Annotated in this window: 60 protein-coding genes, 1 pseudogene and 1 riboswitch (1 of these 62 cut by a window edge); of the genes and pseudogenes, 46 read left to right on the top strand and 15 right to left on the bottom strand. The window is 47.2% G+C overall.

The features are described 5' to 3' along the window. The 3 genes in view from GLV97_RS04095 to GLV97_RS04085 are tightly spaced (at most 18 nt apart) and all read left to right on the top strand, a layout consistent with a single transcriptional unit that may run on beyond the window. Positions 1-339, top strand: the 3' portion of a protein-coding gene (locus GLV97_RS04095; protein WP_160835973.1) for a DMT family transporter. Its footprint begins 87 nt before the window's first position; 339 of the gene's 426 nt are visible here — the last part of the coding sequence; the start codon falls outside the window, past its left edge; it ends in the stop codon at positions 337-339. An 18-nt stretch (positions 340-357) separates the two neighbouring features. Then, complete coding sequence (locus tag GLV97_RS04090) at positions 358-1,053, top strand: Crp/Fnr family transcriptional regulator (protein WP_160889108.1); 696 nt, start codon at positions 358-360, stop codon at positions 1,051-1,053. An 11-nt stretch (positions 1,054-1,064) separates the two neighbouring features. Next, the gene (locus GLV97_RS04085) at positions 1,065-1,541 is read left to right on the top strand and encodes a DMT family transporter (protein ID WP_160835971.1); all 477 of its coding nucleotides are present in this window, start codon (positions 1,065-1,067) and stop codon (positions 1,539-1,541) included. Positions 1,542-1,556: 15 nt separating this feature from the next. On the opposite strand, the gene GLV97_RS04080 is transcribed toward GLV97_RS04085, so the two are convergent. After that, the gene (locus tag GLV97_RS04080) at positions 1,557-3,410 is read right to left on the bottom strand and encodes a prenyltransferase/squalene oxidase repeat-containing protein (protein ID WP_160889107.1); all 1,854 of its coding nucleotides are present in this window, start codon (positions 3,408-3,410) and stop codon (positions 1,557-1,559) included. Continuing rightward, the gene (locus GLV97_RS04075; protein ID WP_160889106.1) at positions 3,407-4,366 is read right to left on the bottom strand and encodes a nucleoside hydrolase; all 960 of its coding nucleotides are present in this window, start codon (positions 4,364-4,366) and stop codon (positions 3,407-3,409) included. The genes GLV97_RS04080 and GLV97_RS04075 overlap by 4 nt, the downstream gene beginning before the upstream one ends. A gap of 86 nt (positions 4,367-4,452) precedes the next feature. Here GLV97_RS04075 and GLV97_RS04070 point away from each other — a divergent pair, with 86 nt between their 5' ends. After that, on the top strand, positions 4,453-5,211 hold the full coding sequence (locus tag GLV97_RS04070; RefSeq protein WP_160889105.1) for an AAA family ATPase: 759 nt from the start codon (positions 4,453-4,455) through the stop codon (positions 5,209-5,211). 142 nt (positions 5,212-5,353) lie between these two features. Here GLV97_RS04070 and GLV97_RS04065 read toward each other — a convergent pair whose 3' ends face one another. Continuing rightward, on the bottom strand, positions 5,354-5,860 hold the full coding sequence (locus tag GLV97_RS04065; protein WP_160835967.1) for a peroxiredoxin family protein: 507 nt from the start codon (positions 5,858-5,860) through the stop codon (positions 5,354-5,356). 118 nt (positions 5,861-5,978) lie between these two features. Further along, positions 5,979-6,128: a YjcZ family sporulation protein gene (locus GLV97_RS04060; protein WP_160835966.1), complete on the bottom strand. Its 150-nt coding sequence runs from the start codon at positions 6,126-6,128 to the stop codon at positions 5,979-5,981. 163 nt (positions 6,129-6,291) lie between these two features. On the opposite strand from GLV97_RS04060, the gene GLV97_RS04055 reads away from it, so the two are divergent. The 12 genes and pseudogenes from GLV97_RS04055 (at position 6,292) to GLV97_RS04000 (ending at position 18,326) form a co-directional block, all read left to right on the top strand. Beyond that, positions 6,292-7,131 carry a DUF2268 domain-containing protein gene (locus tag GLV97_RS04055; protein ID WP_160889104.1) on the top strand — a complete coding sequence of 280 codons (840 nt, stop codon included), beginning with the start codon at positions 6,292-6,294 and terminating at the stop codon, positions 7,129-7,131. Between the two features lie 81 nt (positions 7,132-7,212). Then, on the top strand, positions 7,213-7,482 hold the full coding sequence (locus tag GLV97_RS04050) for a stage VI sporulation protein F (RefSeq protein ID WP_160836486.1): 270 nt from the start codon (positions 7,213-7,215) through the stop codon (positions 7,480-7,482). Between the two features lie 209 nt (positions 7,483-7,691). Continuing rightward, positions 7,692-8,135: a GNAT family N-acetyltransferase gene (locus tag GLV97_RS04045; protein ID WP_337194076.1), complete on the top strand. Its 444-nt coding sequence runs from the start codon at positions 7,692-7,694 to the stop codon at positions 8,133-8,135. A 141-nt stretch (positions 8,136-8,276) separates the two neighbouring features. Further along, the gene (locus GLV97_RS04040) at positions 8,277-8,648 is read left to right on the top strand and encodes an ArsR/SmtB family transcription factor (RefSeq protein ID WP_160836485.1); all 372 of its coding nucleotides are present in this window, start codon (positions 8,277-8,279) and stop codon (positions 8,646-8,648) included. A 24-nt stretch (positions 8,649-8,672) separates the two neighbouring features. After that, a complete protein-coding gene (locus tag GLV97_RS04035) occupies positions 8,673-11,210 on the top strand; it encodes a heavy metal translocating P-type ATPase (RefSeq protein ID WP_160889103.1) in 2,538 nt (845 codons plus the stop codon). 485 nt (positions 11,211-11,695) lie between these two features. Next, the gene (locus GLV97_RS04030) at positions 11,696-13,282 is read left to right on the top strand and encodes a M4 family metallopeptidase (protein ID WP_160889102.1); all 1,587 of its coding nucleotides are present in this window, start codon (positions 11,696-11,698) and stop codon (positions 13,280-13,282) included. Positions 13,283-13,494: 212 nt separating this feature from the next. Beyond that, the gene (locus GLV97_RS04025; RefSeq protein ID WP_160889101.1) at positions 13,495-14,340 is read left to right on the top strand and encodes an ABC transporter ATP-binding protein; all 846 of its coding nucleotides are present in this window, start codon (positions 13,495-13,497) and stop codon (positions 14,338-14,340) included. Continuing rightward, positions 14,291-15,241: an iron-hydroxamate ABC transporter substrate-binding protein gene (locus GLV97_RS04020; protein WP_160835960.1), complete on the top strand. Its 951-nt coding sequence runs from the start codon at positions 14,291-14,293 to the stop codon at positions 15,239-15,241. Before GLV97_RS04025 ends, GLV97_RS04020 begins: the two co-directional genes overlap by 50 nt. 26 nt (positions 15,242-15,267) lie before the next feature. Next, entirely contained in the window at positions 15,268-16,269 is a 1,002-nt protein-coding gene (locus GLV97_RS04015; protein ID WP_160840456.1) for a FecCD family ABC transporter permease, read from the top strand. Continuing rightward, positions 16,266-17,276, top strand: coding sequence for a FecCD family ABC transporter permease (locus tag GLV97_RS04010; RefSeq protein ID WP_160835958.1), 1,011 nt, complete (start codon positions 16,266-16,268; stop codon positions 17,274-17,276). The genes GLV97_RS04015 and GLV97_RS04010 overlap by 4 nt, the downstream gene beginning before the upstream one ends. A gap of 152 nt (positions 17,277-17,428) precedes the next feature. Then, positions 17,429-17,783, top strand: a pseudogene (locus tag GLV97_RS04005) (IS1595 family transposase); the annotation flags it as partial. A gap of 102 nt (positions 17,784-17,885) precedes the next feature. Next, a complete protein-coding gene (locus GLV97_RS04000; RefSeq protein WP_160835957.1) occupies positions 17,886-18,326 on the top strand; it encodes a hypothetical protein in 441 nt (146 codons plus the stop codon). Positions 18,327-18,593: 267 nt separating this feature from the next. Here the strand turns inward: GLV97_RS04000 and GLV97_RS03995 are convergent, their stop codons facing one another. The 3 genes from GLV97_RS03995 to GLV97_RS03985 all read right to left on the bottom strand — a co-directional run bounded on the left by GLV97_RS03995 (position 18,594) and on the right by GLV97_RS03985 (position 21,279). Then, entirely contained in the window at positions 18,594-19,535 is a 942-nt protein-coding gene (locus GLV97_RS03995) for a metal ABC transporter solute-binding protein, Zn/Mn family (protein WP_160889100.1), read from the bottom strand. 140 nt (positions 19,536-19,675) lie between these two features. Continuing rightward, a complete protein-coding gene (locus GLV97_RS03990) occupies positions 19,676-20,536 on the bottom strand; it encodes a metal ABC transporter permease (protein WP_160889099.1) in 861 nt (286 codons plus the stop codon). Between the two features lie 2 nt (positions 20,537-20,538). Then, positions 20,539-21,279 (bottom strand): metal ABC transporter ATP-binding protein, encoded by a 741-nt coding sequence (locus GLV97_RS03985; RefSeq protein WP_160889098.1) that lies wholly within the window; start codon positions 21,277-21,279, stop codon positions 20,539-20,541. Between the two features lie 386 nt (positions 21,280-21,665). Here GLV97_RS03985 and GLV97_RS03980 point away from each other — a divergent pair, with 386 nt between their 5' ends. Further along, positions 21,666-22,007 carry a MerR family transcriptional regulator gene (locus GLV97_RS03980; protein WP_160889097.1) on the top strand — a complete coding sequence of 114 codons (342 nt, stop codon included), beginning with the start codon at positions 21,666-21,668 and terminating at the stop codon, positions 22,005-22,007. Next, on the top strand, positions 22,007-22,465 hold the full coding sequence (locus tag GLV97_RS03975; RefSeq protein ID WP_160889096.1) for an SRPBCC family protein: 459 nt from the start codon (positions 22,007-22,009) through the stop codon (positions 22,463-22,465). Before GLV97_RS03980 ends, GLV97_RS03975 begins: the two co-directional genes overlap by 1 nt. A gap of 232 nt (positions 22,466-22,697) precedes the next feature. Here GLV97_RS03975 and guaC read toward each other — a convergent pair whose 3' ends face one another. Further along, positions 22,698-23,681 (bottom strand): GMP reductase, encoded by a 984-nt coding sequence (gene guaC / locus GLV97_RS03970; RefSeq protein ID WP_160889095.1) that lies wholly within the window; start codon positions 23,679-23,681, stop codon positions 22,698-22,700. Positions 23,682-23,901: 220 nt separating this feature from the next. Between guaC and GLV97_RS03965 the strand changes: the two genes are divergently transcribed. After that, complete coding sequence (locus GLV97_RS03965; protein ID WP_160835950.1) at positions 23,902-25,347, top strand: MDR family MFS transporter; 1,446 nt, start codon at positions 23,902-23,904, stop codon at positions 25,345-25,347. 439 nt (positions 25,348-25,786) lie between these two features. Here GLV97_RS03965 and GLV97_RS03960 read toward each other — a convergent pair whose 3' ends face one another. Beyond that, a complete protein-coding gene (locus GLV97_RS03960) occupies positions 25,787-26,428 on the bottom strand; it encodes a FusB/FusC family EF-G-binding protein (protein WP_160889094.1) in 642 nt (213 codons plus the stop codon). Between the two features lie 175 nt (positions 26,429-26,603). Here GLV97_RS03960 and GLV97_RS03955 point away from each other — a divergent pair, with 175 nt between their 5' ends. The 16 genes from GLV97_RS03955 (at position 26,604) to GLV97_RS03880 (ending at position 40,511) form a co-directional block, all read left to right on the top strand. Beyond that, positions 26,604-27,278 carry a DUF421 domain-containing protein gene (locus GLV97_RS03955; RefSeq protein ID WP_160889093.1) on the top strand — a complete coding sequence of 225 codons (675 nt, stop codon included), beginning with the start codon at positions 26,604-26,606 and terminating at the stop codon, positions 27,276-27,278. 198 nt (positions 27,279-27,476) lie between these two features. Further along, a complete protein-coding gene (locus GLV97_RS03950) occupies positions 27,477-28,388 on the top strand; it encodes a DUF6612 family protein (protein WP_160889092.1) in 912 nt (303 codons plus the stop codon). Between the two features lie 66 nt (positions 28,389-28,454). After that, a complete protein-coding gene (locus GLV97_RS03945) occupies positions 28,455-29,102 on the top strand; it encodes a class D sortase (protein WP_160889091.1) in 648 nt (215 codons plus the stop codon). A gap of 117 nt (positions 29,103-29,219) precedes the next feature. Next, a riboswitch (cobalamin riboswitch) is annotated at positions 29,220-29,410 on the top strand. 124 nt (positions 29,411-29,534) lie between these two features. Then, positions 29,535-30,518, top strand: coding sequence for an ABC transporter substrate-binding protein (locus GLV97_RS03940; protein ID WP_160889090.1), 984 nt, complete (start codon positions 29,535-29,537; stop codon positions 30,516-30,518). After that, on the top strand, positions 30,481-31,545 hold the full coding sequence (locus GLV97_RS03935) for a FecCD family ABC transporter permease (protein WP_160835944.1): 1,065 nt from the start codon (positions 30,481-30,483) through the stop codon (positions 31,543-31,545). The genes GLV97_RS03940 and GLV97_RS03935 overlap by 38 nt, the downstream gene beginning before the upstream one ends. Beyond that, positions 31,542-33,008, top strand: coding sequence for an adenosylcobinamide amidohydrolase (locus GLV97_RS03930; protein ID WP_160889089.1), 1,467 nt, complete (start codon positions 31,542-31,544; stop codon positions 33,006-33,008). The genes GLV97_RS03935 and GLV97_RS03930 overlap by 4 nt, the downstream gene beginning before the upstream one ends. Then, positions 33,008-33,976: an adenosylcobinamide-phosphate synthase CbiB gene (gene cbiB, locus GLV97_RS03925; RefSeq protein WP_160889271.1), complete on the top strand. Its 969-nt coding sequence runs from the start codon at positions 33,008-33,010 to the stop codon at positions 33,974-33,976. Before GLV97_RS03930 ends, cbiB begins: the two co-directional genes overlap by 1 nt. Beyond that, positions 33,942-35,027, top strand: coding sequence for a pyridoxal phosphate-dependent aminotransferase (locus tag GLV97_RS03920; RefSeq protein ID WP_160889088.1), 1,086 nt, complete (start codon positions 33,942-33,944; stop codon positions 35,025-35,027). The genes cbiB and GLV97_RS03920 overlap by 35 nt, the downstream gene beginning before the upstream one ends. Beyond that, on the top strand, positions 35,015-35,551 hold the full coding sequence (locus tag GLV97_RS03915; RefSeq protein ID WP_160889087.1) for a bifunctional adenosylcobinamide kinase/adenosylcobinamide-phosphate guanylyltransferase: 537 nt from the start codon (positions 35,015-35,017) through the stop codon (positions 35,549-35,551). The genes GLV97_RS03920 and GLV97_RS03915 overlap by 13 nt, the downstream gene beginning before the upstream one ends. Further along, positions 35,548-37,017: a cobyric acid synthase gene (locus GLV97_RS03910; protein WP_160889086.1), complete on the top strand. Its 1,470-nt coding sequence runs from the start codon at positions 35,548-35,550 to the stop codon at positions 37,015-37,017. Before GLV97_RS03915 ends, GLV97_RS03910 begins: the two co-directional genes overlap by 4 nt. Beyond that, on the top strand, positions 37,014-37,808 hold the full coding sequence (locus GLV97_RS03905) for an adenosylcobinamide-GDP ribazoletransferase (RefSeq protein ID WP_160889085.1): 795 nt from the start codon (positions 37,014-37,016) through the stop codon (positions 37,806-37,808). The genes GLV97_RS03910 and GLV97_RS03905 overlap by 4 nt, the downstream gene beginning before the upstream one ends. Beyond that, positions 37,775-38,425, top strand: a complete 651-nt coding sequence (locus GLV97_RS03900; protein ID WP_237418578.1) for a histidine phosphatase family protein — start codon at positions 37,775-37,777, stop codon at positions 38,423-38,425. Before GLV97_RS03905 ends, GLV97_RS03900 begins: the two co-directional genes overlap by 34 nt. Beyond that, the gene (locus GLV97_RS03895; protein WP_160835937.1) at positions 38,329-38,721 is read left to right on the top strand and encodes a bifunctional adenosylcobinamide kinase/adenosylcobinamide-phosphate guanylyltransferase; all 393 of its coding nucleotides are present in this window, start codon (positions 38,329-38,331) and stop codon (positions 38,719-38,721) included. Before GLV97_RS03900 ends, GLV97_RS03895 begins: the two co-directional genes overlap by 97 nt. A 14-nt stretch (positions 38,722-38,735) precedes the next feature. Continuing rightward, positions 38,736-39,326: a cob(I)yrinic acid a,c-diamide adenosyltransferase gene (locus GLV97_RS03890; RefSeq protein WP_160889083.1), complete on the top strand. Its 591-nt coding sequence runs from the start codon at positions 38,736-38,738 to the stop codon at positions 39,324-39,326. Continuing rightward, positions 39,323-39,808, top strand: a complete 486-nt coding sequence (locus GLV97_RS03885; RefSeq protein WP_160889082.1) for an ECF transporter S component — start codon at positions 39,323-39,325, stop codon at positions 39,806-39,808. Before GLV97_RS03890 ends, GLV97_RS03885 begins: the two co-directional genes overlap by 4 nt. Next, positions 39,798-40,511 carry an ATPase gene (locus GLV97_RS03880; protein ID WP_160889081.1) on the top strand — a complete coding sequence of 238 codons (714 nt, stop codon included), beginning with the start codon at positions 39,798-39,800 and terminating at the stop codon, positions 40,509-40,511. Before GLV97_RS03885 ends, GLV97_RS03880 begins: the two co-directional genes overlap by 11 nt. A gap of 46 nt (positions 40,512-40,557) precedes the next feature. Here GLV97_RS03880 and GLV97_RS03875 read toward each other — a convergent pair whose 3' ends face one another. Together GLV97_RS03875 and GLV97_RS03870 are read right to left on the bottom strand one after the other, a co-directional pair. After that, positions 40,558-40,857, bottom strand: a complete 300-nt coding sequence (locus tag GLV97_RS03875) for a DUF3243 domain-containing protein (RefSeq protein WP_160835933.1) — start codon at positions 40,855-40,857, stop codon at positions 40,558-40,560. Between the two features lie 39 nt (positions 40,858-40,896). Beyond that, complete coding sequence (locus GLV97_RS03870; RefSeq protein ID WP_160835932.1) at positions 40,897-41,082, bottom strand: YjzC family protein; 186 nt, start codon at positions 41,080-41,082, stop codon at positions 40,897-40,899. 172 nt (positions 41,083-41,254) lie between these two features. Here GLV97_RS03870 and GLV97_RS03865 point away from each other — a divergent pair, with 172 nt between their 5' ends. Beyond that, positions 41,255-41,551: a hypothetical protein gene (locus GLV97_RS03865; RefSeq protein ID WP_160889080.1), complete on the top strand. Its 297-nt coding sequence runs from the start codon at positions 41,255-41,257 to the stop codon at positions 41,549-41,551. Between the two features lie 49 nt (positions 41,552-41,600). Then, positions 41,601-42,569 (top strand): UV DNA damage repair endonuclease UvsE, encoded by a 969-nt coding sequence (gene uvsE / locus GLV97_RS03860; protein WP_160889270.1) that lies wholly within the window; start codon positions 41,601-41,603, stop codon positions 42,567-42,569. Between the two features lie 77 nt (positions 42,570-42,646). Here uvsE and GLV97_RS03855 read toward each other — a convergent pair whose 3' ends face one another. Further along, a complete protein-coding gene (locus GLV97_RS03855; RefSeq protein ID WP_160889079.1) occupies positions 42,647-43,834 on the bottom strand; it encodes an acyl-CoA dehydrogenase family protein in 1,188 nt (395 codons plus the stop codon). Between the two features lie 11 nt (positions 43,835-43,845). Then, positions 43,846-45,033 (bottom strand): CaiB/BaiF CoA transferase family protein, encoded by a 1,188-nt coding sequence (locus GLV97_RS03850; protein WP_160889078.1) that lies wholly within the window; start codon positions 45,031-45,033, stop codon positions 43,846-43,848. A gap of 246 nt (positions 45,034-45,279) precedes the next feature. Between GLV97_RS03850 and GLV97_RS03845 the strand changes: the two genes are divergently transcribed. The 8 genes from GLV97_RS03845 to GLV97_RS03810 all read left to right on the top strand — a co-directional run bounded on the left by GLV97_RS03845 (position 45,280) and on the right by GLV97_RS03810 (position 54,219). Further along, positions 45,280-46,449 (top strand): aminotransferase class I/II-fold pyridoxal phosphate-dependent enzyme, encoded by a 1,170-nt coding sequence (locus GLV97_RS03845; protein WP_160840422.1) that lies wholly within the window; start codon positions 45,280-45,282, stop codon positions 46,447-46,449. 19 nt (positions 46,450-46,468) lie between these two features. Beyond that, positions 46,469-48,094 carry a thiamine pyrophosphate-dependent enzyme gene (locus GLV97_RS03840; protein ID WP_160889269.1) on the top strand — a complete coding sequence of 542 codons (1,626 nt, stop codon included), beginning with the start codon at positions 46,469-46,471 and terminating at the stop codon, positions 48,092-48,094. 18 nt (positions 48,095-48,112) lie between these two features. Then, positions 48,113-49,618, top strand: coding sequence for an aldehyde dehydrogenase family protein (locus tag GLV97_RS03835; protein ID WP_160835926.1), 1,506 nt, complete (start codon positions 48,113-48,115; stop codon positions 49,616-49,618). 20 nt (positions 49,619-49,638) lie between these two features. After that, complete coding sequence (locus tag GLV97_RS03830; protein WP_160889077.1) at positions 49,639-50,793, top strand: saccharopine dehydrogenase family protein; 1,155 nt, start codon at positions 49,639-49,641, stop codon at positions 50,791-50,793. A gap of 182 nt (positions 50,794-50,975) precedes the next feature. Next, on the top strand, positions 50,976-51,272 hold the full coding sequence (locus tag GLV97_RS03825) for a hypothetical protein (protein WP_160889076.1): 297 nt from the start codon (positions 50,976-50,978) through the stop codon (positions 51,270-51,272). 90 nt (positions 51,273-51,362) lie between these two features. Further along, positions 51,363-52,256: a TIGR01777 family oxidoreductase gene (locus GLV97_RS03820; protein WP_160889075.1), complete on the top strand. Its 894-nt coding sequence runs from the start codon at positions 51,363-51,365 to the stop codon at positions 52,254-52,256. Between the two features lie 105 nt (positions 52,257-52,361). Further along, positions 52,362-53,204 (top strand): putative beta-lysine N-acetyltransferase, encoded by an 843-nt coding sequence (gene ablB, locus GLV97_RS03815; RefSeq protein WP_160840413.1) that lies wholly within the window; start codon positions 52,362-52,364, stop codon positions 53,202-53,204. Positions 53,205-53,358: 154 nt separating this feature from the next. Continuing rightward, positions 53,359-54,219: a DUF4037 domain-containing protein gene (locus GLV97_RS03810; protein ID WP_160889074.1), complete on the top strand. Its 861-nt coding sequence runs from the start codon at positions 53,359-53,361 to the stop codon at positions 54,217-54,219. On the opposite strand, the gene GLV97_RS03805 is transcribed toward GLV97_RS03810, so the two are convergent. Both GLV97_RS03805 and GLV97_RS03800 read right to left on the bottom strand, forming a co-directional pair. Beyond that, positions 54,192-54,560: a fluoride efflux transporter FluC gene (locus GLV97_RS03805; protein ID WP_237418571.1), complete on the bottom strand. Its 369-nt coding sequence runs from the start codon at positions 54,558-54,560 to the stop codon at positions 54,192-54,194. The two genes, GLV97_RS03810 and GLV97_RS03805, sit on opposite strands and share 28 nt — an antisense overlap. After that, complete coding sequence (locus GLV97_RS03800) at positions 54,560-54,931, bottom strand: fluoride efflux transporter FluC (protein ID WP_160835920.1); 372 nt, start codon at positions 54,929-54,931, stop codon at positions 54,560-54,562. The genes GLV97_RS03805 and GLV97_RS03800 overlap by 1 nt, the downstream gene beginning before the upstream one ends. Before the next feature lie 129 nt (positions 54,932-55,060). Here GLV97_RS03800 and GLV97_RS03795 point away from each other — a divergent pair, with 129 nt between their 5' ends. Next, on the top strand, positions 55,061-56,200 hold the full coding sequence (locus GLV97_RS03795; RefSeq protein WP_160835919.1) for an FtsW/RodA/SpoVE family cell cycle protein: 1,140 nt from the start codon (positions 55,061-55,063) through the stop codon (positions 56,198-56,200). Positions 56,201-56,632 lie beyond the last annotated feature (432 nt).

Here is a 56,632-nt window from a genome sequence, read left to right as displayed (position 1 = left end):
GGATGGCATACCACATCTATGGTTCATCTGGTCGCTTTTGCTATTTCTTTATCCATTTATATGAAAGTAAGAGACGGAAGGGGGAAAAGCTTTGGCCGCGTTCCCTTCATCTATTTGACCGGAGGAACGTTTGGTGTCATTGTCGTCTTCTCCGAATTAACAGCCATTCACCAGATTGGCCCGGCCGCTGCCATCGCAGTTTTGCTCGTTGCCCAGATCGGTACCGCCTTTATTATTGAATCAAGAGGCTGGTTTGGAGAGAAAAGAATTCCAATTACGCCAAGACAGGCTGCGGGACTGACTATGATGGTGGCCGGCGTGATCCTTTTTCAACTTTGATGGAAAGGAGACATCAACATGAAAGAAGGAAACATCCAGAAAATAACGGACTATCTAATCAAGTATGATCTTGAGAAGTACTTTCCTGGTTCATATAAAGATAAACTCCAATTGTTTTCTTTTACAGAAGGGGAAGATCTATTCGTTCCGGGGGAAAAGCTGGATCGGCTCTATTTCCTAGTCGAAGGAAAAATTAAAATTTATACGCTTACGCCGGAAGGTCAGTCGTTGATCAACCGATTTAAAAAGCCGCTCGCTGTCATCGGGGATGTCGAGTATGTAAAAGAAAGTGCGGTGTTAAACTCCGTCGAAGCTGTCAGTCCGGGTGAAATGATCGGCTTTCCTTATGCAGCCCTTAAGGAATTGGAGAAAGAGCATCCGTCCATTCTCCGTTTTCTCCTGGAAATGGTGGCTCATAAGTTCTATACCGAGTCCCATTTTACGAGCATGCATATGCTCTATCCGGTTGACGTCCGGCTTGCGGGGTATTTGTTATCGATTTCCTCGGCGGGGGAAGGAACCGCTTTTCATCAGGAGATGCGCACGTCCAGCTTATCCGAGCTTGCCGAGTGGATCGGAACAAGCTACCGTCATTTGAACCGGGTTTTAAAAAAGATGGAAGCTGATGGAATTATTGAACGTGCGAGGGGATCGATCATGATTAAAAATCTTGCGCAGCTGCGGCAGCTGGCAAAAGGAAATATTTATGAATAAGGAGGAATTCGATGTCAGGCATCGTTCTTGCTGTAGCAGCAGGCATATTAATCAGTCTTCAAAATGTTTTTAACGCCCGGGTCAGTGAAAAAACCGGGCCATGGGCCACTACGACGCTGGTACTCGGCCTTGGTCTTGTCTGCTCCCTGCCTGTGTTTTACGCAGTTGAAAGGGAAAGTCTGTTCACCTTTGGGGATGTGAACCCCATTTATTTATTCGGTGGTGTTTTCGGCGTTGGGATCGTTTTCTTTTTAATGCAGGGGGTTACGTTGATCGGTCCTGCTTATGCGATTTCCATAGCGTTGATTTCTCAAATTGTTCTCGCATTTATTATAAATACCGGGGGATGGTTTGGGTTTGAAGCTTCTGAATTATCCTGGCAGAAGCTGCTTGGCATTGCCCTTTTAATTGGTGGTGTTCTTGTCTATAAACTGGAGAAACAGCCGGAAGTGAACGAGCATACCGAAGAGCATCAGCTGCGGGCCTGAAGCCCTCAGCTGATTTTATTCGTTCAACATCAGATATTTTTTCAAGGTGACGAGCGGCCAGATCGCATTGTAGCTGTGGTAGTGGATATAAAAATTCCCGGGAAGCCCGGCACCTGTAGGATATCGTGTGCTCCAGTCATTATTTTTCAGTTGATGAAGCAGGCTTGAGATTCCTTTATCGATGAAAGGGGTCCTCTTTTGATAAACAGAGAGCAGCGCATCCAGAGCCCAGGCTGTCTGAGAGGGTGTGCTGGTGCCTAACGGGATGTAGGTCCCTTTTTGATCGCTTCGGCAGGATTCTCCCCATCCACCATCATGGTTCTGGATTGATTTGAGCCACTCCACTGCTTTTAGAACAGTCGGATGGCCGGGGGCTTTGCCGGATGCTGCCATACCGGTCAGCGCCGCCCACGTACCATAGATGTAACACACCCCCCAGCGCCCGTACCAGGAACCATCTTTTTCTTGATGATTGATGAGCCAGCGGACGGCTTTTCTTACGCTTGGATGATCGGGTTTAAGACCTGCATCTGTACACAAGAATTCGAGGGTTCTGCCTGTCAAATCTGCAGTGGATGGATCGAGGGCGGCATGCTCAGCCCCGTCCATAGGAACGTAGCGGAGGATCGGATTTGTTTTTCCTTTTTCGAAAGCCGGCCAGCCTCCATCTTCATTTTGAAGACCCATCACCCAGTTCAACCCGCGTGTATAATGGCTCGTAAGCGAAGGATGGCTTCTTAAAAAAGGGGAAAGAGCTCTTAAAGATGCGGTGGTGTCATCAAGATCAGGATGAATGGAATTACTCTTGGAAAACCCCCAACCTCCCGGCCGTAGAGTTGGGGTTCCCATCACCCAGTCTCCGTACTTGTAATGCTGATGTTTAAGAAGGAAAGGTAAAGCTTTGGTATCCCCCGCTTTTGATGAGGGAGGAAGAGATAATGCGTGGGTTATGAGTGCTGTATCCCAGACGGCCGAAGGGGAGTTCTGCATATGGTATCCTTCTTTCAGTGGGAAAAGGTGGGTTTTCAATCCCGAAATGGCCCGTTGGATGACAGGATGAGATTCATGATAATCACAGGATAAAAGAGCGTAGATCATATAAACGGTGGAGCTGGTATAACTGTACAGGGTTCCATCCTGTTCAATCCGGTCGAGCATATAGTATTCCAGTCTTTTTCGAGCTGTCCAGTACAGCTGCTCCGGAGTGCCGGCAAGGTTGAGGATTTTTCTTTTTATATGAGAAAGCAGAGAGAGGGAACGCTGGTTCATTCCCTTTTCCTCCATTCGATTATTCAATGTGTGGAAATCCGGGATCCCCGGCTTGGACAGGCGGAATCCTTTGTCAGACAATAGCAGAATCGGTGCCATATGCACCCTCGCGTAGCTGCTGAAGTCATAAAAGGACAAGGGCGATGCCGGTGGAAGTAAAATGATATGCACAGGAAGGTGAAAGGCATACGGCCAGTCATATTCCCCGTAGATAGCAAGCATCATTTTTGTCATGGAGTGGGCGGAGCGGGGCCCTCCCTGGGAACGGATGAAATGAAAGGCCTTTTGTATTTCAGGCCGGTCCTTCTTATAGAAACCTGTGTAGAGAAGAGCGAATGAGGCTTCAATCGTCGCAGATAGGTTACCTTCCTCATCGTGATAGAGGGACCACCAGCCTTCTTCCTGCTGTAAGGAAGCAAGCCTTGTGCACAGACTATTGACGGTGGAGACGTCTTTAGTAAACGAGTGGAGCAGAAGGATCATCGAAACATCTGTGGAGAGACTGTTTTCGAAACAATAAGAGTAGTGGCCGTCGCCGGCTTGTTCAGAAAGAACGGCTGAGGTGATTTCCACAATGGCCTTTGCTGCTGCTTCGTTCATGAGCGTCCCTCCCTTTTACGGCGTCCTCCGGTGGAGGAGCTGATCGTGAGTATAAAATCCTCGACGAAAGCCTGCACATCAAACTCCAGACAAATCGCAGGGTCCCCTGGTCTGGAACGTGACCCCGGGCGGAAATCAGCAATAGATGTCCCTTTTCCTTCCCCTTCCATGAAGACAGTGACAGCCCTCCTTACATATCTCCCGGCTTCAGGGTTGATCATCAAGTATAACGTCAGGACATCGTGAAGGGGGGCTCCTTCGATTCCGGGAATCAGAGTTTGATAGGCTTCGGTATAATATTTCATGAGGTCCTTGATGATCGGTATGAGCGGATGAGAAGAAGCGGCTTCGATTTCCTGTATATGGTGAGGGGTAATGACAGCTTTTGACGTCACATTCAATGGAATGATGTATATGGGAGTGAAACGTGACAGGACAATATTGGCGGCAACAGGATCGCCATAAAAATTGGCTTCCGCTGATGGAGTGACATTGCCGGGTACAAAGAAGGCGCCCCCCATAAGAAATATGTCTTTAATATGCGGTGCTATATCGCTCCCGAGCAGAAATAAATGCGCTAGGGCCGTGTTCCGTCCAATATCCACGATTGTTATATCGCTATGGGCGTGGAGAATATCGTATAGATCAGAAAAGTTGTTGAGGTGTCCTTTATACGGCGGGGGAGACAAGGGGCCCAGTCCGTCCGCCCCGTGAATTTCCGGGTAGTATTCAGGGGTTTCCCCACTCAATGGGCTGTTCGTGCCCCCGATCATCGGAAGGGAAGGGAATCCGGCTTCCATTAAAAGAAAAGCGGCATTATCGACAGCTTTTTGTTTGGTTACGTTGCCGTAGCTGGACACAATGGCAAGCACTTCGATTTCGGGGTGCATCAAGGCATAGATAATGGCGATGGAATCATCAATACCAGGATCGGCAAATAGGATGATTTTTTTCAAGAAACGGATCCTCCCTTATCATGCGTGCTTCTACCATCGTATGGGGAGGGAGGGTTTTTCATGTATCTCAGAAAGGTGGATAAACGGTGGCAAAATTAACGACCAATGATCGGTACATCCGTTCGCTTCAATTGTTGAGAGAGAAAGTGCCGAGCTTTCAATCCTTTCCTTTTCATCTACCTGTATTGAGAGATTTGGATGAACTCCAGTTTCATCCGAACGTGACCTTCATCGTAGGTGAAAACGGAATGGGGAAGTCTACACTGCTTGAAGGGGCAGCTGTAGCCTATGGATTTAATCCGGAGGGAGGGACGAAGAACTTTCATTTCTCCAGCTACAATTCCCATTCCCCGCTCGACAAGTATCTCCGCCTCGTCAAAGGAATAAAAAAACCGGAAGATCAATTTTTCTTCCGCGCGGAAACCTTCTATAATGTAGCTACAAATATCGAAGAAATGGACAGTGATCCTATGGGGGGAGGGAAGGTCATTGATTCCTTCGGGGGTAAATCCCTTCATGAACAGTCTCATGGAGAATCCTTTTTTGCTGCGTTCAATCATCGTTTTTTCGGTAAGGGGCTTTATATCCTGGACGAACCTGAGGCTGCCCTTTCTCCCTTGAGGCAGTTGTCCATGTTATCGAGGATTCATGACCTTGTCGAGAACGAATCCCAGTTCATTATATCGACTCACTCACCGATTCTTATGGCCTATCCTCATGCTGAAATTGTTCAGCTTACTGAGGAAGGATGCCGGAAAGTAAGCATCGAAGAAACGAGTCACTACCATATTATGAAACAGTTCATCGAGGATCGGGAACGATTGTTTTATCACCTGCTCCAGTAATGGAGGATGGTGCAGCGGGGGAAATCTGACCAGACGGGTACTCCTGCAGAGGTCCTTCGTGAAAGCTTTCAAATATAACAGGCTGACGGGAATGTTTCCCGTCAGCCTGTCGCCGGAATGGCCTCTTCAAAGGAAGAATCTGTTATTTCAGATTGCTTCGGATATACTTGACGATTTTACGGATCTCATTTGGGTGCGGACGGCCGAACGGGCTTGTCTGACGCTGCTGATACAACACTTTACCCTGGTCATCCGTAAGGAAATAGGCAGGTTCTCCGTGCGTACCATGATCTTCATAAGGAGCCTGCTCATCATGATAGTGAACGCCGTAGGAAGAAAGGAATTCCAGATTCTCATCAATGAGAACAGGGAAGGTGAAATCGTGCTCGTCCACCATTTTCTCCAGGCTTTCCTTATCATCGTGAGTGACGGTAATGAGACGGATGTTATGCTTGTCGAAATAGTCCCTGCTGTTTTGGAATTCATCAAGTTCGCTCATGCAGGCCGGGCACCAGGAGCCTCGGAAATATACGATAAGGTTCCAGTTTTCCCCTTCTTCTTTTAAAACATCTGAGAAGGTAAATGTTTCACCGGATACTGTTGGTAGTGTAAAGTCAGGTGCATCTTGGTTTAGTTTGAATGTAGTCAATAGTGGACACTCCTTTTCTATTTCATTCTTAGTCCTTATACCCTTTCTATAGGACATCTAACATAAAATTGGATAGAAACAGAAAAGCGGGTGCCTGCGATGGGCACCCGCGGGTTGGTCAGCAGACGAAAGCCGCTCCAACGATAATCAATAGAATGAACAGAACGACAATCAATACAAATCCGCTGCCGGATCCGTAACCACCGTATCCATAGCCACATCCGTATCCGCCGAAACCACCAGGGTATCCACCGTATCCAAAGCCCATTGAGAAAACTCCTTTCTCACATAAATTGAGGATGCCTCCTCTACACTGTTAGCTTATGTTAAGAGCGGAATCCTGCGTGTGCGGTTGTCTACCTCTTCAAGGAATCACATGAGTGTGGAGTTTCTACATATAGTTGTACATAGGGAAAAGGGGGAGTGTGGGCATGGGGGTGATGGCTACGGCGGAATCCGTGGAACGCTTTTGTAAGCGAGCTGCGAAAGGAAAGGGAAACCTTTACGATATGCAGAGAAAGATGTTATGCGGGACGGAAGACCATCCATTTACTGACTTAAAGGAAAAAGACATCCAGCGGCTTCTCCACTTTTATGGATTATTTAAGCCTGAAAGCTATAAGAAAGCGGAAAGGTTCGTAAAGGATTGGAAGGAGCAGGATGTATATTACCATCTGGAGAAGGAATACGAGCGTCTGAAAAAAATGTGGCAGGGCCCTGATGTTCCTGTTTATTTGTACCCCTTCCAAGGCAATGGAGGTTTGTTTGGAAGGGGAAAAGGCGGGAAAGGCGGGGCGGCTTTTGCTGATGCGGTTTATATTTTTTATGGCGAACCGGAGGAAAAGGACGACTGGAAGGCTGTACTTGCTCATGAATATAACCATGTCTGCAGGATCCACAGAGGGAAACGGTCCTTAAAAGAGGTTTCTCTGCTCGAATCCCTTATCATTGAGGGGTTAGGAGAATACGCTGTCCATCAGCTCTATGGGGAAAAATATACAGCTGCGTGGACGCAAAGATATTCGGATCGCCACTTAGAGCAGATATGGAAAAAGAAATACCTTCATGCGATCCATATCAAGGGCCAGGAGAAACATATGGATTATTTGTATGGAAATCGGAAGCAGGGATTTCCGAAGTGGGCGGGGTATCAGCTGGGGTATCGGATGGTGGAATCCTACCATCGCTCCCATCCGGAAGAAACCATCCGGACGCTGCTTCAAAAAAGCGCAGAAGACATTTATCACGGTTCCCTGTTTTTTGGTAAGTAATCAAGAGGTAAGGAATAACGAAAACAGGGACAGAAGCATATACGCCCTTTCTTTCTTACTCATAGGATATGTATGAATCTTATGAATGGAGGAGGAGGGGTCTCTTTGTTCGATAAATTTGAAAAAAAGACAGGCGTGAAAATGGATGAAGTCTTTAAGCTTGCGCAATCCCTGCAGGGAGCAAACTTTAAAGATGAAAAAACCATTCGAAATGTAATCAAGAAAGTTTCTTCCCTTGCCAATCGTCCGGTATCCAAGGAGAAGGAAAATATGATCGTCAAAGCTATTCTTGATGGAAAAGTACCGAAAGACATGGCTTCCATGGAAAAAATGATGAAAAAGAAGAAATAAATCGGAAACCTTTATCTGGCATAAACCTACCGGATGAAGGTTTATTTTTTTCGGTATTTCTTTGTTACAATGAACAAAAAGGAGCGTGGATCAAATGAAATCGGTTATATGGATGATGATCATCTTGATGGTCATTATCGTTGGGAGCATGGTCTGGTTTATGCTTGCGGCGGGGTCTTGAATCAAAGGGTGTTCAGGGAGGAGAAGAGATGATGAAAGGATACCAAATTATTGAAATGAAAACGGAACATGAGATCCGTTCTGTTTTTCCAGTTATGCATGAACTGCGGCCCCACTTACATGAACAGGAATATGTGGAACTGGTAAAAGAGGCCGTTTCAGTAGATCGCTACCGCCTTTATGGATTATGGAACAATGGAACGCTTGTTGCTGTAACGGGGTTCAAACCGATGACCACCTTGTATTATGGACGATTTGTCTGGGTATGTGATCTAGTTACGACTTCCACAGAACGATCCTCCGGATGGGGAAGCATCCTGCTGCAGTTTATTGAAAAATGGGGAGAAAGGAATGGATTTGCAAGTGTTGCCCTGTCTTCGGGGCTCAAACGGGAAAGAGCTCATAAATTCTATGAGGAACATAAGCAGTACGGAAAAGTGAGTGTTGTATTCCGGAAACAGCTTGATACATAACAACAAAAAAGATGAATGAAAATAACTGTCTCTCCGGAGGCAGTTATTTTCATTCAAAGGTTCGTTTGATTGTTGACGATTGAAGAGGAAGAGCATATGATGAGGGTACAATCAAATCATCATTTGAATGAGGTGGACAGCATGCCGGAAGAAGTAGTTAAGAAACAGCCCAAAGATACATGCGATATCTTTTGCTATGACGAAGCGCTCGTGCAGCGTGTTCAGCCCCAAATCGATAGAGTGGCAGGCGTGGAGCAGATTTTCAAAGCCCTTTCTGATGCGACCCGGATGAAAATCGCCTACGCTTTAACGTTGGAAGAAGAACTGTGTGTCTGTGATGTGGCTAATATCATCGGAGCGACAACAGCCACGGCTTCTCACCATCTTCGATTCCTCCGTAATATGAACCTCGCTAAGCATAGGAAGAAAGGGAAGCTTGTCTTTTATTCCCTGGCCGATGAACATGTCCGGCAGTTAGTATCAATTGCCTTACTGCACAAAGAACATGATTGATGTTACAGAATGGAGGTGGGGTTTATGAGTGCAAACGAAAAAGACATACAAAACAGCTGCTGCTCCGGGAGTCATGAGCAGAAGCTGGAAGTCATCCAGGCCGAAACGGACTGCTGCTCCAAGGAGAATACGGATCATGGAAAGCAGGAAGCTTCCTGCTGTACTGCACAAGAAACCGAGGAGCGGGAATCCTCCTGCTGTGAAACTGGTGAAGTGGACGATGATAAGGATGCAGGTCAGCCGGATAATCCTCTGCAGCTTGTAGAATACCAGATCAAGGGAATGGATTGCCCTTCGTGTGCCGCAACGATAGAAAAAGGGCTTCAAAAAAAAGAGGGCATTCAATCCGTTTCGGTAAACTATGGTACAGCTAAAATGGCCGTAGGGGCCGAAAATCCGGCCTTATTTGATCAAATCCCTCAACACGTAAAGAAACTGGGGTTTGATGCTCATCCTCTTCAAACAGAACGGGAAATGGAAACCTATAAAGTAGAGGGAATGGACTGCGGCTCCTGTGCTGCCACGATTGAAAAGCACCTGTCCAATAATGCTGCAGTTAAAGAGGTTCGTGTGAATTTTTCCACAGGAAAGCTCCACGTCCGGCACACCACAAAACCAGATGAAATCATCAAAGAGGTTCAGCGGTCAGGATTTGAAGCCTATCTGGAAAGTGGAGAAACGCCTGCAGCAGGAAAGGGGAACGATCGAAGGCACTTTCCAGCAGCCACGGTGTCCGGAACCATGCTCGCTCTTGGTTTCATTGGATCATTCACTCCCCTGTCAGCCGCATGGATCACCGCTTTTTACGCATTGGCCATTGCAGTTGGAGGTTGGAAACCGCTCCGAAGCGCTTTTTATGCTGTAAAGAGTGGTTCTCTTGATATGAATGTGCTGATGGCTTCTGCTGCTCTTGGAGCGGCCTTGATCGGGGAATGGTTTGAAGGGGCCATGGTCGTCTGGTTGTTTGCTGTGGGGAACGCTCTTCAGAATCGTTCTTTGGAACGGACGAGAGATTCTATACGAAGCTTAATGAACATTGCTCCGGCCGAAGCTCTTGTGAAAGAAGGCCGTCAATGGATCCGCAAAGCTGTTGAAGAAGTTTCAATAGGAGAGGTCATCGTAGTAAAACCTGGAGACCGGGTCCCTTTGGACGGAGAGATTCTTTCAGGGGCTTCCAGCTTGAATCAGGCCCCGATCACAGGCGAGTCTCTTCCTGTTGATAAGCAGGAGGGGGATGTGGTTTATGCCGGTACTATAAATGAAAGTGGATCATTGGAAGTCCGTGTAACGAAACGGTCGGAAGATACGGCTATTGCGAAAATTATTCATCTGGTGGAAGAAGCCCAGGAAAAGAAAGCTCCTACGCAGGCGTTTGTAGACCGATTTGCTGGTGTCTACACACCTATTGTGTTTATTCTGGCGCTTTTAGTGATGGTTATTCCTCCGTTAATCACAGGGGGAGCGTGGGGGGAATGGCTCTACAAGGGAATCTCCCTTCTTGTTGTCGCCTGTCCCTGTGCTCTGGTGATTTCCACCCCTGTAGCCATTGTATCGGCTATTGGTAATGCCGCCCGTCACGGCGTACTGATCAAAGGTGGAACGTTCCTGGAAAAAGCAGGCGCGATTCAGGTGATGGCCTTTGACAAAACAGGGACCCTTACGGAAGGCAGACCGAAAGTGGCTGATGTTATCACTCTCCATGGGGAAAAAGATGAGCTGATCAGCATCGCCCGAACGATTGAGGAATATTCTGCTCATCCGATAGCGGCTGCCGTATCAGCCTATGCTTCGGAGCGTGGCATTTCAGCTGTAAATGGCCGTGATTTCCGTGCCCTTCCTGGTAAGGGAGCGCAGGCGGATATTGATGGAACGGTCTATTACGCAGGAAATTCGAAGTTGTTTAAAGAACTGGGAGTCCCTTTGAATGAGTTGGAGAGTCAATTGAAACAACTTCAGTCTGAAGGGAAGACCATTGTTCTCATAGGGACAGCGGAGGAAATCTCAGGAATCATTTCTGTCGCTGACTCTATGAGGGAAATCACGGTCCGTTTGATCCAATCCTTGAAACAATCCGGATTGAAAGAACTGGTTATGCTTACTGGAGATAATGAGGGGACCGCCAGGCGGATAGCGGCAGAAGCAGGCGTGGATCGTTACTTTGCCGATTTGATGCCGGAAGATAAGACAAAAGCGATAGAGAAGCTTAAGCACGAAGGAAAACAGGTAGCTATGGTAGGGGATGGGATCAACGATGCCCCTGCTCTTGCTTCCTCAGACCTGGGGATAGCGATGGGCGGTGCAGGTACGGATACAGCTATGGAAACGGCTGACGTCGTTTTGATGGCGGATAATCTGGAAAAGCTGCCTCATACGATACGCTTGAGCCGGAAAGCCTTGACCATTATCAAACAGAACGTTTGGTTCTCGCTGCTTACGAAACTGGCAGCACTAGTTTTGATCTTCCCAGGCTTTCTCACGTTATGGATGGCTGTGCTGAGTGATACAGGAGCGGCTCTTATCGTTATTTTGAACAGCATGCGGCTGCTTCGTCATAAAGCATAAAAGAAAAATCCTGGAACTATCGGAGGCTCCTGATAAGGATTTAAAAAAGGTGAAATTCAAGAAAGCGGGTGGTATGGATGAAATATTCCATTCTACCCGCTTTCTTGAATTTTCATGAGGCTTATCCCATCTTTTCCTTCATTCGATTCACATTCGCTGTAAAAATCGCAATGACGGCTTGAAGGCGCATGCCTTCGAGGCCCGAGGATCCATTTAGTCAAGTGATCTTCCTGACCAAGTCAGCTGAGGCCGTAACCGCATCTCTTGATAGGAAGCAGTTTTTCAGTGGCCTCGACATATTGTCCGGGATTTATTGTAGATATTGGGGGATGTTTTGTGTTTTAAGTCATTTTTTCTATAACAACATTCCCAAGTTCGATGAAAAAAGACATTCTTAAACGGTTTTAAACCCTTCTGCTTTCACAATTTCATTGACTGAAAATTATGATATATTGTAATTGTGCTAGATAAATAGGAGGGATTCGATGAATTGGAAAACTGTAGTGGCCACCGTTGTATTAGGTACGAGCCTCGTTTCTGGCGGGACGCTTGCTCATGCTGAAACAGGAAAAGAAGTGAAAGAGGTGCCAAATGCCTCAGAGTTCGTGAAGAAGGAATGGCAGGCGAAAAATGTCAAATCTGAAAAAGGGATCAAGGAATTCTTTAAGCAGAATGCGGAAGAATTTCAGCTGAACCCATCCAAAGATTTGAAGCTGATTGATTCTGAAACGGATGAATTGGGGATGAAGCACTATACGTATCAACGGGTCATTGAGGGAATTCCTGTTGCCGATTCAGAAGTGGTTGTACATACGGATGAAACAGGCAGGGTAACAGCTGTGAACGGGGAATTTCATAAGAATGCACCGGATAAGCTGGAAGAAAAACGCAGAGTCGGTAAGACAAAATCACTGATTTTAGCGTGGAAGCACATTGATGTAGACAGAAATGATGCGGATAAAGTTCAGCAAAGTGACGTCGGCGAGGATTTTGAAACGCTTACGGAAAACACAGACCTTGTTGTGTTCAATGGTGAGCAGGGGTATACGCTGGCCTATCAAGTGGAACTTCAATTCGCTGAGCCTTATCCAGCCAACTGGAAAGTCTTCATTAATGCAGAGTCAGGGGAAGTGCTGAAAGCTTCCAATGCTGTGCATGAAGCTACAGGTACAGGAACGGGTGTATTGGGAGATACAAAGTCTCTGAATACATACGCGTACAATAACACGTACTACTTATACGATACGACTAAACCAATGAGCGGCGTGATCGAAACCTTCGATAACTATGGCGGTCAATACAGCAATCTACCAGGCAGCTATGTCACAGATTCCGGCAACACCTTTACGAGTGAGCGTCAGAAAGCTGCTGTTGATGCCCACTACTATGCAGGGGAAGTGTTCGATTACTTCTATGACACGTTCGGTCGTGAAAGTTATGATGATCAAGGCTCCAATATTCGTTCCACCGTTCATTACGGCACTAACTACAATAACGCAGCCTGGACTGGGAACCAGATGATCTACGGAGATGGCGATGGCAGTACATTCACATACCTCTCCGGCGCTGATGACATCGTCGCTCACGAATTAACGCATGCAGTGACAGATACGACGGCAGATCTTGTCTATGAAAATCAGCCGGGAGCTTTAAATGAGTCCTTCTCTGATGTATTTGGTTATTTTGTAGATTCAGAGGACTGGCTGATGGGTGAGGATGTGTATACGCCGGGCCGTTCAGGAGATGCGCTGCGTTCAATGTCCAATCCGAATGCTTATGACCAACCGTCTCATATGAATGAATACCGCAACCTTCCGAATACGGAAGCCGGGGACTGGGGCGGCGTCCACATCAACAGTGGCATTCCGAACAAAGCTGCGTACAATACCATTAACAGTATTGGGAAATCGAAGGCAGAAAAGATTTATTACCGTGCCCTTACGGTTTACCTGACACCGAACAGCAACTTCTCCAGTGCCAAGCAGGCGCTTGAGCAATCCGCGCAGGATCTGTACGGATCTTCAACAGCAAATGCTGTAACACAGGCTTGGAATAGTGTAGGAGTTAACTAATTAGAATTTAGAGGAAGCAGGGCGCCGGCTCTGCTTCTTTTTTTGTGGTAATATCCATAATGTGGATGGGTTCGTTCTCACAGGACCTATTTTCACGCATGTAAAGAGGATTGAAGCGTTGACAAAATTCTCAATACCACGTAATATAATGTACGAGAGTGAGAATCATTATCATTGTTTAATGGTTTAAATGTTCGAAAGGGGTCCTTATTATGACACGTCTACATACGGATGGTCTCCATGTGGGCTACGAGGATAAACGCATTGTAGAGGATATGACGCTGGAAATTCCGGAAGGTAAAATAACGACGATTATCGGCGCCAATGGCTGTGGAAAATCCACACTGCTGAAATCGATTGCACGCATCATTCCTAAACAGGAGGGGAGCATTTTTCTCGATGGGGAATGTATCCACAATTACCCGACGAAGGAGCTGGCCAAAAAGATGGCTATTCTTCCTCAATCTCCTGAAGGTGCTCCAGGCTTAACCGTCGGCGAGCTTGTATCCTACGGCCGTTTTCCATACCAAAAAGGCTTTGGACGTCTTTCTAAAAGGGATCGTGAAGTCATTGACTGGTCGATAGAAATGACAGGGATGATGGAGTTCAAATACCAACCGGTGGATGCGTTGTCAGGCGGTCAGCGCCAGAGGGTCTGGATTGCGATGGCTCTGGCTCAGGAAACAGACCTTATCCTGCTTGATGAGCCGACGACCTACCTCGATATGGCTCACCAGCTGGAGATCCTTGAGCTGTTGGAACGCCTTAACAGAGAGGAAGGCCGGACAATCGTCATGGTGCTCCATGATGTTAATCAGGCTGCGAGGTTTGCGGACCACCTGATTGCACTAAAGCATGGCCGTATCATAAAAGCGGGATCCGGACAGGAAGTCATTCACAAAAGCGTGTTGAGAAGGGTCTTTAATATCGACGCTGAAATTGTTGCGGACCCACGAACAGGAAAACCCATTTGCTTGACATACAACTTAGTAAAGGGAGATAGAAATGATGAAGAAAATCTGGCTGATCGGTCTCTTATCACTGCTGTTCATTCTTAGTGCCTGTGGTGGTGGAGATACAGAAAATGACAATACAGGAGATGGAACCGAAGAGGATACTCAAACCGAAGAGACAAGCTCTGATTCAGAAACAAGAATGTATGAGTCGGAGAACGGAGAAATCGAAGTTCCGGCTGAACCGGAGCGCGTCGTTGTCCTTTCCTCCTTCGCAGGCAATGTCCTTGCTCTGGATACAAATATCGTAGGGGTGGACGCCTGGTCTAAAGGCAACCCATTATTTGAAGAAGATCTTGCTGATGCTGAAGAGCTTTCTGATGAAAGTCTTGAGAAGATCATTGAACTCGAGCCTGATTTAATTATCGGGCTGGGAAGCACAAAAAATATAGAAAAGCTGAATGAAATTGCTCCTACTGTCACATACACGTACGGCAAGCTCGGCTATTTAGAGCAGCACGTGGAAATTGGTAAACTACTGAATAAAGAAGAGGAAGCCCAGCAGTGGGTGGATGAATTTAAAGAAAAAGCCGGTAAGGCGGGTACAGAAATCAAAGATGAAATCGGTGAAGATGCTACGGTAACTGTATTTGAAGAATTTGATAAACAGCTGTATGTTTTCGGAGATAACTGGGCACGCGGTACAGAAATCCTTTATCAGGAGATGGAACTCAAGATGCCTGAAAAAGTGAAGGAAATGGCTTTGGAAGATGGCTTCTATGCCATTTCACCTGAAGTACTTTCAGACTATGCCGGGGATTACATGATTTTCAGCAAGTCCGACGGGGCAGACAGTTCCTACCAGGAAACTGAAACGTATAAAAACATCCCGGCCGTAGAAAACGATCAAGTATTTGAAGCCGACGCAGAAGCCTTCTATTTCAATGATCCTATTTCTCTGGAACATCAGCTCAGCTTCTTTAAAGAAAAGTTCTTGACCGAATAACCATTTGATAGAAAAGATGAGATTCTATGCAGACTTTTTCAATAAGACAACTTTATAAATTTATAATTGGAATCGCCGTCCTCATCCTTTCTTTTTTCGCTGCTATGACGTTTGGGGCGGCGGAGACCACCTTTAAGCAGGCATGGGTCTCCATGACAACAGGCTCGCTGGATTCGACTACAACAATGCTGAGGGAAATCCGCCTGCCGCGGGAAATTGCTGCGGCTCTAGTAGGGGCTGCGCTGGCGGTATCAGGAGCGATCATGCAGGGGCTGACTCGAAACCCTCTTGCTGATCCGGGTCTGCTTGGTTTAACCGCAGGGGCAAATGCTGCTCTTGCGGTTACACTTGCTTTTTTCCCTTCTGCGAATTATATGGGAATCATGCTGGCTTGTTTCATTGGGGCAGCTGTCGGTGTTGTTCTTGTATTTGGTATCGGTTCAGCAAAACGCGGAGGGTTTTCACCTTTCCGGATTGTACTTGCCGGAGCTGCCATATCAGCCTTTCTGTTCGCTGTTGCTGAAGGGATCTCCCTTTATTTCAAAGTGTCCAAAGATGTATCCATGTGGACGGCCGGCGGCTTGATTGGTGTATCCTGGAACCAGATACAGCTCATTGCACCAGTTGTATTAATCGGAACAATTGTTGCGGTACTGCTGGCTCGTCAGTTGACGATTATCAGTCTGAACGAAGACGTGGCTGTTGGACTCGGACAGAACATTCTCCTCGTGAAGATTATTCTATTCATTGTCATTACCCTGCTCGCCGGTGCAGCAGTGGCTCTTGTCGGGAATCTGGCCTTTGTCGGTTTGATGGTGCCTCATATGGTCCGGCCGTTTGTAGGAAATGATTACCGAATGGTGCTGCCGATGTCCGCTTTGTTCGGAGGAGCTTTCCTTCTCCTTGCTGATACACTGGCCCGGACCATCAATGCTCCTTATGAGACACCGGTTGCAGCGATTGTCGCTGTTCTCGGTCTTCCATTCTTCCTTTTTGTAGTCCAGAGAAAGGGGAATGCGTTCTCATGATTCATCCTTCTGTTATAAAAAAACAACGCTTATACCTGATTCTGCTTACTCTATTAATTGTTGCCACAGGGACAGCAGGACTCGGGCTTGGTTATTCTTCAGTTTCCTATGACCGGATCCTGCCAACGATCCTTGGGAACGGGGATTTCAAGGAGGAGTTTGTGTTATTTTCCATCCGGCTTCCACGGATGGTCATAACGGTTCTGGCAGGGATGGCCCTTGCATTATCCGGTGCGATCCTGCAGGGGATCAGCAGGAACGACCTTGCCGATCCGGGAATTATCGGCATCAATGCCGGGGCAGGCGCAGCTGTGGCCCTTTTCTTTTTGTTTGCGCCTATTGATGTAGGTTCCTTTGTATACGTTCTCCCACTGATTGCTTTTGGGGGAGCACTGATTACCTCTCTTGGGATTTATTTATTCTCCTATAATAAACGGACAGGTTTTGAGCCTGTTCGATTAGTGCTTGTCGGAGTCGGGTTTTCAATGGCCCTTTCCGGCTTAATGATTATTCTCATATCTTCAGCACCGAGGGAGAAGGTGGACTTTATATCCAAATGGCTGGCAGGAAGTATCTGGGGCACGGATTGGCCGTTCATCCTTGCTCTGCTGCCTTGGGTGATCATTTTGATTCCATTTGCGCTTTGGAAGAGCAACGTTATGAATCTGTTAAATACGAGCGAACCTGTCTCCATCGGAGTCGGGCTGCCTCTGAAGAAAGAGCGTTTCATCATGCTCATGACGGCTGTTGCCCTGGCAGCTTCAGCCGTATCCGTGACGGGAGGAATTGCTTTTGTCGGCTTAATGGCTCCACACCTCGCCAAGGTTCTCATCGGCCCGAGAAGTCAGTTGTACCTGCCTTTGAGCATTCTTATCGGAGGGTGGCTTCTATTGTTAGCCGATACTGTCGGAAGGAATCTGGCGGAACCTGATGGAATTGCAGCGGGAATTATGACGGCACTGATCGGTGCCCCATATTTTATTTATCTATTATTGAAGAAATCCTGACAACCTGTATTCTTGGAGGGCGGCAGTTAACCATTTGAAAAAGTATGGATGCCTGCCGGTAATCGGAACAGGATTTCACCGGATGTCGATCTTAATAAAAGGGAGATTTTCTGAAAAACAGAAGATCTCCCTTTTATGTTTTAGGCTCTGTTAAAGTTTCCATCGAGAATGTCTTATGCACCGATGCTTGGCGTGCCTTAAAAAACTATGCCACTGAAAAAGATATATCCATTTACCAGTTTAAGTCTGACGGTAATATTCGCACCAAGGGTCTATATCACATCCAGAACGTGAACAACTACCACCGGAGACTGAAAGGTTGGATACAGCGATTTAACGGGGTGGCGACCAAGTATCTGAACAATTACCTTGCCTGGTTTCAAGTATTTTGAGAGCATCCATCATCAGCGAAATGAAGTCACAATGAACGATGTGATAATAAAAGGGAATTTAACCCCAAATATGGAGACATATGAGACACTTAGATCATCCAAGTTTACTGTATAAAGGTTGTTTCTATATTCAACTACCGGAGCAGTAATGTTTGATGAGAGTTTTGATTTTATATTATAGTCAAACGATAACTTGTGTGTATAGTGGAGGTCTAATGTGAAGAAGATTTATGTTGTTTTTATTAGTATTTTATTATTTCTGGTCGGTTGTAATAATAGTGTTTCAAATAAACCAATAAATGAGGAAAAGCAACTATATGACTTTATCTTATCAATCCAAACAGATAAGAGTATTTATGAAGAAGAAGATATAATAAAAGTTTCTTCATATTTTGAATATGTTGGGGAAGAAATAGAATTTGATGAAAAGCCCCAATTTTCAATTGTCATAGAAAACAAGGAAAGTGGAAGTGTTGTTAAACAAGTTGCTTTTGAAAACGTTAAAAAAATTATGAAAAAGGGAGATGAGTTTTCTCAAACAATTAAAGGACTCAGACTCCAAAAAGGGAATTATCAATTATATGTAGGAACGTCTTTTAGTGTTGGTCCATCAAACAATTTAATCATTACAACTCCTAGAGAATTTGAAGTAAAGTAATTAAGCTAACGGGGCATTAGTTAAATAAGACGATAATGCCAGAGAGGACTTCCAAATATTTGGAAGTCCTCTTATTTCTATATCAATCAACATTGAACTTTAACAGAGCCATTTCTTATAGTCATAGAGAAGTAGACGATTCTTCTTGGATCACTGAAATACAAGGCGTGCTGCTCGTAACAGCGGTCTGATAGGCCTTTTATGGACAGGGGAGCGGCAGCTGTAAATAAAGACGCCTCCAGCTCTGCCGGGAGGCGTCTTTATCATTTATTCGGTTAATCCTTCTTTAATGGTTTTGATGTTCCATTCCATCATGGAGATGTAGCTGTCTCCATCTTCTCCAGGTTCAGCAAGGGAATCGGTGAAGACTTTACCTCTGATCGGAACGTCGGTTTCTGATGATACGGCTTCCATACTCCGGGCATCAATACTGGTTTCGAGGAACAATCCTGTGATTTGTTTTTCATTGATCAAATCGACGATTCTCGTAATTTGATCTGGAGTTCCCTGGTTTTCCTGATTGATCTCCCAAATATATTCGGCTTGGAAGTCATAGGCGTCACTGAAATATTTAAAGGCTCCTTCACTTGTAACGAGCACACGCTCTTTTTCAGGGATTTCCTCAAACTGAGCCAGTGCTTCATCATGCAGGTCCTGAAGCTCTGCGATGTATTCTTCCGCATTTTTCTCGTATACTTCTTTGTTCTCCGAGTCGACCTCAATCAAGCCGTCCCGTGCATTTTCAGCGTATTGAATACCGTTGCTGATATCAAGCCAGGCGTGCGGATCCTCTTCGCCTTCCTTGCCTTCTGTCGTTAAGTACATCGCTTCAACATTTTCACTCATCAAAAAGACGGGAGCGTCTTTACCAGTCTTTCCTGTGGTTTCCATCAGTTTATTGAACCATGAATTTCCGGCTTCCAAGTTTAAACCGTTGTAGAATACAGCATCAGCATCCGTCGTTTTCTTTACATCTTCCGGCAGTGGATCGTATTCATGGGGGTTGGAGCCGATGGGGGCGAGACTGTGAATATCCACTTGATCACCGCCGACATTTTTAACAATGTCATAAATAATGGAATACGTCGTAACGACCTGTACTTTTTCATCTTCCTCTGTCGTTCCGCCTGCTTCGTTGTCTCCACAGGCTGTCAGAAACAGCAGAGTGGAAAACACGATTACACTAATCATCCAACTTTTTTTCAACATAAAATCTCCTCCTGACTATTCGTAAAACGTGGGTTTATTCAATGGTGCGTTAGATAAAAAATGGTAAGGGGGAAGATGTACGTGTCTTCCCGGTTTCTATGATTACCTGAACAGTGATGACTCCCGTGTACTTTATTCATTCAAGAGACAAGGGATGCCCGCTTTTTTCTTACTTTCAGCATTTTCCACAAAAGTCCGTGCTTCGGTGAAAACAGGAATACAAGGATGAAAATGGCTGTAGCAGCTAAAACAATTGCGGCTCCGGATGCAAGATTGTAGGTGAAACTGAAGTACAATCCTGCCACACTGGATACGACGCCGATACCGGCAGCAAGAAAAATCATGATGGACAAGCGGTCTGTTAACAGGTAGGCGGCAGCCGCGGGTGTAATCAGCATAGCTACTACAAGAACAATGCCGACGGTCTGAAGGGAAGCTACAGTGACCATCGTTAACAATGTCATAAGAAAATAATGGATCATCCGGACAGGGAGGCCATAGGCGGCACCCATGGTTTCATCAAAGGATGTAACGAGCAGCTCTTTGTAAAATAAGTAAACGGCAGCCAATACAACGATGCCGATGCCCAGTGTGATCCACATGTCAGAGGCACGGACGGCAAGAACATTCCCAAATAAAATGTGGTAGAGATCCGTGCTGCTTTTCAGCATGGTAATCACGATAATCCCGGCAGCAAAAGCTGCTGTAAACATGATACCAATGGATGTATCATGTTTAATCCGGCTGTTTTGACTGATAAACCCTATGGCTATGGCGGTCAGTACACCGCTGAAGACGGCGCCGAAGAAAAAGTTGATCCCCAGCATATAGGAAATGGCAACACCGGGGAGAACCGCATGGGAGATGGCATCTCCCATGAGTGCCATGCCTCTCAGGATAATGAAGCAGCCGATAACTCCGCAGATGATCCCAACCATGATGGATGTAAGCAGAGCTTTCTGCAGAAACTCGTATTGAAAGACAGCCTCAATAAACTCCATAGTTACACTCCAATCTCTTTCATAAAGGCAAACTGCCCCTGGTAGGCTTTAGCGATGGTTTCGGTACGGAAAACTTCACTGACAGGACCGAAACCAACCAATTCTTTATTCAATAGAATAAGCTGGTGAAAGTATTCCTCTGCCTTGCTTAAATCGTGATGAACAACCACGACGGTTTTTCCCTGCCAGCACAATTCTTTTAAGATGCTGACGATGGTTTCCTCACTGGACACATCAACGCCGACGAAGGGCTCGTCTAGAAAGAACATTTCGGCTTTTTGGGCAAGAGCACGGGCAAGAAATACGCGCTGCTGCTGACCGCCGGAAAGCTCGCCGATCTGTCTCCTGCTGAAATCTTTCATACCAACTCGATCCAGACATTCCATCGCCCAGCTTTTTTCTTTCCTTCCTGGTCTGCGGAATAATTTTAAATTAGGGTAGGTTCCGAGCAGTACCGCATCAAGTACAGTAATGGGGAAATCCCAGTCGATATCATTTCTCTGAGGGACGTAGGCAATTTTTCGTCGAGCTTCCTGAATGGAGTTCCCGAATATCTCTATGTCTCCTTTGTCTTTTGGAATCAAGTTGAGGACAGCTTTTAGAAACGTAGATTTACCTGCGCCGTTAGGACCGATAATTCCTACAAGGTTTCCCGGCTGCACCGAGAGACTGACTCCTTTGACAGCTTCGCTTCCGTAATATGAAACGTAAAGATCGTTGATCGTTAACGCTGGATGCTGCATAAAAATCCTCCTATAGCCTTCATAAAGCATGCCTGTATATGAATTCAACGTGCATGTCTCCATGAAAATTAAATGAATGCATTTAATTTTCCTTAATGCAACTTTTAGGTAAAAAAAGATACCCCTTTACTATATGGGGGATTAAATAAAAAGATACCTGTTTTACTCGAGTAACAAATGTTTCCCTTGTGCAAAATATAACGGTAATACATAGCTATGTCAATACTTCTTCTACAGAAAACAGCCAATGGATTTTAATGGGAAAATCCTGAGGAGGTGATTTAGTCATATACTGTAGGACTTATGGCTTTTTTACTGAGAAAATAAAAACACTATTGACTGTGTGGTGTACCCCGCAGTTTATAATAAGAACAGGGGGCCGTGTGATGTATAAAACAAGTGAATTCTCATCTATGACAGGACTCAGCAAAGATACACTGCGTTATTATGCAGAAGTGGGTCTGTTGGAACCGGCTTTTATTCACCTGGATAACAAATACAGGTATTATGATGATGGCAGTTACTTCCTGGCTCTTCTGCTTGGTAAACTGCGGAGGTTCGGGTTTTCCATAAAAGAAATGAAGACGGTGATGAACGACGAATCTTTTGCCAATCTTGAGAAATTGTTACTTGAAAAGAAAACCAGCATGGAAAAAGAGGCGGAAGATATTGAAGAGAGGATTCAGGAACTGGATGAATTTATCCAATCAGGTAAGGAGGAAAAATAATGATCGAATGGGAAAAAGAAAAGGTTATTAACGCACCACTTGAGGATGTGTGGGATCTTTTCAAAGACAAAAACATTAAGCGGATCATGCCGAAAGTGGAAGAACATAAGCTCATCGAAAAAACAGAAACGGAGGCAGGTGCGAAACATCTGCAGACCTACAGGGAAGGGAAGCGTCTCGAAACCTATACTGTAAATACCCTTATATATGAGGACAAGCCATCCGCTAAACATAAAAAAATCGCTTTTGTCATCGGCAAAGCGTTTGAAGTGACGGCGTCCTTTCAATTGGAAAAGATGGATGACTCCACTACAAGACTCATTTACTCAGGCTCCAACCGTGGGACTAACTTTGTCGGGCGCGCGATGATGAAGCTGGCGAATAAAAAAGGGAATGACAAAGTTGTGCAGGAATTCGTCGACCGTGTCGAAGAGCAGGCCACACGAGCCGATGAATAATGGTGGGAGCAGGATGCCTCGCGGGGAATCGTCATATTGAATAAGCAGCCGCACCGTTTCTTAGTCTTTTCAGAAATTCATAACTGACGGCCTTTCCTGATTGGTAAGCGTTCATAGAAGGGGGATCATCAGGTTACGGTGCTTTTTAATAGAGTCATTCAGTGTTTGATAAAAAAAGCTGCCGGGAGCTATCCCTGCAGCCTGACCGGCCGCAGGAGCGGCCGGCTTTCTTTTAATACACCTTGTCCCCATTGAAGATGGAGTTTTTTACAATGACATAGTCAACGTGACGGATACTGTCAACGTCTGTACCGCCTGCATAGCTGATTGCAGACTGCAGGTCCTGTTCCATTTCTGTCAGGGTGTCTTTCAAATGCCCTTTGTATTCTACGAACATTTTCTTACCTTCAACGTTTTTCTTTTCCCCTTTTTGAAATTCAGAAGCAGAACCGAAGTATTCTTTGTAAAGCTTCCCGTCTTTCTCAACGGTTTCTCCCGGAGACTCTTCATGGCCGGCAAACAGGGATCCGATCATAACCATGGAGGCACCGAAGCGGATGGATTTTGCAATGTCTCCATGCGTACGGATTCCGCCGTCGGCAATGACAGGTTTACTGGCTGCCTTGGCACACCAGCGTAGGGCTGCAAGCTGCCAGCCTCCTGTGCCGAAACCGGTTTTCACTTTTGTAATGCAAACCTTCCCGGGTCCTATGCCTATTTTGGTTGCATCAGCCCCGGCGTTTTCGAGCTCTCTGACGGCTTCAGGCGTGCCGACATTTCCTGCAATTACAAAAGTGGAAGGGAGGTGGGCTTTAATGTGCTGAATCATCTGAATGACGGCTGTGGAATGGCCGTGGGCGATATCAATTGTTATATAATCCGGGATCAAATGACGTGCGGAAAGTGTTTCAATAAATTCATATTCGTCTTCTTTCACACCAACACTAATGGAAGAGATTAATCCTTTTTCCTTCATTGTTTCAATAAAACGGGTACGTGTCTCAGGCTGGAAACGATGCATGATATAGAAGTACCCATTTTCTGCAAGTTTTGTTGCTGTTTCATCATCGATGATCGTCTGCATGTTGGCGGGAACTACAGGCAGCTTGAATCTATGATTTCCGAATTGTACAGAGGTGCTGCATTCAGATCGGCTGTTTACGACACATTTTGCGGGAATTAATTGAACATCTTCATAATCAAATACATTTTCCATCAAAATCACTCCTGAAACACGAATATTTTTAGTTAATATTATTTTTATTGTTCGTACAATAGTAATTTACATCATTGTGCTCATCCTGTCAAAGAGAGTTTGACTTCCTCGTTGGAAAAATAAAGGGGATGTATAAACCAAGCGAAACCCTTGCAAAAGTGAATCATTTTATAGAACATAGGGGAGGATTGTATTTTGAGAGAGAAAATGGAGGTTTATCATGGAGACGACGCAGAATAGGAAAATTATTTTGGCTACATTTATGATAGGGGCGTTTTTTGCGATTCTTAACGAAACGCTTTTGAACATAGCATTAACAGAACTTATGGATGTTTTCGGCTTAAGCGCTCCGACTGTACAGTGGTTGGCCACGGGCTTCATGCTGGTTATGGGGGTATTGATGCCGATATCCGCACTCTTAATCCAATGGTTTACGACGAGACAGATGTTTATCGGAGTTATGACGATTTTCTTAATAGGAACGACGATCGCCGCTGCCGCGTTGAATTTCCCGATGCTGTTGACAGGCCGGATGATTCAGGCAGTTGGAACCGGATTGTTAATTCCTGTTATTATGAATGCCCTCCTTCTGCTTTATGAACCTGCTGTTAGAGGAAGAATTATGGGAACGTTCGGGCTGGTTATCATGTTTGCTCCAGCTATCGGTCCGACATTATCCGGAGTTATTGTTGATTTCCTTGGGTGGCGCTGGTTGTTTATTACAGTCATTCCATTCGCGCTGTTCTCCATTATCTTTGCATGGAAGTTCCTTGAAAACGTAGGAGAGGTGACACGGCCGAAGGCGGATCCGCTTTCTATACTCCTTTCTTCTGTGGGGATCGGAGGAATTGTCTATGGGTTCAGCAGTGCAGGGGAAACGGAGGCTGGGTTTACATCCGCTTCTATCCTCGGGATCCTGGCAGTAGCTGTGATCAGCATCACTTGGTTTGTTTTCCGACAGCTGCGTCTTGAAGAACCACTTCTGGATGTAAGGGTTTTTCGATACCCAAGCTATGCCAGAGGAATTGCTATTTTCGTGATCGTCATTATGGCTATGTTTGCCTCCGAAATCGTTATGCCGATGTATCTGCAGGGGCCGCTTGGCTACTCCGCTAAAATCGCCGGACTGCTTTTACTACCAGGGGCACTGTTGAATGGTTTAATGTCGCCGGTCATGGGGACGTTATTTGATAAAGTGGGTCCAAGAAAGTTAATCATTCCGGGTACGATCGTGCTTACGGGAGTGATGTTCTTCTTCAGCCGGATCACGCCTTCCATTCCGACGTGGAGTTTCGTTCTCGCCTACATCCTGCTTATGCTGTCGATCTCAGCGATTATGATGCCTTCTCAGACCAATGCGCTGAATGAGCTGCCCAAGCACCTCTATCCTCACGGAACCGCGATTGCCAATACGCTCCAGCCAATTGGAGGAGCGCTCGGGGTATCCATTTTTGTGAGTATTATGACTCAGGGCCAGCGGAACTATCTCGATGGAGAGCAGGCTCAGGCCGGAAGTGACCTGATGAACGAAGCTATGACAGCTGGTGTGCATCAAGCCTATTGGTTTGCACTTGTCCTGGGAGTGATTACAGTTGTGATCGCCTTGACGATCAAGCGGGCGGTTTCTCCGGATTACGACACAGAATCAGAACAAAAACAAGCCTGAATAAAAGCCCATCCATATGAAGGATGGCTCTCAGTCTGTAGAAAAAGTTCGTCCTATCCAGTTAGAGTTGTCCGCATGTCGTGTTGAGAGGGCACGTTCCGCTTATCGGCGGATGCCTGCCGCGGGCACGGCCTCAGGTGACTTGGTCAAGAAACCATCTGACCAAGTGGATCTTCGGTCCGCGCTGTTCCCGCAGGCGTCACCACCGAACGCTCCTCGTGCCGGGGCCTGTGGAAAAACAACTTTACGTTATATGATAAAAGAGAAAGGTGAGCATAGCTCCCTTCGCCCGTTTTAAAAGAACAGTACAGGCTGCGTTACTGCCGCTAGTGAGGGAAATCCTATCCATGATCAAGTATGGATGCGCGCCCCTTTGGATTCACTGGAAAAAGGTTTCTCTTCCAGCTGAAAGCCCATCCTTATAAAGGATGGGCTTTTATTATTGGTTCATCATGCGTCGGATGAACGTTTCCAACGGCTTTCGCGATTTGATGTTTTCGTTACATTTTCTGCTGTCATAACAGATATAATTTCCACGGCTGACGCTTTCGCCGGAATCGTTCCCTGGACCTGTAACCGTGAACAGGCCTACCTGTTCCTGCTCATGACAGATGGTGCAGATATTATTCTGCCGGGAGGGGAGGAAGTGTCCGTAAAGGCCGGTATAACGGCCCTCTACCTTGGTAATGAGATATTTGCGATTGGCGGCAGGATCATTCCATCCCATGTACGACATTTCGGACCAATCGGATTCATCAAACTCCGGCACCTGCAGTTTTTTGACTTTTGGAAACAGCAGTTGAATTTCAGCATCGGTCAATTTCGGAAAAGGAATGACGTAATGCTTCAATCGGGAAAAATAAAAGATGGCGTCTGTTTCCTCCTGTACGTGTTCAATCTGGCGGATCAATGCGCTCTGCTCTTTTGTTAATGTATCAAAAACATCAAGGGCTTTTTCGGATGAAAGAGATGTCAGAGCCTGAGTAACCGAAGAATCGGTCGTCGTCCTGTGGCCGTTCAACAGGTTCTGGGTTTCGTTTTGTATAAAATGATATTGATCGGACCGGATGAATGCATCCATGTTGATACCTCCGTTCTTAGTTGATGTGGTCTTATTATTTCAGAGCGGCTTGAATCCTTCAACTTTAAGGCCTTTACGGGATACATCATGGCCATGATGTAAGAAAACAAAGGTTTTAACATATTCCCGGCTCATTCATGGAAAGCTAAATCTATGATGAAAAGGGGGCTACCTGATGAATACGGTCTTGTATATGGGGAGCGGCATCGTTTTATTTTTTATTTTGTACATCTTAGCCCGGACGCTTGGAAAGAAATTGACATCACAGATGACGCTCTTTGATTTTATTGCCGGGATCACACTGGGAAGTATGACCGCAACAACGTTTCTATCCCCGAGTGTCTCGCTTCATCGGGGTATCCTGGGGCTTGGATTATTTTCAGGCCTTGTGTTTCTCATTGACCATTTGACGTTGAAAAGTCTCTTGGTCCGACGTATTTTTAACAGTGAAGCTACCGTATTAATGAAAAATGGTCGTATTCAACTAAAGGAAATGAAAAAGGTTCGGTTTACGGTGGATGAACTGATTGCAGAACTAAGGAAAACAGGTGTCTTCAGCTTTACTCACGTTGAGGCAGCTGTATTAGAAACCGATGGGACTGTGAGTGTCTTAAAGAAGGCAGAGGCTGCCCCGGTTACACCTTCGGATTTGAATTTGGTCACACAGACGGCAGTTTTTCCTTATCTTGTGATCATGGATGGAAAAGTCGTCAAGAAACAGCTGCAGAAGAGTGGATTCAGTGAAGAGTGGCTTCAGGAAAAGATCATCGCAGCCGGCTATCCATCTGTTGAAAAAATTGCAGCGGGTCAAGTCCACCCGGATGGCACCTTGTATCTATCTCCTATATGACGATGGTCGGGACCGACGATAGACCCAATCCTTCGACATCATTTGGTATAAATTTGTAGAAAATTTAGGATTTTATGTTTATGAATCGTTGATATGGGATATTGGGTAACAGGTGGAAAATAGTGGGTGAAGTCAGCTTTAGGAATATACATACATAGGAACTCACCGTGGAAGCCAATAAAAAACGGGAGTGTTTGGATGAAGAAAAAGTTTTTGAGTACGATGATGGCTGGTGCTGTTTTGTTTTCCCTGCCAATCCAAGCCGCTGCAGCGGATATGAGTGCGGAAGACATCCTGAAGAAATCAAATGAGGCGATGATGGACCTGGACAGTTATACCATCCATTCGGTTTCTGAGCAGACAATGCCGAAGATGAGTAGTGGCGAGCAGGGAGCCATCTCTTTTGATTCAAAAGCAGATGTCGTTATGGATCCTTTGAAAATGCATCTGACGATGAATGGGGCCGGCCAGGAGACCGAAGCTTATCTGACTGAAGAGGGCTATTATGTCCAGATTCCTGAACAGGGCTGGGTGAAAACGTCCAGTGACATTGGAAATCTGCAGAAAGTGATGATGGCAGAAGGCCAGATGAGTCAGGCAATGCCGCTCGCCTCAGAGATGAAGGTCAGTGAAGAAGAGGGGGCTTATGTCCTCACTTATGAAGGTGACGGGGAAAAACTATTGAAAATGACAACACAGATGATGCAGTCCTCAGGAAGCCAGCAGAGCTCTGATCAGTCTGCTGACATGCAGAAAACGATCCAGGAAATGTTGGAAAGAGTAGAAATTAAAGATTTCTCTTATGAAGTCACTGTTGATAAAGAGAACCATTACATGACAGGTATGATGCTCGATATGGAAATGATGTTCGAAGAAGGCAGTGAATCTGTGACCATCAGCCAGTCTTCAGATGTGACCCTTTCCAATTTCAACGGGGTCGGATCTATTGAAATTCCTCAGGAAGTTCTGGACGCACAAACGATTGAAGAAGCAGCCGGTGGCGAACTTCCGGATACTTCTTCCAACGAGCCGCTTTATGCATTAGCTGGAGCCCTTGCTGCCGCTGGTGCCGGAGCTGTCCTCTTATACAGAAGAAAAGTATCCGCATAGAGAAAAGGGTGAGAAGCTGCTGTGCGGCTTCTCCCTTTCTATTTGAATGGAACAGGAGGTTTTCTTATGAATAAGTTTCTCATCGGTATCATAACCATCGGTCTTTCTATTTTTCTTTTTTACGGGTTTCAATGGTGGAATGCTGCAGGGGCAGTGGAGAAGGTATCCGAAGAAGAAATCGGTACTTGGCAGGAAACCTCTGAAAAAGTTGATGAAATGAAAGTCATGGATGGACCTGATCGTAAACCGGCTGAGGAAGAAAAAACCTATACAGAGGATGTATCTGCCTACCAAAAAGGAGAAGAGATGGGAAGGCTGATTATCCCGTTTCTTAACAAAGGGTATAAAACCTACTGGGGAGCGGATGAGGATTCACTGAAACGCGGAGTCGGAATGTATGTGAGTGAGTGGACGACAACTCCTGATGAAAAAGGACACACGGTTCTAAGCGGGCACAGAGAGACGGTTTTCACGAATCTTGGTGACATCAATGAAGGAGATTCCCTTTATTATGAATATGAGCAAAAGCGGTATGAGTACAAAGTGGATAAAACGTGGGTGACGGATGCCGGTGACCGGTCTGTCATCGTGGATAAGGAGGAGCCTACATTGACGTTGACCACCTGTTATCCGTTTAATTTTGTTGGCGATGCACCGGAACGTTATATCATCCAGGCTTCTTTAGTGGATGTGAGTGACATGGCTGATTCCTGACAAGGGATGTCGGGGGACGCCATTGGTGGATGAAGTTCAGGTTGGAATAGATAAAGTCCGACAGAATGAAAGAAAAAGTGAGCAATTTATTTCAATTTCGTTTACAATAGAAGTGAATTACATATGGGAAAAGCAGGCGCAATTGATTGTCATCAATTGCTTAATAGGGAAGCTGGTGAAATTCCAGCACGGTCCCGCCACTGTAACGGAGAGAGACCCGCAGATCATCCACTGTACGCCCGGCGTATGGGAAGGAGCGGGGCTCGGTGACCCGGAGTCAGGAGACCTGCCTGCTTTAAACACCAAAAAGCCTACGCGGATAGGAAGGTGTGTCGGAAGATTAGAGGAGGCCCGTCTGTGGTGTTTTCTAATGGTGCACATCTTTTTACCGGGATGTGTTTTTTTGTGTTCCAAAACAAGGGAGGAAGAAGGATGGAACATTTATGGAGAAAGTTTTCAGCCGTTCTGTTTGTCATCGGACTATTGGCCGGCTGTGCATCAGAGGGGGAAGAGGAAACCGGTTCTTCTGATCAGCAGGCTGAGCAAACGGAAGAAGCTGGAGAAGACAGTGGTTTTCCACTGACCTTAACCGATGCTATGGATAACGAAATAACCATAGAAGAAGAACCGGACAGGATTATCAGCACCATTCCAAGTAACGGGGAAATTCTGTTCGCGCTTGGATTAAATGAAGAGGTGGTCGGGGTCAGTGATTTCGCCAACTACCCGGAAGAAGCCACTGAAAAAGAAACCATCGGAGGACAGGACTTGAATGTGGAAAAAATCCTTTCTCTTGAGCCGGATGTTGTTCTTGCGCACGCTTCAGGGGCTCATACCTCACAAGAAGCCCTGCAGCAGATCCGTGATGCAGGAATAGCGGTATACGTCGTTCAGGATGCTTCTTCATTTGATGCGGTGTATGACAGCATTGAAACCATTGGTGATATTACAGGAACGAGCGATAAAGCATCAGCCATTGTTTCTGATATGCAGGAAGAGCTGGCTGCAATAGAAGAGAAAGGGGCCGCGATTGCTGAAGAGGATAAAAAAGATGTCTTTGTAGAAGTGGCACCGGAACCCGAAATCTACACAGGTGGACAAGGGACATTTTTGAATGAAATGCTGACTACTATACAGGCGGAAAACGTCGCAGGGGATCAGGAAGGCTGGTTCAAGATGAACAATGAAGCTATCGTTGAACTGCAGCCTGACGTTATTATTACGACGTACGGCTATTACACCGAAGATCCTAAAGGCAGTGTATTAAGCCGGGATGGCTGGGACACAGTTCCTGCCATTAAAGACGAGCAGGTTTATGATGTCCATTCCGATCTTGTCACACGTCCGGGTCCACGTTTAACCGAAGGGGTTCAGGAACTTGCAGAAGCCGTATATCCAGACGTTTTTAGCGAATAAGGCCACTCATTATACGGGAAGTGTTTTGCTTTTAGTTTTCAGCGTTTTCCTCGGGACATCTCTTGGCAGTGTCTCGATTTCATTTGAAGCTATTGCCCGCATCATCAGCGGGCAGCTGCTTCCCTTTTTACATATGTCTGAAGGAACTGATCCTACACTGCAGGCGATCATTCTGCAGATACGCCTCCCCCGGGTCGTTCTGGCAGGATTGGTCGGCGGCGCATTAGCGATATCCGGAGCCGCTTTTCAAGGTCTGCTTAAAAACCCACTTGCGGATCCCTATACACTCGGGGTATCTTCCGGTGCATCAGTGGGGGCTGTGGCTGTTTTGTTCCTGGGCATCACTCTTCCCTTTGCCGGTTCTTTTACTCTTCCGGTTGTAAGTATTGCAGCAGCCATTTGTACTATTTTTATTGTCGTAGGCTTTGCCCGTCTCGTGGATCGTTCGATGTCCATGACGACAATTATTTTAACTGGTATTATCTTCAGTTCATTCCTCGGATCATTCATCTCCCTTATGATTTCTTTAACAGGAGAGGAGCTGCGTCAGATTATCAACTGGCTTCTTGGGAGTGTCGGCAACCGGGGCTGGGATTATGTGCATTTGATGCTGCCTTTCTTTGTTATCGGCGTCTTATTACTCATGTTCACAGGCCAGGAATTGAATGCCATGACATTTGGAGAGGAACGGGCGAAACAGCTGGGGGTCCACGTAGAACGCCAGAAATATATGATTCTGTCCGCTGCCTCTATCCTGACAGGAGCAGCTGTAGCGGTATCGGGGACCATCGGTTTTGTCGGACTGGTCATTCCGCACATCTGCAGGAAAATATTTGGAAGCGACCACCGGCACCTTATTCCATTATGTGTGTTGAATGGGAGCGCATTTTTAATTCTTGCGGACTTACTGGCCCGGACGATTGTATCCCCCTCCGAGCTTCCTATCGGGGTGGTGACCGCTCTTATCGGTGCACCGATGTTCGCAGTGATTCTCATACGAAGACGAAAAGGAGGAAGAAGTTCATGATTGACATTCAACATCTCTATGCCGGCTACGACCACGACATTCTTCATGATCTTTCTTTTTCTGTAAATAAAGGAGAAATGTTCGGAGTCCTCGGTCCGAACGGCAGTGGAAAGACAACGCTGCTTAAAGCTTTGAACGGGACATTGCCTATAAGAGGAGATGTTGTCATTCAAGGCCGTCCGATCCGTCAGATGACCGCGAAAGAAACGGCCAGGGAAATGGCTGTCCTGCCGCAGCATCATGATGTGTCTTTTTCGACGACAGTGGAGCAGACGGTGTTAATAGGACGATACCCTTACCAAAAGGGCCTTTTCAAACAGTGGACAAAAGAGGATTACCGTATTGCGGAAGAAGTGATGGAGCAGACGGGTGTAACGCGGTTTAGACACCAGTCGTTACTTTCCTTAAGCGGGGGAGAGCGGCAGCGTGTTTTTCTTGCCCAGGCTCTAGCCCAGAAACCCGGGATCCTTCTATTGGATGAGCCGACGAATCATTTGGATTTCAGTTATCAAAAACAGATGCTGGATGCTTTGAAGCAGTGGTCTCTGAAGGACGGACTGACGGTCATCGCCATCTTTCACGACTTGAACTTAGCGAGTATGTACTGTGACCGGCTTCTGCTTTTGGATCAAGGGAGCATCCGTGCACTGGATGAACCCGAAGAGGTGCTGGAGGTAGGGCATTTATCAGAAGTCTACCAATCGGAAATCCATGTCCATGCTCATCCCTCTTTTTCAAAGCCATTTACAAATGTCGTTCCCTCCTATCAAGATCAAAAGCCTGAAGCCGTCATTTCTCCTGATCATCTGGAAGTTTCCGAAAGTCGTGTGTATTATAAGAGCCTCCGACCTTTAAAGTGTTACTCTTCTGCGGTTCTGAACCCTGGTTTCGGTTGGTTTGAAGAATTCATGAACATACAGGTGGATCATTCCTTCCGCTGTGAGGATCCGGCTGGATATCTGATTACTGAAGCTGAACGTTACGGCTGTCAGACGTACAGGACCGTAGGCATGATGACGGCAGCCAAAGTGACAGACGCTTCTACTGTATTTGTAGAGAAAGAAGACTTCACGGTGCTTGTGGTTGTGACAGCTGGAACTGGAAATGCTGTAGATGTCGTCCACAACAACCGCCATATGCAGGAAGCTGTTCCGGGGACAATCAACACATGGGTTTTCATAGATGGTCATTTATCTGAACAAGCTTTTGCACAAAGTCTGATGACCGCGACAGAAGCTAAAGTGAAGGCTGTGACGGATATGGATATTAAGGATCCTCTATCCGGTACAACCGCTACAGGAACTTCTACCGACAGTATATTAATCGCAGGGACACAGCAGGGAACGGTGCTGGAATATGGAGGAACCATTTCTTCTTTAGGCAGAGCGGTCGGCCCTGCTGTGTACAAAGCTTCCAAAGAAGCGATCGCTCGATACCTCGATCGAAAAGAGGAAGGAATATGATTTCCCATCTGCTTGCACTGACACTTGGCTGTCTGCTGGACTACTGCTTTGGAGATCCTAAAAAAATGCCTCATCCTGTTGTAGGGATGGGGAGATTTATTTCCGTCCTCGAAAAGAGATGGAACAAAGGACGGCATCGGGTTTGGAAAGGGTGGCTTCTTTGGGGAGTCGTCACGGGTTCTGTATGTCTGCTTACCTGGGCAGTGGTGAAGGCGGCCGCGTTATGGAGTCATCCAGTTTCAATTGCCCTGGAAGGAATTCTCATATGGACAACCATAGCAGGGAAAGGGTTGAAGGAAGCGGCCATGAAGGTTTATCTCCCTTTGCAGGAGGGTGATTGGAACGCCGCCCGTTCCGAGCTTGGATGGATTGTCGGTCGTGACACAGACCAACTAATGGAGAGGGAACTTGTCCGTGGGACGGTGGAAACCGTAGCGGAAAATGTGAGTGACGGCGTCACGGCTCCTCTTTTTTACGCCCTCATCGGCGGGGCGCCGCTGGCTCTGCTGTACCGGGCGGTTAATACGTGCGACTCCATGCTTGGTTATAAAACAGACCGATACAAACATTTCGGGTTTGCATCGGCAAAAATGGATGATGTATTGAACTATATTCCAAGCCGCTTAACGGCGGTGGTGACCATCATCATATCCAGTGGAACCTTCCATGAAAAGCGATGGAGGTTCCGTCATCTTCCTTCACAGGCCGCTCATCACCCGAGTCCAAACAGTGGCTGGGGGGAAGCAGCCGCCGCTTTATCGCTGGGGGTGCAATTAGGTGGGGAAAATTCTTATTTCGGTGAAAAGTCTTTCCGGCCGTATATTGGTTTTCCCAACTATGAGCTGTCCAACATACATATTATGCAGATCAATGAGCTGTTAACCCGTACGGTGGCAGCATGGATTGTTCTGCTCTGGTTAGGGGGAATGGGATTTGAACTGGCCGTCTCATGGGGCAGATCCTTATAAACTATATCAAATGCAGGGAAAAGAACCGAAGGAAACGATTACAGATTTTAGTGTGAACACCAATCCATACGGGGCACCACCCGGGCTGATTAGTCATTTGGAGAACCATCTGTCCTTGATTCATGAATATCCTGATCTGGATCAACAACGGCTCAGGGGGAGGATTGCTGAAAACCAGTACCTTCTGCCTGAAAACGTCCTTGTAGGCAATGGAGCTTCGGAACTGATCCATTTATGTGCCCGGCTCTGGCAGGGAAAGCGGATCGGTATCATCCACCCTACCTTTTCGGAGTATCAAAAAGCGTGCGAAGCCTATGACTGTGAGATCGTTGAACTTTATGTATCTGAGGGGAGAACCTTTGATCTGTTTCTTCCAGATATCCTTCCTCATCTCCAAAGGATGGATGTTTTAATGCTTTGTCATCCGAACAACCCCACAGGCAGAACGTATCAGCCTGATGTATTGTATGAGCTGTTAAAGCTCTGCGAATTCAATGGTGTCCAAGTCATGATTGATGAGGCTTTTTTTGATTTTGTTTCTGGAGAACCTTTCTTCTCGCCGGATTTGTTTGAATTTCCGAACGTCCTTTTGCTGCGGTCGCTGACAAAGATGTATAACATCCCGGGTCTGAGGCTCGGTTATCTATTAGCCGGTGCCGCCTTAATCGAAAAGCTCAGCCGACTGCAGCCTGCATGGAGTGTAAATGCACTGGCTGAGGAAGCCGGTTTCTATTGTTTAAGTCAGGAAGGCTTCGCACGCCGGACAGCCGCTGCTGTTTCAAGGGAAAAAGCCATCCTTTTCCTTGAACTGAAGAAGCTGGGATTCTCCCCTTTATCCACTGATACAAATTTCTTTCTCATGAAAGACCCATTTCACAGTCAAGCGAATGAGATGGTCCGCTTTCTTCTGCAGGAAGGAATAGCTGTACGGCATACGAATAACTTTGCCTCATTGAACGGCACCTTTATCCGGGGGGCTGTGAAGCAGCGGAAAGAAAACGAACAGCTTCTCCGTGCTCTGGGTAAATGGAGAAGCCTATGCTTACAGTAGTAATTGGCGGAGTTAGAAGTGGGAAGAGCCGGACAGCTGAAAAGGCAGCTGCCGAAACGGGAGAACACCGATTACATTATATTGCTGCAGGCGTTGTTACAGATGAAGAGATGCAGCATCGAATTCACCATCATCAAAAATCCAGAGAAAGTTCAATGCACACGTGGGTTCTCCATGAGCATCCGGTACGGCCATCAGAAGCCTCTTTCCCTGATGGGAGCGTTGTCCTTCTGGATTGCCTGACGACTTGGGCGACGAATGAATGGATGCAGATGGGCGGGGATGGGAACATAGAGGATCTTGTGACCGGTATGATGGATGAAATGGATCAGTTATCCAAAAGGGCGGATCAGCTCATTATTGTTTCCAATGATCTTTTTTCTGATGCAGCTGACCATCCACCTGCAATTGAAGAATATTTACAGCTGCTGGGAGCTCTCCATGTGAAATTGGTTTCCATGGCCGAGTATGCCTATCATATGCAGTCCGGGCATGCCCAGCTTAAAAAGGGGCCGTCGCTATGAAGGGACTTATGATTCAAGGTACGGCGTCGAATGTAGGGAAAAGCTTCATTGTGACGGCCATCTGCCGTTGGCTTTCCAATCAAGGATACCGGGTGGCCCCGTTCAAGTCACAGAACATGTCGAATAATTCCTATGTGACTGAATGGGGAACAGAAATCGGCAGGGCCCAGGGCGTCCAGGCAGAGGCTTGTCGGACACCGGCTCTGCCGGAAATGAATCCTATACTATTGAAACCGAGAAGTGATCAGCGTGCGGAGGTGATCTGTCTCGGGGAATCGATGAAGACATTTTCAGGAAGAGACTACCGCGAGGGCTTTTATGAAAAGGGGCTTCAAGCCATTAAGCACAGCCTTGACATACTGAATACCTCTTTTGACTATATCATTATTGAAGGAGCCGGAAGTCCTGTAGAAGTGAACTTGAATGATCGTGAACTGGTCAATATGTGTGTCGCTGACTTGGCTGACGTTCCTGTCCTGTTGACGGCAGATATTGACAGGGGTGGAGTGTTCGCTTCCATCATCGGTACACTGGAGCTGCTCCCGCCGCATCACAGGAAAAGGGTCCAGGGAATCATTATAAATAAATTCCGCGGCGACCCTGCCTTGTTTGAAGATGGCAGGGAGTGGCTGGAAGCGTACACAGGACTTCCTGTCCTTGGTGTACTCCCGCATATCGAACATCATATGGAAGCAGAGGATTCTCTGTCGATAAGGCCGGCAGCCATTTCATCTGTTTCCGGGGCCGTTGACCTCGCTGTCATCGTTTTTCCGTATGTTTCCAACTTTACGGATGTGGACCCTTTTTATAAGGAGAAGGATGTCAGTATCCGCTATGTGTACAAGCCGGAAGAATTCGGCTCTCCGGATGCTGTCATTCTTCCAGGGACGAGAAGCACTATTGAAGATCTGCAGGATCTGCGTCATAAGGGGCTGGCCGAGGCTGTCATCTCTTTTATCCATAAAGGAGGAACTGCAGCCGGGATATGCGGCGGCTACCAAATGCTCACGCAGCAGCTGACAGATGAGAAAGATTGCTGGGAAGGGCTGGGAATCCTGCCGATGTCGGCGGTTTTTCACAGGAATAAGCAGACGAAGCGGGTGCAGGGAGAGGTGCATCCTTCCAGCGGCTTCACCAGGGCAGCCGTAGAAGGATATGAAATCCACCTCGGGGAGGTCACCCGCGAAGCTGGTGAACTTTCTCCTTTATTCATTCTTGAAGGTTGTGAGGAAGGAGCCGTCCTGGAGGATGGAAGAGTGATAGGCACCCACCTGCATCACGTCTTTCATAATGACAGCTTCCGTTCAGACTGGTTGAACAAGCTGCGCAGGACAAAGAACCTTCCACTCATTTTTGAGAATCCTGAACAAAGGGATCCTTATGATCAAGTGGCAGACCACCTGGAAAAAGAAGTGGATACAGCTGCTCTTATGCATGTATTAAATGGTAAGGGGCTGTCATCATGAAGGCGTGGTTCCAAGGGGTCCTGCTGGCCTTTCAATTCTTTTCCGTTTTACCTGTCCGGCGGACGCTTCCGATGGAGCATACACAGCTGAAGGGAGCTATGGTAAGTCTTCCCTGGGTGGGCCTTACAGCCGGAGGGGGCGCGTTGTCCGCTGCTTTCCTGCTCGATGTGTATACGCCTATGTCTGATGGAGGTATTGCGCTTGCGGCTATGATTATAAGCAGTGTGTTGACAGGGGGGATCCATCTGGATGGGTGGATGGATACTGGAGATGCTTATTTTTCCTACCAGTCCATCGTAAAACGACTCGAGATTATGAGTGATCCGCGGACGGGTGCCTTTGGAGTTCTGTCTGTCCTTCTTCTCCTTGCGGTCCGCTTTTTGTTTTTACAGGAAACCCTGCACATTTCCTTTGCGGCGTTTGCGTCCGGGCTGCTTGTCATCCCATGGTTCAGCAGAAATATTCTTCTCTATCATTTTGCGTGGACGCCCCCTGCCAAACAGGAAGGATTGTGTGTATGGTTTCAATCCGCTTATGAAAAGAAGCTGTTGATCATCAGTTTCCTGCAGAACTTTATTCTCATCACCTTTTTCATGGTTGGTTACCATTCCCTCTGGATTCCGGTCATTCTGGCCTTTTTATCCACCCTTGTGCTGTATGGGTGGATGCGGCGTTTGTCCATCCAGTCGTTCGGAGGAATCACGGGTGATGTTTTAGGTGCAGCTGTAGAAGGAGGGGAAACACTGCTGTGGATCGTATGGTGGATATCTATTTTATTCGTCACGGCTTAACAGAAGGGAACAGGCAGAAGCAGTACATCGGCTGGAGTGATCTTCCGCTCCTGGAAGAGGGAAGAGAGAAACTCGTAAAAATCAAAGACCAGCTTCCTGCGGCAGATTTGATTTACAGCAGTGACCTGATCCGTTGTGTGGAAACGGCGGAGCTTTTGTTTCCCGGGCGCCGCTTTGGGAGGTCCTCATCCCTGAGGGAAATCCATTTCGGGGACTGGGAAAAGTGTACATATGAGGATTTAAAGGATGTGGATGCCTACCGGGCGTGGATCTCCCGTCCCGATCATCATACACCACCGAATGGTGAACGTTATGCCCATGTCCAAAGGAGGGTGGAGCGCTTTCTGCTGCATCTCCTGAGAACGGTCACAAAACAGCCGGTGCAATCGGCCGCCGTCATTACACACGGGGGGCCGCTCAGGGAAATGGTCAGCTGGATAACAGGCACACCCCTCTGGACCTACCCGGTGCACCCTGGTGAGGGGGTCAAGGTCAAACTGAAGAGAGCAGGAGGGATGTCATGGAATTTGTTACAGGTGGCGCCTATAACGGCAAAGGAAAATGGGTGGAAGAAGAATGGATCGACCGTCACCAGGAATACACGTGGATCAATGTAAAAACACAGGAGGCGGTATTACCGGACACGAATCAGCTTGTTCTTGAAAACATTGAATTCATCTCCAAAGAGACCGAAGAAGGGTGGGCCTGGCTGGAACCGTTCATTACGTGGGAAAACCAGCACCCTCAGCGCCGTCTGCTCTTGATTGGAACAGACATGACAAAAGGCATGGTTCCATTAGAAAAATCGGACAGAATATGGCGCGACCGTACAGGGTTCCTGTACCAAATGGTCATGGAAGAGGCTGAGCATGCGTATGTCGTCTGGTTCGGTATTGCAGAACAATTGAAATAATAGGAGGTTATCAAATGAGGCTGTATACTAAATCTGGTGATAAAGGACAAACGAGCGTCATTGGAGGACGGGTGGATAAGGATGACATCCGTGTAGAAGCATACGGAACCGTTGATGAGGCGAACAGTTTCGTAGGAAAGGCCAGGAGCGAATTGGATCTTTCCATCCATGCATTGAAACAGGTGGACGAAGAACTGGAACGAATCCAACATGAATTGTTTGACTGCGGCGGTGATCTGGCTAATAAGAAAGCCGGCCATCCGTTTAAACTGGAGGAAATGAGCGTGCACTGGCTGGAAGACCGCATGGACGAATATATTGCAGCGACGCCAGAGCTTAAACGATTCATTCTGCCTGGAGGGGCGCCGGCTTCCGGTACGCTTCATATAGCACGGACGATTACGAGAAGAGCAGAAAGGAATGTCGTTTCTCTTGCAAAAGTCGAAGACATTCATGACGTTTGTCTCCGCTATCTAAACCGGCTCTCGGATTATTTCTTTGCGGTCAGCCGCTACATCAACTTCGTGAGCGGAGAGAAGGATGTAGAGTATATTCGAAGTGCAGAAGTTTTCAAGGGACGCCCCCGGAAGTCTAAAGAAAATTGAGGAAATTGGTATGGACAGCGCTGTTCATATCCTTATCGGCCGTTGGCGGATTGTTGAAAATCCCAGTCGGGCTTGGAAGCGTCGGCCTTGATTCTATGCCCGCGCTTACGGCCTCCATCCTGCTCGGCCCGGTAAGCGGTGCAGCAGCCGGAGGGCTTGGTCATCTGCTTTCCGCATTAACTGGAGGCTTTCCGCTCGGTCCTTTTCACCTGTTCATCGCATTGGAAATGGCGGTTCTTCTTTTTTTATTTCCCTTTATCTACTATAGAAGCCAGTGGACAGGGTATCTGTTTTTCATTATTTTCAATAGTCTTGTTCTGCCGTTTCCGTTCTTTTTCATAATGGATCATGCGTTTTACTGGACCCTTGTGCCGGCGCTCACAGCAGGAGCTGTCATCAATATGGTCGTGTTCCGACTTGTCCTGCCGAAATTAACAAAGGCTGTCACATGGGAAAGAGGGGTGGAATTCAATGAGAGATAGCACATTTATTCCTTTTGATGATTCGTTTGATTTAGTGATCAGCACTGACAATGCAGCGAATATCGGTGAGAAGGCCGGGGATTACATCCAAGCCCCCTATCCGTTGGTAGCCGAATTTATGTTCAGAGTGGCCTTTATGGAAAACTATGCTGTAGGAGCGGAGCCGTTGTCGATCCTTCTCCATAATTTCTCAGGGGATGACGTCTGGGAACCGTGTGTAAGCCGAATCCATGCCATTATCGATCGTCTGGATCTTTCTCTGTCTGTAACAGGAAGCACAGAATCCAACTTCCCTTTACAGCAGTCGGCTATGGCTCTTACAATCGCAGGGAAAATCCATTGGGCAGAAAAAATGACGGGCTGTACGCCGGAGCATGCAGCGTTTGCTGTTATCGGTGAACCGCTTGTCGGGGAAGAAGTAATGGATGACCAGGATCGGATGGCATCCCTGTCTTTATTTAAAGAACTGGCCGATCACCCGGCCGTGTTCGAAACACGACCTGTCGGCTCTAAAGGTATTCTTTACGAGTTGAAGGAAATGCTGTCCATAAATGGGCAGGCACGGGCTGTTGATCCGTCTTGTCCACTGGATCTATTTAAATCTGGTGGTCCTTCCACCTGTTTTATCATCAGCTATAAAAAAGAACAGGAAGCCGCACTCCGAACAGCGGCAGAAGCACTGTTCCATCCTCTGGTCCCATGATAAATAAAAGACCCCCGCGGTTGCTTCAACTGCGGGGGTTCTGCATTTAATTGGTTTGATCGGCCATTTTTACAAGGGCATGGGCGATATGCTCACGCTCATTCTTGTCTGCTGCGCTCCATAGTTCATTCAGAACCTTTTCTTCCCGGTTTCTTGGTTCTTCATGTTCGGCCAGATAGTCTGCTACACGCTTAGCGCCTTTAGCCAGACCTTCTTCACCAAGACCCAGTTTTTCACCTTTATGGACTTTATCTCCAAGGTAGTCCTTAAACGTTTGGAAGTTGTTCATAATCTCGTCTTTTTTCTCTTCATTCATCTGTGCTGCTTGTTCTTTTGGATCTTTCATTTTAAATGCCTCCTCTTGTAAGTTCTAAGTTGTGTATCTTTACGCTTTTTCCCAATAGGCTGCCTGGTTCTGGGAGCTGATTGGTGGGAAAGAGTCACCGCTGTTCAGTTCTACCTGCTTTTCATCTTCTGTTACGCTGTTTTCTTTACCGCCATCTACAAGTCCGGCGAATTTGTAAGTGCCATTCTCCGGCGCTTTTTCACCTGTTTTAAAACGATCAGCCATTACAAAAAAACTCCCTTTCCTTTTTTTGTATTTTTTCTGTGTACACATTTACGTGTATATCCGGATTTATGAGGGATGAAACATGTGGAGAACATCAAGTGGGAAAATGAGGAAAATGGCAGGGGATGCTGAGAGTCATCTAGAAGGAGTTATATATAAGGAGGCGTTTCCGATGAGTATTTCCACAATACTAACCTTGTTTGGATTGTTCCTGGTAGGAAGTGCTCTTGTATGCACGGGTCTTGGATGTTATTTCACGAAGAGAACCGATGTAACTACTGGATACCTGGCTGTGCTTCTTCCCAGCGTCGTCCTCGTTACCCTGACCGTGAAATGGTTCATTTTGAAAGCAGTTCCCATGAATGTAAGTATGTTCACGTGGGTGATGCCCATCGCGCTTGCTCTCGTTTTTTATCCTCTATTCCTCAGTATGAGCTGGGTGCTGTTAAAACGGATGGACCATGCATAAGCGTGAATTTGATGAGAGATGATAGGGAAAAAGAATTTTGGTGATGGTTATGACGTTATTCCGACTGGGCTATGTGGCGATGAGTGTTCATCTGAAAAATGCTTCTCCTTCTCAAACCATAACATATCAACGGTTTGCCCGGATGAGAGATCAGGACGCTGCCAAAAGAAAGCTGGAGCGGACAGCATCTGCCAATTTGCAGAACTGCCTCAGACTTCTGAAACATAACAAAGCCCACGATATACAGTTTTTTCGATTGAGTTCACGTCTGGTTCCATTGGCGACACATGAAGCTTTAAGAGGATGGGATTACCTTGGACCGATTAAGCAGGATTTAAAGGAGCTTGGAGAGTACGCCGGAGAAAATGATATGCGGCTGGATTTCCACCCTGATCATTTTGTGGTGCTGAATTCCCCTGATCAAGGGGGTTTCAAGTCCGCTGTAACGGTGTTGAAGTACCATTATCTCCTTCTGCACCATATGGGGATTGATCCGACGCATCGATGTGTCTTTCATCTTGGCGGGCAGTACCAGGACAAAGAATCATCCTTGGAGCGGTTTATAGAAAACTGGGCTCTTGTACCGAAGGGGATTCAGAAGATGGTGATGATTGAAAATGATGATACCTCCTACACGCTGAGCGATTGCCTTTATGTATGCGAGAAACTTCAAATCCCGCTCGTGTTCGATCTTCATCACCACTTGGCAAACCATGACCATGGAGAGTGGGGGGGGGATTGGAACCGTGTCATCCGGACGTGGGAGCATTCCCCGCTCCCTGTGAAAATGCATATATCCAGTCCGAAGAGTCCGGAAGCATTTAAGAATCATGCGGATTTTGTTGATCCTGAGATGTTTCTGGAGTTCATTGAGAAGACCGCCGGTACAACAGATCAGATTGATTGTATGATTGAGGCGAAGCAGAAAGATGAAGCGCTTTTTCAACTGGCCGGAGAGCTTCGGAAACACCCCCGTGTTGAAATGAAAAGTGAGAGCAGCTTTGAGTGGAAGGGGTGACGTAAAAGTGCCTCATTGACTTGTTCAGCTTTTGAAAACAGCCTGCAGAGAAATCTCTGCAGGCTGTTTTCAGTATGTTAAGGTTTCCACGCAGGGAGCAAGCGGTTTAGTGGTTTATCTGTGCGGTAGCCAAGGACATATTCAGCCTGCATGATCGTATGAATTTCCCTCGTACCTTCATAGATGACAGGGGCTTTGGAATTGCGCAGGTACCGTTCAACCGGATATTCATCAGAGTATCCGTAAGCCCCGTGGATCTGCACAGCATCATCAGCAGCCTTGTTGGCAAAATCGCACGCCTGCCATTTAGCCAGCGAGGTCTCTCTTGTATTTCTTTTTCCTTCGTTTTTCAATTCCCCTGCTCTATAGACAAGCAGGCGGCTCATCTGCAGCCCCGCCTCCATATGGGCGATCATCTGCTGGACGAGCTGATGTCTGCCGATTTCCACTCCAAACGTCTTCCGTTCGCGGCAGTAATCCACACTTGCTTCCAGGCAGGCCATAATCTGCCCGCACGCTCCCGCCGCTACAGTAAACCGCCCATTATCGAGTGCGGACATGGCTATCTTAAACCCGTCGCCTTCCTGCCCGATAAGGTTATCTGCCGGAATGCGCACATCTTCAAAGAACAATTCCCCTGTGTTTCCGGCTCGTATGCCAAGCTTCCCTTTTTGAGCTTTCGATGAAAAGCCTGGATATGTCCGTTCGACGATAAAGGCGGATATGCCTTGATGTTTCTTAGTTTTATCTGTATAGGCAAAGACGAGAAAATGATCGGCCGCATCACAAAGGGAAATCCACGTTTTCTGTCCATTTAATACATATTCATTCCCATCTTTGGCCGCTGTTGTCTGAATGGCAGCTACATCAGAACCGGCTCCGGGTTCAGTTAGTCCAAAGGCGCCCACCTTTTCTCCCCGGGCCTGGGGGATGAGGTACCGCTTTTTCTGCTCCTCAGAGGCCCATTGAAGAAGCGTCATACAGTTCAGTCCGGTGTGTACAGATACCGCTGTGCGGAAAGCCGTATCGCCACGCTCCAGTTCCTCACACACAATCGCCAGGGCATTGTAATCCATCCCGCTTCCGCCATAAGCTTCAGGAATGCAGACCCCCATCAGACCGAGGCCGGCCAGCTTCCGAAGGACACCAAGATCAAAATGACCAGAGATATCCCATTGTCTGATGTTCGGCATAATTTCCTGATCAACGAAAGTACGGACCGTTTTGCGAAGCATGTCCTGTTCCTGTGTAAACGAAAAGTTCATACCTTCACCCCTTATATAATTTCTCCCTGTTTCAGCTGTTGGATCTCATCCTCGTCATAGCCGATTTCTGAAAGAATGGACGCGCTATCTGCACCTGGTTCAGGTGGAGACGAGCGGTAGGATACGGGAGTTTTCGAAAGTTTCAATGGACTTCCGATGATGGCTGTATCACCAGCTTTTGGATGCTGCATGCGGATAAACATTTCTCTGTCTTTTAATTGCTGATCCTTCCGAACGTCCTCCATTGTTTGAATAGGGCCGAACGGGATCTCCTGTTTCTGGCAGGCATTCTCCCAAAAGGATTTTTTTTCCTGTAAGAACAGGTTCTGCAGAATGGCTGATAGTTCCTTCCTGTTTTCCACTCTTGCTGCGTTGGTCCTGAACTTCGGGTCCAACCCCAGCGAAGGCAGGCCGAGCATAGATACCAATTTCATGAACTGCCGGTCATTTCCGACAGCAATGACGATTTCGCCGTCCTTCGTAGAAAATGACTGGTAAGGGACGATGTTGGCATGCCGGCTGCCCAGTCTGGATGGGAGCTCGCCGGTCATTAAATAATTGCTGCCGATGTTCACGAGGGCGCTGACAGCGGAATCGAAAAGCGATAAGTCAATTTTCTGTCCTGTTCCAGACGCCTCACGTTCCAAAAGAGCGGCCTGAATGCCGATGCAGGCATAAAGGCCGGTCAGGATATCTGTGATAGCCACTCCGAATTTCTGCGGTCCGGAATGCTCATCTCCTGTAATACTCATCAAGCCGCTCATAGCCTGAATAATAAAATCATACCCTGGTCGATCCCGGTACGGTCCGGTTTCCCCGAATCCGGTAATGGAACAATAGACGAGGCCTGGATGGATTTCCTTTAAACGGTCATATCCGAGTCCCAGCTTTTCCATGGTCCCTGTTTTGAAATTATGAATAACCACATCGCTTGTCCGGACGAGTTTTTCGATGATCTCCCGTCCTTCCGGCTTCTTGAGATTTACGGTTAAGCTCTTTTTATTGCGGTTGGCACATAAAAAGTAGGAACTGACTCCATTCTTGAATGGAGGCCCCCAGAAGCGTGTTTCGTCACTGCCGCCGGGGGCCTCTATTTTTATGACTTCTGCGCCAAGGTCTCCGAGGATCATGGAACAATAGGGTCCTGCAAGAACCCGGGTCAAATCGAGAATCCGCCGGCCTTTTAAGGCTGTCTCCATATACGATCACTTCCTTTCCATAGAAAAAGCCAGAAGAACCCATACGTGGTATGAATCCGACTGGCTTGGGAAACGCGGGGATGTACGGTTCATTCAGAGTTGTCCTTTTACGGGCTGTATCTCATCCTATGCGGAACAGATAGGATATATGAATGGGTAAAATCTATCATCATACCTTCCAGCCCCGGCTAATAGGATAAGACAGTACGGTGAATGTGAATACAGGACAGGCTGGAGGTAGGATAGATGATTCCACTTTCAAAACAGGTGCAGAGTCTGCCTGCATATCTGTTTTCCCTTTTTCATAAAAAGAAGATGGCTCTTACGGCGCAGGGGATTGATGTGATTGACCTCGGGATTGGAGCTCCTGATCTCTCTACTCCGCCGTTTATTATAGACAAGCTTATCCAGGAAGTCAGAAAGCCGGAAAACCATAAATACCCGCCTTATCAAGGGTGCGCGGAATTCAAACAGGCGGTGTCGGATGTTTACCAGCGCCGTTTTCAAGTGCCCCTGGATATGGACAGGGAAATCCTGGCCCTTATTGGTTCCAAGGAAGGGATTGCCCATCTGATCCAGTCCGTACTGGACCCGGGCGACGGCGTACTGGCTCCCGACCCGGGTTATCCGGTTTATCAATCGGCTGTGCATCTGGCTTACGGGGTGACCATTCCATATACCCTGAATCCAGAGGAGAATTTTGCTCCTGCATTTGATCACATTTCGGAACGTGACTGCGCACGGGCAAAACTGATGATTCTAAACTATCCAAACAACCCGACTGGCGGAACGGTGGATCTGGAAACGTATGAAAAGGCTGTCCGGTTTGCGAAGAAGAACCAGCTGATCCTTCTCCAGGACGCCGCATATGATCTTGTGACCTTCGGAGACTATCACTCTCCAAGTCTTCTTCAGGCTGAAGGAGGAAAGGATGTAGGTATTGAATTCGGCTCGTTATCAAAAAGCTTTAATATGGCCGGCTGGAGAATTGGATATGCAGCTGGGAATGAAGAACTCATCCAAGGCCTCGCACTTGTGAAAAGCAACCGGGACACCGGCCAGTTTCCTGCTGTACAAAAAGCCGGAGCGGCCGCTTTAAACAGCAGCTTTGATTCTGTCCTGACCAACAACAGGACGTATGATATGCGCTTCAACATCATTCTTCCTGAACTGGAGGAAATGAATATAATGGCAGAAAAGCCGAGAGGAACCTTTTTCATCTGGGCAAGGGTTCCGGAAGGGTATACGTCGCAGAGCTTTGCTGAAAAAATGCTTGATGAGGCAGGGATCATTCTAACACCAGGAACAGCCTTCGGGCAGCAGGGGGAAGGATACATCCGCATCAGTCTGACTCATCCTGTTGAGCGTCTTCATGAGGCTGTGCTGCGTATGAAAAAGGCGATGAAGGGGGGGTGATGGTGTGGGACAAGCATTCATGTCCAGTGCTCAGGCAGTCGTTGAATGTATGAAAATCGAAAACGTCCGCCACGTTTTTTGTGTACCTGGTGAAAGCTTCCTGCCGGTGCTGGACGCCATATCCAGAGAAAGTTCAATGCAGTTGATTTCCGCCAGGCACGAAGGGGGTGCCTCATTTATGGCGGAAGCGTATGGAAAAGCGGCGCCTTCACCGGGAGTGGTGATGGCCACGAGAGGAGTCGGCGCTGCCAATCTTGCTATTGGTGTTCATACCGCTGCTCAGGACTCTACACCACTGGTTGTTCTTCTCGGACAGGTCCATTCCAGTTTCAAGGGACGGGAAGGGTTTCAGGAAGTGGATTTGGAGGCTTTTTTTAAGCCTATCGCTAAGTGGGTGGCTGAAATCAGAGAACCGCCCCGGACCACTGAGATCATTCAGCGTGCCTTTCGAATCGCGCGGACGGGGCGGCCCGGTCCGGTGGTGGTGGCCATGCCTGAGGATGTGTTGAAAAAAGAAGCCCTTATGACATTCGGCCCCGCCGTTTCTATTCCTGCCCCCGCTCCCTCCAGAGAAGAGGTGGAAGCGGTAAAGGACGCACTTCTGTCTTCTGTCCGTCCCGTAGTAATTGCGGGGGGTGGCGTGAAGCGTGCAGGCGCAGAGCAGGAGCTGGTGTCCTTGGCGGAACACTACAATCTTCCTGTTGTGACAGCTTTCCGCAGACATGACAGTTTCCCCAATGATCACCGGCTTTACGCCGGACACCTTGGGTTAGGGACGGATCAGAACATTTTGGAAACCGTCCGTCAAGCAGATACCATCCTTGCGGTGGGCACCCGCTTATCAGAAGTGACGACCCAGGATTATAAGCTGCTCACTCCGGACCATAAAGTCATTCACATAGATATCGATGAAAAAACGATTGGAAGTGTCCATCCGCCTTTCCTGGGGATTGTAGCTGATGCCCGCCAGGTCCTGAAAAAGCTGCTGGCTGTGGATGTGGCGACGGGCTGGGGAAACTGGGCGGAACGAAGCCGCCGGGGATATGAAAAATCCTTGACCAGTCCAGGATCACGATTGTTGAATGGGCGGATTATCGACTGCTTGCAGAACAAACTGCCGGAAAACAGTGTCATCACCAATGATGCTGGTAATTTTGCCGGGTGGCTTCATTCTTATTTTGTGTTCCGCTGTCCTCATACGTATGTCGGACCGACTTCCGGTGCAATGGGATACGGACTTCCAGCTGCCCTGGGAGTGAAACTGGCCTCTCCGGACAAAGTCGTTGTCTCCCTGTCCGGAGACGGAGGGTTTATGATGACGATGCAGGAGGTGGAGACCGCTGTCAGGTACAACATACCTGTGATCAGCCTCGTCTTTAACAATCGTATGTATGGGACGATCCGTATGCACCAGGAAATGCATTATCCCTGTCAGGTCGCCGGAACAGACCTGGGGGAGGTCCGTTTCAGTAAAATGGCTGATCTTATGGGGGCGGAAGGGTTTTATGTAAAAACAGCAGCTGACTTCGAAAGAGTCTTTGAACAGGCTTTGCTGGCGACCGGTCCTGTCGTTATTGAAATTGAATGCGACCCGGAGCAGATTTCTTTGAACCGGACGATTCAAAGCATCCGGGCCGAACAGTAATCGTGAAGGAGTGAAGAGATGGAAACCACCCAGGTGAAAAAACTGAAAAACTTCATAAATGGAGAGTGGAAGGAGCCTTCCACGGAAAAATCAACGAAGGTTTATAATCCAGCCAACTCGGAAACGCTTGCGGAAGTTCCATTATCAAATGCCAGGGATGTGAAGGCGGCTGCAGCGGCCGCGGTTTCTGCCCAGAAAAAATGGGCACTGGTCCCTGCTCCACAGAGAGCAGAGGTATTATATAAAACTGGATTGATCATGAAAGAGAAAAAAGAGCATCTGGCCCGCCTGTTGACGATGGAAAATGGAAAAGTCATTGAAGAGGCCCGCGGGGAAGTGCAGGAGGGCATTGATATGGCTTTCTATATGGCGGGGGAAGGACGCCGGTTATTTGGCCAGACCACCCCATCAGAGCTGAAGGATAAGTTTGCCATGAGTGTCCGTGCTCCCGTAGGTGTGGTCGGTATTATTACACCATGGAACTTTCCCATTGCCATTGCTACATGGAAGTCTTTTCCTGCGATCGTAGCAGGGAATGCCGTCATATGGAAGCCCGCAACGGAAACACCGCTCATGGCTTTTGAACTTGCTGGTATCCTTCACGAAGCTGGTCTTCCGGAAGGAGTACTCAATGTCGTATTCGGATCGGGTTCAACGGTCGGGGAAGCAATGATTGAGGAAGACGTCATTCGTGTCATTTCCTTTACTGGATCGAATGAAGTCGGAAGGAACATCGCTGGCAAATGTGGCAGCCGCCTGAAGAAAGTATCTCTGGAAATGGGCGGGAAAAATGGTGTGATAGTCATGGACGATGCGGATTTGTCCCTTGCTGCAGAAGGGATTTTGTGGAGTGCGTTCGGCACTAGCGGACAGCGCTGTACCGCCTGCAGCCGTGTCATGGTCCACGAGAACGTCAAAAAAGAACTGGAGGATCGGCTGGTCCAGGCAGCAGCAAAGCTGACGATAGGAAATGGTCTTGATGAATCGATCAAGGTTGGGCCGATCATCAACCGGGGCGGCCTTGAAAAAATACAGAACTACGTAGACATTGGTAAATCGGAAGGGGCGAAGCTGCTCACTGGAGGATCTGTGATGGACAAGGGTGCCCTGAAAAACGGCTGTTATTTCGCCCCGACCATTTTCACTGACGTCACTCCCGGAATGAGGATTGCCCGTGAGGAGATTTTCGGCCCGGTCGTATCCCTTATTTCCGTCAAAAACTTTGAAGAAGCCGTTGATATTAACAATCAAGTCGAATTTGGCTTGTCCAGTTCCATTTTCACAAAAGATGTTAACAAGGTTTTCGCAGCTCAGCGTGATCTCGACACAGGAATCGTTTATATTAATGCCGGAACGACAGGAGCTGAAATTCATCTTCCATTTGGAGGGACAAAAGGGACGGGCAACGGCCACAGAGATTCCGGAGTCGCAGCTCTTGATGTATTTACAGAGTGGAAGGCGGTTTATGTAGATTTCAGTGGACGCCTGCAGCGGGCACAGATTGATGTGGAGGAAGGTTCATAACAGGCAGAAGGGGTGATCCAATGAAAGTGGCTGTATTAGGGTCCGGCCTCATGGGCAAGGAAGCGGCCAGAGACCTCGTTCATAGTCCCGGTGTAACACATGTAGGTCTGGCTGATATCCATCAACAAAGGGCTGAAGCCGTCGTTGAAGCGCTGAATTCTCCAAAGCTTTCCGCTTGTCAGGTGGACGCAGGCAATGAGCATCAGCTGGAAACCTTTTTGAGAGATTATGATGTTGTCATTAATGCCTTGTTTTATTCGTTTAACGAAATCGTAGCGCGTACAGCCGTAAGAGCGGGTGTTCATTCGGTCGATCTTGGAGGGCATATCGGTCACATCACCGACCGTGTACTTGAGCTGGATGAAGAAGCGAAAAAAGCAGGCGTTACCATCATCCCGGACCTCGGTGTTGCGCCCGGTATGATCAACATCCTATCAGGGTATGGAGCAGGTAAACTGGACAGCCTGACTGGCATAAAGTTATTTGTCGGGGGAATTCCTGTCCGGCCTGAGCCGCCGCTTGAGTATAACCATGTCTTTTCTATGGAAGGGCTGCTGGATCATTACTCTGACCCATCTACAATTATTAGAAAAGGGAAACTGGAAGAAGTGGAGTCCCTGACAGAAATAGAATCGATTTATTTTGACCGTTTCGGCCCGCTTGAGGCTTTTCATACCTCGGGAGGAACATCTACACTGCTTCAATCGTATCCGGACATTGACACACTGGAGTATAAAACCATCCGCTATCCCGGTCATGCAGCGAAGATGAAGCTGCTCGTCGATCTGAATCTGACAGGAGCCGGCAGTGAAGTGGAGGTGGATGGGAGAAAAGTGAGTACGAGGAAGGTTCTGCTGAAAAGCATCGATCCGCTTCTCGAACTGAAAGAAAAAGACGATGCCGTGCTTCTTCGGGTCCTTGTTGAAGGACGGAAAGCAGAAGTGGACCAATCCTTCTGCTACGAAATGATTACCTATAAAGATAGAGAGGCCAATGTAACAGCGATGGCGAGAGCGACCGCCAATACGATCTCCGTGGCTGCGCAGATGATTGGAAGCGGCAGGATCACGAAACGGGGGGTCTGCCCTCCGGAGCGTATCGTCCCCGGGGATCTTTATATCAGGGAAATGGCCAAACGGGGCGTTGTTATTACAGAAAAGAATCAAAAGGTGTGAGAAAAGAGAGGGGATGCTCCCCTCTTTTCTTAATTTTTACATAGCGTTGAGACCGCAGGAACATTCACGAGTTACCCTTTAAGGGGAGGTTTATGAAAAGGCCTTCAGCTGGAAGGCCGGGAGGGTGAAGTTTAAAAGAAGACAAAATTGGTAAGGTAAAGAAAAACAGGGAGTGCGTGAGCATGGTATTAAAAGAAATCGAAAACCTGCAGTTCCACAGCCAGTTATCTTTAAAACAAGTCGAAGACAGGCTTCTGATCACAGCTGATTTTTCACCCGGGTTGAAAAAAAACCTGCGGATGAAAGAGCCATTCCTCTATGTGACCCTTTATGTCCGGGGAGGGTCCAGAATAAAGATCATCGATGAAGACAGCGCTGCTCTTTTTATTGCTGCAAAAAAAGACTTTGATGAAGACACGTATGAGCGGATCATTGCTTTTGCAAAATCCCATGCCCGTCAATTTAAGGAAAGAACCTGACCTTCATGGTAAAATAAACCTATGATGTTCCAAGCTACAGGCAAGGAGCATTCCGCTCCTTGATTTATTTTACAGGAAGGTGGAATACATATGAAAAAAGTCGTTTTGGCCGGAGGAACCGGATTTATAGGTGATTATTTTAAACAGAGATTTGAGGAAATGGGCTGCGACATCCGGATCATCAGCAGACAGCCGGGCTATATTCACTGGGAAGATTTTGCTGGGATCGTCGAGGCTTTGGAAGGTGCTGATCTGCTCGTCAACCTGGCGGGAAAGTCTGTCAACTGCCGTTATCATCCCAGGAACCAAAATGAAATTATGGTCTCGCGGGTCATGACGACACATGTGTTAAGTAAGGCTCTCGCCGCATGTGCCCACCCGCCTGAAGTGTGGATGAACTCAAGCACAGCAACCATTTACCGCCATGCGGAAGACCGGCCGATGACAGAAGAGGCCGGTGAAATAGGCAGTGGATTTTCCGTCAATGTAGCTTCCACATGGGAGGACCATTTTTATGCCCATACGATACCGGGGGTCCGGAAAGTCGCCCTTCGGACAGCGATCGTCCTCGGGAAAGAAGGAGGGGTCATGGGGCCTTATAAAAACTTAGTCAAGTTTGGCCTTGGCGGCGTCCAGGGGAGCGGAGATCAGATGTTCAGCTGGATTCATGTGGAGGATTTATTCCGGATTGTGTTGTTCCTGAAAGGCCGCCCGGATTTATCCGGTTCCTTCAACTGCTCAGCGCCCGAACCGGTCACGAATGCACAATTCATGGAAATGATGCGTGTGCAGATGGGGCGGACCTATGGGCTTTCTGCTTCAAAGTGGATGCTCGAGCTTGGATCTGTGTTCATCCGTACAGAAACCGAACTGGTGTTGAAAAGCCGCTGGGTGGTTCCGGATCGTCTTGAAAAAGCAGGATATTCATTTGAATACCCTGCCATAAATGAAGCACTCTCGGAAATTCTACAAATGTTGTCATAATTAGTCCCTGGAGACATATTCCTTCTTTATCCAGCCCCCTGTAAAATAAAGGTATGCAAGTGAGCCAAGCTGACTTGAAACTCATAAAGGGGAGAAAAAGTGATTATGTCTAAGGTGGATCTTTCAGTTCAAACGCTTTTGGAAAACGATGATGTTCATTTGGAACCTGTAAATAAGCGGATCAAAGTGTATCAGCTTCCAGACCGGGTGACAGAGGAAGAAATGGAGGAACTCTCTCAAACGGCACTGGAAAACGACTGCGATAAAATCATTTTCTACGTGCGGGCGAATCAAAAAGAAACATCGATCGCAGAGGAACTTTCCTTTATATATGAAGGTGAAATCCGGGGGTTTTTTCAAGGAGAGGACGCGCTGATTTATGCCAGGTATTTGAATCCTGCCAGGAGCAGAGCTGGTACCGGTAATGTAATCCCACGTTTGAAGGAACTCGACATTGTGGAGCAGACAGGGGACAAGCCTCTGCCGGAAGGGTATGAAATCCGCTGGGCGGACGAACAGGATGCAGATGAAATGGCCGCCCTTTACCAGGAGGTTTTTCCGAAATATCCAACACCTATTCATGACCCGGGCTATATAAGGCAGTTGATGAGAGAACACGTGTATTTTTCTCTCATCCATGACCGGAAACAGCTGGTCAGCTCCTGTTCCGCTGATCTGTTTCCTGAGTTCAATGCAGCGGAATTTACAGATTGTGCAACCCTTCCTTCTCATAGAGGTAAGGGGCTCTTATCCTGTCAGTACCCTCAGCTGGAAGGGAAGATGAAACAGCTTGGGGTACAGACGATGTTCTCCTATACCCGGGCAGCTTCCATGGGAATGAACATCATAGCAAAACAGCAGGGGTTCACCTTCGGTGGGTGTATGATTCAAAACAGCATGATTGGCAGCGGACTTGAAGATATGAACATATGGTTTAAAGCTTTATAAAACACAGGCAGGAAGAACCCGTACGACGGATATTTGCTCATCCTCGTACGGGTTTTCCTTTTTATGGACATAGATCAGCAGGATTGTCCGCCTGTACGGTTCATACCGCTGAACGAGCTCGGTTGGAATTAGAAGAGTGTAAGGAGAGATTTGGATGTGTCTATATGATAAAGCCGTGAAAATGGCGGCCTGCTATCAGGAAAACCAAAAAGTTGAGGCTGTTATTTTAGCAGGATCTGTTTCCAGAAAAGTGGATGATCATCACTCTGACGTTGAACTGCATGTGTTATGGAAGGAACCTCCGAAGGATCAGGACCGGATGGATCCAGTGAATAAGGGAAAGAACACATTACACACCTTCTACCCTTATGAAGATGGAGAATGGTCTGAAACGTATCGTGATAAAAATGGGGTGAAATTTGAAATCAGCAGTTTTTTAACCACTACCATTACAGAGGTGACAGCTGATGTGAAGGAGAAGCTGGATACGAGCTATGAAAAGCAGTGCCTCCTTGCGGCCATTCAGGACGGTGAGGCTTTATATGGTCATCCATTGGTGGGGCGGTTGAAGCAGGATCTGGCTGTGTACCCGCATGCATTAGCAGAGAAAATGATTCTTGAACATATGGACTTTGGAAGTCCGTGGAATAGTCGTAAGGCTCTTTTAGAAAGGGAAGACTGGCTGATGTATTATTCTGTCATCTGTCAGGTCCACAGACATCTTTTCGGTATCCTTCATGGATTGAACCGGTTATATGTCAAACATCCTTCCTTCAAATGGATGAGCGATACACTACAGCAGATGCCCGCCGCTCCAGACCAGATGGCTGAACGAGTGACTCATGTATTTCAAGGAACTCCCGTACAAGCTCTGCAGGAAACGGAAATACTGGTGGAAGAAGTCATCCGGCTCGTTGAAGCCTGTGGTTTTAAAAATGCCCCGGCGGCAGGGGCAGGATCATCCGCCGAGGGCAGCATTTTTTATAATCATGAAAAAAGCATGGGGAAAGCATAGCCGGTGATATACAAGGTGATGCCCACGGTATAGCTCATGATCGTATAGACAGCGAGGGTTTTCTTTTCTCTGTTTTTGTGCAGGTGCAGGCCTTCCAGCTTGAATGTGGAAAATGTCGTCAATCCTCCCATAATCCCTGTTCCGATTAGTGTCATCCATGCTTCTGCCACGTCGAGCCCGGATACTGTACCAAGTAGGAAGGAGCCGGTCATATTAACGGTGAACGTAGCCCATGGAAAAGGAGAGGCCGTTTTTTTATTGATCCAGCCGCTGATGGTATAGCGCAGGACAGCCCCTATAAAGCCGCCGGCACCTGCAAGGAGAAGGAACAGCATCGTCATCAGGCCTTCCTTCCCGTCAGGCGGAATCCAAGGGAAGAACATAGAAACCCGCCCCCGATGCTCACTCCTATGTAAAGGAGGCTCTCTAGTTCACTGTTCTGTTGATAGAGCGAAAATGCATCCGCTGTCAAGGTGGAGAACGTCGTATAAGAGCCGATCAGGCCGGTTCCCAGAAAAGCTTTCCACTTTGCAGACAGCTGATATCTGCTGATCAGTCCGGCTGTCACCCATGCAAGAAGAAAGCTTCCAGACAGGTTGACGAAAAGGGTTGAATATGGAAACCCGCCGCTGGTATTAACAAAAATAAGTCCAATCAAGTACCTGAGGGATGCCCCGATAAACCCACCAGTACCGACATAAAGATAGATCATTCCACAAACCTCCTACCATTCTCATCGATAGTATAAAGACTTTTGGTTTAATTTAAAAGGAATGCTTTTTTTACATGGGGAGAACCCTTATAATTTATCTATCAGCACCAAAATGAAAGAGGGTTACCAATGATAGTCAGAATATTAAAGAACATCGATTTTTCAATCCTTTTCGCCGTCCTGGCACTTTCCGCCTTTGGTACTGTCATGGTATACAGCGCGAGTATGGTCAGCAGTGTCATGGTGTATGACGTAACCCCCGGATACTTTTTTGAAAAACAGCTGCTTTCCTGGGGACTGGGAATCGGAGCTTTATTTTTCGGGATCATCTTTCCGTATAGAAATTACCGCCGTTTATTTAAGCTCATTTTACTGGTGACTGTCATTCTATTGGGGATGGTTTTCATCATTGGACAAACGACGAACAACGCTCAGTCCTGGATCAGTCTTCCTTTGATCGGACGTTTTCAGCCGGCTGAACTCGCTAAAATGTCGCTGATCATCTACCTGGCTGCTATCTATACGAAAAAAAGCAGCTACATCCAGGACTTTACGCGTGGTCTGCTTCCACCCATGATCATTACAATGCTGGTGGTGGCCATGATCTTAAAACAGCCGGATCTTGGAACGGCTGTAATCGCCCTGGCTGTTTCAGGTTTGATTATCATGTCCAGCGGCTTGAAGAAATCCCATTTGTTCTTTATGCTGGGTCTCGTTCTAGTTGCAGCGGTTACGATGTATCAATTCGGATTGAGTGAAGAACAGCTTTCCCGTTTTGACGGCGCGTACCAGCCCTTTGAATATGCGGATGATGCCGGATATCAACTGATTAATTCCTATCTTGCCATACATAATGGCGGCATCATTGGTACAGGCCTGGGGGCGGGAGTTCAGAAGCTCGGCTATCTGCCCGAGGCACATACCGACTTTATCATGGCTGTGATTGCCGAGGAGCTGGGGATTATCGGGGTGGCGGTTGTTATTGGACTGCTTGCCCTTATCGTTCTTCGCGGTTTTTATGTCAGCATGAACAGTCACGATACCTTCGGTCGGCTTCTTTCTATTGGAGTGTCCGGACTGATCGGTATTCAAGCCGTCATCAACTTAGGAGGGTTAACAGGCTTGATTCCTCTAACAGGGGTCCCGCTTCCTTTTGTCAGCTTTGGTGGGACGTCCCTGTTGATGATGATGTTTTCTGCAGGCATATTAATTAACATTCACGCGATTTCCAAAATCAAAAAGAATCAGGAAGAAAGAGCTGCCGCATAAAAAAAGTGTCATCCATAAAGGATGACACTTTGGCTGTAGAAAAAGCCTGAGTTAACCAGTTAGAGTTGTCCATTTGTCGTGTGAAGGGTTACTTTCCGCCTATCGGTGGATGAATGCCGCGGGCACGCCCTCAGATGACTCGATTTTAAAAATCCCCAAGGAGGGGGGCCCCTTTCACTCCTGCGGAAGAACAAGTGGTCCGGGATTGCCGAGCGTGGGTTTTGCTCGTCCGCTCGTCCGCTCGTCCGCGGAAAGGGAAGGGGCTTTCGCTCCTGGCGTTAAGAAAGAAAAAAGCTTGTAAACAAAGAGGCCACTGAAAAACTGAGGATTTGTGAAAGGTAGAATTCAAAAAAGCGGATTGTATGGATAAAATAGTCCATGCAATCCGCTTTTCTTCTATTTTCATGAGGCTTACCCTTTCTATTCCTTCAT

It is taken from the genome of Halobacillus litoralis, from assembly GCF_009856355.1.
GTDB lineage: Bacteria > Bacillota > Bacilli > Bacillales > Halobacillaceae > Halobacillus > Halobacillus litoralis_B.
The sequence above is the reverse complement of the archived record's forward strand: the minus strand, read 5'-3'. Positions and strand labels throughout refer to the sequence as shown.

Coding starts and splice junctions, on each gene's coding strand:
- GLV97_RS03890 (WP_160889083.1), top strand. CDS start 38,736: ATGAGGCTGTATACTAAATCTGGTGATAAAGGACAAACGAGCGTCATT.
- GLV97_RS03900 (WP_237418578.1), top strand. CDS start 37,775: ATGGTGGATATCTATTTTATTCGTCACGGCTTAACAGAAGGGAACAGG.
- GLV97_RS03990 (WP_160889099.1), bottom strand. CDS start 20,536: ATGGAGTTTATTGAGGCTGTCTTTCAATACGAGTTTCTGCAGAAAGCT.
- GLV97_RS03960 (WP_160889094.1), bottom strand. CDS start 26,428: ATGGATGCATTCATCCGGTCCGATCAATATCATTTTATACAAAACGAA.
- ablB (WP_160840413.1), top strand. CDS start 52,362: ATGTCTAAGGTGGATCTTTCAGTTCAAACGCTTTTGGAAAACGATGAT.
- GLV97_RS03820 (WP_160889075.1), top strand. CDS start 51,363: ATGAAAAAAGTCGTTTTGGCCGGAGGAACCGGATTTATAGGTGATTAT.
- uvsE (WP_160889270.1), top strand. CDS start 41,601: ATGACGTTATTCCGACTGGGCTATGTGGCGATGAGTGTTCATCTGAAA.
- guaC (WP_160889095.1), bottom strand. CDS start 23,681: ATGGAAAATGTATTTGATTATGAAGATGTTCAATTAATTCCCGCAAAA.
- GLV97_RS04060 (WP_160835966.1), bottom strand. CDS start 6,128: ATGGGCTTTGGATACGGTGGATACCCTGGTGGTTTCGGCGGATACGGA.
- GLV97_RS03865 (WP_160889080.1), top strand. CDS start 41,255: ATGAGTATTTCCACAATACTAACCTTGTTTGGATTGTTCCTGGTAGGA.
- GLV97_RS04010 (WP_160835958.1), top strand. CDS start 16,266: ATGATTCATCCTTCTGTTATAAAAAAACAACGCTTATACCTGATTCTG.
- GLV97_RS03975 (WP_160889096.1), top strand. CDS start 22,007: ATGATCGAATGGGAAAAAGAAAAGGTTATTAACGCACCACTTGAGGAT.
- GLV97_RS03980 (WP_160889097.1), top strand. CDS start 21,666: ATGTATAAAACAAGTGAATTCTCATCTATGACAGGACTCAGCAAAGAT.
- GLV97_RS03940 (WP_160889090.1), top strand. CDS start 29,535: ATGGAACATTTATGGAGAAAGTTTTCAGCCGTTCTGTTTGTCATCGGA.
- GLV97_RS03985 (WP_160889098.1), bottom strand. CDS start 21,279: ATGCAGCATCCAGCGTTAACGATCAACGATCTTTACGTTTCATATTAC.
- GLV97_RS03855 (WP_160889079.1), bottom strand. CDS start 43,834: ATGAACTTTTCGTTTACACAGGAACAGGACATGCTTCGCAAAACGGTC.
- GLV97_RS03805 (WP_237418571.1), bottom strand. CDS start 54,560: ATGACGATGCTGTTCCTTCTCCTTGCAGGTGCCGGCGGCTTTATAGGG.
- GLV97_RS04055 (WP_160889104.1), top strand. CDS start 6,292: ATGGGGGTGATGGCTACGGCGGAATCCGTGGAACGCTTTTGTAAGCGA.
- GLV97_RS03875 (WP_160835933.1), bottom strand. CDS start 40,857: ATGAAAGATCCAAAAGAACAAGCAGCACAGATGAATGAAGAGAAAAAA.
- GLV97_RS04080 (WP_160889107.1), bottom strand. CDS start 3,410: ATGAACGAAGCAGCAGCAAAGGCCATTGTGGAAATCACCTCAGCCGTT.
- GLV97_RS04025 (WP_160889101.1), top strand. CDS start 13,495: ATGACACGTCTACATACGGATGGTCTCCATGTGGGCTACGAGGATAAA.
- GLV97_RS04030 (WP_160889102.1), top strand. CDS start 11,696: ATGAATTGGAAAACTGTAGTGGCCACCGTTGTATTAGGTACGAGCCTC.
- GLV97_RS03930 (WP_160889089.1), top strand. CDS start 31,542: ATGATTGACATTCAACATCTCTATGCCGGCTACGACCACGACATTCTT.
- GLV97_RS03915 (WP_160889087.1), top strand. CDS start 35,015: ATGCTTACAGTAGTAATTGGCGGAGTTAGAAGTGGGAAGAGCCGGACA.
- GLV97_RS04090 (WP_160889108.1), top strand. CDS start 358: ATGAAAGAAGGAAACATCCAGAAAATAACGGACTATCTAATCAAGTAT.
- GLV97_RS03995 (WP_160889100.1), bottom strand. CDS start 19,535: ATGTTGAAAAAAAGTTGGATGATTAGTGTAATCGTGTTTTCCACTCTG.
- GLV97_RS03945 (WP_160889091.1), top strand. CDS start 28,455: ATGAATAAGTTTCTCATCGGTATCATAACCATCGGTCTTTCTATTTTT.
- GLV97_RS03845 (WP_160840422.1), top strand. CDS start 45,280: ATGATTCCACTTTCAAAACAGGTGCAGAGTCTGCCTGCATATCTGTTT.
- GLV97_RS03830 (WP_160889077.1), top strand. CDS start 49,639: ATGAAAGTGGCTGTATTAGGGTCCGGCCTCATGGGCAAGGAAGCGGCC.
- GLV97_RS03955 (WP_160889093.1), top strand. CDS start 26,604: ATGAATACGGTCTTGTATATGGGGAGCGGCATCGTTTTATTTTTTATT.
- GLV97_RS03870 (WP_160835932.1), bottom strand. CDS start 41,082: ATGGCTGATCGTTTTAAAACAGGTGAAAAAGCGCCGGAGAATGGCACT.
- GLV97_RS04020 (WP_160835960.1), top strand. CDS start 14,291: ATGAAGAAAATCTGGCTGATCGGTCTCTTATCACTGCTGTTCATTCTT.
- GLV97_RS03950 (WP_160889092.1), top strand. CDS start 27,477: ATGAAGAAAAAGTTTTTGAGTACGATGATGGCTGGTGCTGTTTTGTTT.
- GLV97_RS03905 (WP_160889085.1), top strand. CDS start 37,014: ATGAAGGCGTGGTTCCAAGGGGTCCTGCTGGCCTTTCAATTCTTTTCC.
- GLV97_RS03825 (WP_160889076.1), top strand. CDS start 50,976: ATGGTATTAAAAGAAATCGAAAACCTGCAGTTCCACAGCCAGTTATCT.
- GLV97_RS03965 (WP_160835950.1), top strand. CDS start 23,902: ATGGAGACGACGCAGAATAGGAAAATTATTTTGGCTACATTTATGATA.
- GLV97_RS03795 (WP_160835919.1), top strand. CDS start 55,061: ATGATAGTCAGAATATTAAAGAACATCGATTTTTCAATCCTTTTCGCC.
- GLV97_RS03840 (WP_160889269.1), top strand. CDS start 46,469: ATGTCCAGTGCTCAGGCAGTCGTTGAATGTATGAAAATCGAAAACGTC.
- GLV97_RS03800 (WP_160835920.1), bottom strand. CDS start 54,931: ATGATCTATCTTTATGTCGGTACTGGTGGGTTTATCGGGGCATCCCTC.
- GLV97_RS03910 (WP_160889086.1), top strand. CDS start 35,548: ATGAAGGGACTTATGATTCAAGGTACGGCGTCGAATGTAGGGAAAAGC.
- GLV97_RS04050 (WP_160836486.1), top strand. CDS start 7,213: ATGAATGGAGGAGGAGGGGTCTCTTTGTTCGATAAATTTGAAAAAAAG.
- GLV97_RS04045 (WP_337194076.1), top strand. CDS start 7,692: ATGATGAAAGGATACCAAATTATTGAAATGAAAACGGAACATGAGATC.
- GLV97_RS03895 (WP_160835937.1), top strand. CDS start 38,329: ATGGAATTTGTTACAGGTGGCGCCTATAACGGCAAAGGAAAATGGGTG.
- GLV97_RS03850 (WP_160889078.1), bottom strand. CDS start 45,033: ATGGAGACAGCCTTAAAAGGCCGGCGGATTCTCGATTTGACCCGGGTT.
- GLV97_RS03810 (WP_160889074.1), top strand. CDS start 53,359: ATGTGTCTATATGATAAAGCCGTGAAAATGGCGGCCTGCTATCAGGAA.
- GLV97_RS04040 (WP_160836485.1), top strand. CDS start 8,277: ATGCCGGAAGAAGTAGTTAAGAAACAGCCCAAAGATACATGCGATATC.
- GLV97_RS04085 (WP_160835971.1), top strand. CDS start 1,065: ATGTCAGGCATCGTTCTTGCTGTAGCAGCAGGCATATTAATCAGTCTT.
- GLV97_RS04015 (WP_160840456.1), top strand. CDS start 15,268: ATGCAGACTTTTTCAATAAGACAACTTTATAAATTTATAATTGGAATC.
- GLV97_RS03880 (WP_160889081.1), top strand. CDS start 39,798: ATGAGAGATAGCACATTTATTCCTTTTGATGATTCGTTTGATTTAGTG.
- GLV97_RS03835 (WP_160835926.1), top strand. CDS start 48,113: ATGGAAACCACCCAGGTGAAAAAACTGAAAAACTTCATAAATGGAGAG.
- GLV97_RS04035 (WP_160889103.1), top strand. CDS start 8,673: ATGAGTGCAAACGAAAAAGACATACAAAACAGCTGCTGCTCCGGGAGT.